The sequence below is a fragment of the Microvirga sp. TS319 genome, from assembly GCF_041276405.1.
Taxonomy (GTDB): Bacteria; Pseudomonadota; Alphaproteobacteria; order Rhizobiales; family Beijerinckiaceae; genus Microvirga.
On record NZ_JBGGGT010000001.1, the window covers coordinates 504,928 to 562,598 of the forward strand.

Annotated in this window: 49 protein-coding genes and 6 pseudogenes; 37 read left to right on the top strand and 18 right to left on the bottom strand. The window is 58.7% G+C overall.

Features of this window, described 5'->3' with window-relative positions; all coding sequences use genetic code 11:
• Positions 1-363: 363 nt before the first annotated feature.
• From AB8841_RS02315 to AB8841_RS02335, 5 genes are all read left to right on the top strand, one after another.
• The gene (locus tag AB8841_RS02315; RefSeq protein ID WP_370434261.1) at positions 364-3,456 is read left to right on the top strand and encodes an adenylate/guanylate cyclase domain-containing protein; all 3,093 of its coding nucleotides are present in this window, start codon (positions 364-366) and stop codon (positions 3,454-3,456) included.
• Positions 3,457-3,458: 2 nt separating this feature from the next.
• Positions 3,459-4,637, top strand: coding sequence for a YcaO-like family protein (locus AB8841_RS02320; RefSeq protein ID WP_370434262.1), 1,179 nt, complete (start codon positions 3,459-3,461; stop codon positions 4,635-4,637).
• Between the two features lie 33 nt (positions 4,638-4,670).
• Entirely contained in the window at positions 4,671-5,435 is a 765-nt protein-coding gene (locus AB8841_RS02325) for a TfuA-like protein (protein ID WP_370434263.1), read from the top strand.
• 91 nt (positions 5,436-5,526) lie between these two features.
• Entirely contained in the window at positions 5,527-6,720 is a 1,194-nt protein-coding gene (locus AB8841_RS02330; RefSeq protein ID WP_370434264.1) for a hypothetical protein, read from the top strand.
• A 185-nt stretch (positions 6,721-6,905) separates the two neighbouring features.
• On the top strand, positions 6,906-7,430 hold the full coding sequence (locus AB8841_RS02335; RefSeq protein WP_370434265.1) for a hypothetical protein: 525 nt from the start codon (positions 6,906-6,908) through the stop codon (positions 7,428-7,430).
• Between the two features lie 305 nt (positions 7,431-7,735).
• Here the strand turns inward: AB8841_RS02335 and AB8841_RS02340 are convergent, their stop codons facing one another.
• The 6 genes from AB8841_RS02340 to AB8841_RS02365 form a co-directional block, all read right to left on the bottom strand.
• On the bottom strand, positions 7,736-8,410 hold the full coding sequence (locus AB8841_RS02340) for a UPF0149 family protein (RefSeq protein WP_370434266.1): 675 nt from the start codon (positions 8,408-8,410) through the stop codon (positions 7,736-7,738).
• Positions 8,411-8,423: 13 nt separating this feature from the next.
• The gene (locus AB8841_RS02345) at positions 8,424-8,651 is read right to left on the bottom strand and encodes a hypothetical protein (RefSeq protein WP_370434267.1); all 228 of its coding nucleotides are present in this window, start codon (positions 8,649-8,651) and stop codon (positions 8,424-8,426) included.
• Between the two features lie 800 nt (positions 8,652-9,451).
• Complete coding sequence (locus AB8841_RS02350; protein WP_370434268.1) at positions 9,452-9,904, bottom strand: MarR family winged helix-turn-helix transcriptional regulator; 453 nt, start codon at positions 9,902-9,904, stop codon at positions 9,452-9,454.
• Positions 9,905-10,489: 585 nt separating this feature from the next.
• Positions 10,490-12,295, bottom strand: coding sequence for a glycosyltransferase family 2 protein (locus tag AB8841_RS02355; protein WP_370434269.1), 1,806 nt, complete (start codon positions 12,293-12,295; stop codon positions 10,490-10,492).
• 18 nt (positions 12,296-12,313) lie between these two features.
• The gene (gene galE, locus AB8841_RS02360; protein ID WP_370434270.1) at positions 12,314-13,315 is read right to left on the bottom strand and encodes a UDP-glucose 4-epimerase GalE; all 1,002 of its coding nucleotides are present in this window, start codon (positions 13,313-13,315) and stop codon (positions 12,314-12,316) included.
• The gene (locus AB8841_RS02365) at positions 13,315-14,394 is read right to left on the bottom strand and encodes a UDP-glucuronic acid decarboxylase family protein (RefSeq protein ID WP_370434271.1); all 1,080 of its coding nucleotides are present in this window, start codon (positions 14,392-14,394) and stop codon (positions 13,315-13,317) included. Before AB8841_RS02365 ends, galE begins: the two co-directional genes overlap by 1 nt.
• A 461-nt stretch (positions 14,395-14,855) precedes the next feature.
• Here AB8841_RS02365 and AB8841_RS02370 point away from each other — a divergent pair, with 461 nt between their 5' ends.
• The 3 genes from AB8841_RS02370 (at position 14,856) to AB8841_RS02380 (ending at position 17,008) form a co-directional block, all read left to right on the top strand.
• Positions 14,856-15,347, top strand: a complete 492-nt coding sequence (locus tag AB8841_RS02370; protein WP_370435509.1) for a DUF995 domain-containing protein — start codon at positions 14,856-14,858, stop codon at positions 15,345-15,347.
• Between the two features lie 212 nt (positions 15,348-15,559).
• The gene (locus AB8841_RS02375) at positions 15,560-16,018 is read left to right on the top strand and encodes a DUF995 domain-containing protein (RefSeq protein ID WP_370434272.1); all 459 of its coding nucleotides are present in this window, start codon (positions 15,560-15,562) and stop codon (positions 16,016-16,018) included.
• Positions 16,019-16,177: 159 nt separating this feature from the next.
• Positions 16,178-17,008, top strand: coding sequence for a glycoside hydrolase family 26 protein (locus AB8841_RS02380; protein WP_370434273.1), 831 nt, complete (start codon positions 16,178-16,180; stop codon positions 17,006-17,008).
• A gap of 65 nt (positions 17,009-17,073) precedes the next feature.
• Here AB8841_RS02380 and AB8841_RS02385 read toward each other — a convergent pair whose 3' ends face one another.
• Positions 17,074-17,727: an outer membrane protein gene (locus tag AB8841_RS02385; protein WP_370434274.1), complete on the bottom strand. Its 654-nt coding sequence runs from the start codon at positions 17,725-17,727 to the stop codon at positions 17,074-17,076.
• Between the two features lie 71 nt (positions 17,728-17,798).
• On the opposite strand from AB8841_RS02385, the pseudogene AB8841_RS02390 reads away from it, so the two are divergent.
• The 9 genes and pseudogenes from AB8841_RS02390 to AB8841_RS02430 form a co-directional block, all read left to right on the top strand.
• Positions 17,799-19,131: pseudogene (locus AB8841_RS02390) on the top strand (ISKra4 family transposase); the annotation flags it as partial.
• A 230-nt stretch (positions 19,132-19,361) separates the two neighbouring features.
• Complete coding sequence (locus AB8841_RS02395; RefSeq protein WP_370434275.1) at positions 19,362-20,654, top strand: alanine racemase; 1,293 nt, start codon at positions 19,362-19,364, stop codon at positions 20,652-20,654.
• Between the two features lie 12 nt (positions 20,655-20,666).
• Positions 20,667-21,326: an amino acid ABC transporter permease gene (locus AB8841_RS02400; protein WP_370435510.1), complete on the top strand. Its 660-nt coding sequence runs from the start codon at positions 20,667-20,669 to the stop codon at positions 21,324-21,326.
• Positions 21,327-21,338: 12 nt separating this feature from the next.
• The gene (locus AB8841_RS02405; protein ID WP_370434276.1) at positions 21,339-21,989 is read left to right on the top strand and encodes an amino acid ABC transporter permease; all 651 of its coding nucleotides are present in this window, start codon (positions 21,339-21,341) and stop codon (positions 21,987-21,989) included.
• Positions 21,976-22,704: an amino acid ABC transporter ATP-binding protein gene (locus AB8841_RS02410; RefSeq protein WP_370434277.1), complete on the top strand. Its 729-nt coding sequence runs from the start codon at positions 21,976-21,978 to the stop codon at positions 22,702-22,704. Before AB8841_RS02405 ends, AB8841_RS02410 begins: the two co-directional genes overlap by 14 nt.
• A 51-nt stretch (positions 22,705-22,755) precedes the next feature.
• Complete coding sequence (locus AB8841_RS02415; protein ID WP_370434278.1) at positions 22,756-23,544, top strand: transporter substrate-binding domain-containing protein; 789 nt, start codon at positions 22,756-22,758, stop codon at positions 23,542-23,544.
• A gap of 62 nt (positions 23,545-23,606) precedes the next feature.
• The gene (locus tag AB8841_RS02420) at positions 23,607-24,644 is read left to right on the top strand and encodes a succinylglutamate desuccinylase/aspartoacylase family protein (RefSeq protein WP_370434279.1); all 1,038 of its coding nucleotides are present in this window, start codon (positions 23,607-23,609) and stop codon (positions 24,642-24,644) included.
• Positions 24,645-24,667: 23 nt separating this feature from the next.
• Positions 24,668-25,723, top strand: coding sequence for a LacI family DNA-binding transcriptional regulator (locus AB8841_RS02425; protein WP_370434280.1), 1,056 nt, complete (start codon positions 24,668-24,670; stop codon positions 25,721-25,723).
• Positions 25,724-25,767: 44 nt separating this feature from the next.
• Positions 25,768-26,229, top strand: coding sequence for a RidA family protein (locus AB8841_RS02430; protein ID WP_370434281.1), 462 nt, complete (start codon positions 25,768-25,770; stop codon positions 26,227-26,229).
• A gap of 554 nt (positions 26,230-26,783) precedes the next feature.
• Here the strand turns inward: AB8841_RS02430 and AB8841_RS02435 are convergent.
• Positions 26,784-27,059 carry a transposase gene (locus AB8841_RS02435; RefSeq protein WP_370434282.1) on the bottom strand — a complete coding sequence of 92 codons (276 nt, stop codon included), beginning with the start codon at positions 27,057-27,059 and terminating at the stop codon, positions 26,784-26,786.
• Between the two features lie 377 nt (positions 27,060-27,436).
• Positions 27,437-28,828: an amidase gene (locus AB8841_RS02440; RefSeq protein ID WP_370434283.1), complete on the bottom strand. Its 1,392-nt coding sequence runs from the start codon at positions 28,826-28,828 to the stop codon at positions 27,437-27,439.
• A 220-nt stretch (positions 28,829-29,048) separates the two neighbouring features.
• Between AB8841_RS02440 and AB8841_RS02445 the strand changes: the two genes are divergently transcribed.
• From AB8841_RS02445 to AB8841_RS02465, 5 genes are all read left to right on the top strand, one after another.
• Entirely contained in the window at positions 29,049-30,239 is a 1,191-nt protein-coding gene (locus AB8841_RS02445) for an ABC transporter substrate-binding protein (protein WP_370434284.1), read from the top strand.
• Positions 30,240-30,360: 121 nt separating this feature from the next.
• Entirely contained in the window at positions 30,361-31,245 is an 885-nt protein-coding gene (locus AB8841_RS02450; RefSeq protein ID WP_370434285.1) for a branched-chain amino acid ABC transporter permease, read from the top strand.
• Positions 31,242-32,195, top strand: coding sequence for a branched-chain amino acid ABC transporter permease (locus AB8841_RS02455; protein WP_370434286.1), 954 nt, complete (start codon positions 31,242-31,244; stop codon positions 32,193-32,195). The genes AB8841_RS02450 and AB8841_RS02455 overlap by 4 nt, the downstream gene beginning before the upstream one ends.
• Positions 32,173-32,889: an ABC transporter ATP-binding protein gene (locus AB8841_RS02460; RefSeq protein WP_370434287.1), complete on the top strand. Its 717-nt coding sequence runs from the start codon at positions 32,173-32,175 to the stop codon at positions 32,887-32,889. Before AB8841_RS02455 ends, AB8841_RS02460 begins: the two co-directional genes overlap by 23 nt.
• Complete coding sequence (locus AB8841_RS02465) at positions 32,889-33,605, top strand: ABC transporter ATP-binding protein (RefSeq protein WP_370434288.1); 717 nt, start codon at positions 32,889-32,891, stop codon at positions 33,603-33,605. Before AB8841_RS02460 ends, AB8841_RS02465 begins: the two co-directional genes overlap by 1 nt.
• A gap of 352 nt (positions 33,606-33,957) precedes the next feature.
• Here the strand turns inward: AB8841_RS02465 and AB8841_RS02470 are convergent, their stop codons facing one another.
• On the bottom strand, positions 33,958-34,764 hold the full coding sequence (locus AB8841_RS02470; RefSeq protein WP_370434289.1) for an MBL fold metallo-hydrolase: 807 nt from the start codon (positions 34,762-34,764) through the stop codon (positions 33,958-33,960).
• Positions 34,765-34,949: 185 nt separating this feature from the next.
• Between AB8841_RS02470 and AB8841_RS02475 the strand changes: the two are divergent.
• Positions 34,950-35,330: pseudogene (locus AB8841_RS02475) on the top strand (enolase C-terminal domain-like protein); the annotation flags it as partial.
• Positions 35,331-35,427: 97 nt separating this feature from the next.
• Here the strand turns inward: AB8841_RS02475 and AB8841_RS02480 are convergent.
• Positions 35,428-35,769, bottom strand: coding sequence for a cupin domain-containing protein (locus tag AB8841_RS02480; protein WP_370434290.1), 342 nt, complete (start codon positions 35,767-35,769; stop codon positions 35,428-35,430).
• Between the two features lie 150 nt (positions 35,770-35,919).
• On the opposite strand from AB8841_RS02480, the gene AB8841_RS02485 reads away from it, so the two are divergent.
• The 7 genes from AB8841_RS02485 (at position 35,920) to AB8841_RS02515 (ending at position 44,108) form a co-directional block, all read left to right on the top strand.
• Positions 35,920-36,597: a phosphoribosyltransferase gene (locus tag AB8841_RS02485; protein ID WP_370434291.1), complete on the top strand. Its 678-nt coding sequence runs from the start codon at positions 35,920-35,922 to the stop codon at positions 36,595-36,597.
• Between the two features lie 267 nt (positions 36,598-36,864).
• The gene (locus AB8841_RS02490) at positions 36,865-37,326 is read left to right on the top strand and encodes a YbhB/YbcL family Raf kinase inhibitor-like protein (protein ID WP_370434292.1); all 462 of its coding nucleotides are present in this window, start codon (positions 36,865-36,867) and stop codon (positions 37,324-37,326) included.
• Positions 37,323-37,520 (top strand): outer membrane protein, encoded by a 198-nt coding sequence (locus AB8841_RS02495; protein ID WP_370434293.1) that lies wholly within the window; start codon positions 37,323-37,325, stop codon positions 37,518-37,520. The genes AB8841_RS02490 and AB8841_RS02495 overlap by 4 nt, the downstream gene beginning before the upstream one ends.
• A gap of 385 nt (positions 37,521-37,905) precedes the next feature.
• Entirely contained in the window at positions 37,906-38,496 is a 591-nt protein-coding gene (locus tag AB8841_RS02500; protein WP_370434294.1) for a hypothetical protein, read from the top strand.
• A 22-nt stretch (positions 38,497-38,518) separates the two neighbouring features.
• Complete coding sequence (locus AB8841_RS02505) at positions 38,519-38,755, top strand: HGGxSTG domain-containing protein (RefSeq protein WP_370435511.1); 237 nt, start codon at positions 38,519-38,521, stop codon at positions 38,753-38,755.
• Between the two features lie 240 nt (positions 38,756-38,995).
• Positions 38,996-43,180, top strand: a complete 4,185-nt coding sequence (locus AB8841_RS02510; protein WP_370434295.1) for a DUF4347 domain-containing protein — start codon at positions 38,996-38,998, stop codon at positions 43,178-43,180.
• Positions 43,181-43,325: 145 nt separating this feature from the next.
• Positions 43,326-44,108 carry an outer membrane protein gene (locus AB8841_RS02515; RefSeq protein ID WP_370434296.1) on the top strand — a complete coding sequence of 261 codons (783 nt, stop codon included), beginning with the start codon at positions 43,326-43,328 and terminating at the stop codon, positions 44,106-44,108.
• A gap of 556 nt (positions 44,109-44,664) precedes the next feature.
• Here the strand turns inward: AB8841_RS02515 and AB8841_RS02520 are convergent.
• Both AB8841_RS02520 and AB8841_RS02525 read right to left on the bottom strand, forming a co-directional pair.
• The gene (locus AB8841_RS02520; RefSeq protein WP_370434297.1) at positions 44,665-45,489 is read right to left on the bottom strand and encodes a flagellar hook-basal body complex protein; all 825 of its coding nucleotides are present in this window, start codon (positions 45,487-45,489) and stop codon (positions 44,665-44,667) included.
• A 743-nt stretch (positions 45,490-46,232) separates the two neighbouring features.
• Positions 46,233-46,753 (bottom strand): annotated as a pseudogene (locus AB8841_RS02525) (flagellar hook-basal body complex protein); the annotation flags it as partial.
• A 1,080-nt stretch (positions 46,754-47,833) separates the two neighbouring features.
• Between AB8841_RS02525 and AB8841_RS02530 the strand changes: the two are divergent.
• From AB8841_RS02530 to istB, 5 genes and pseudogenes are all read left to right on the top strand, one after another.
• Complete coding sequence (locus AB8841_RS02530) at positions 47,834-48,112, top strand: hypothetical protein (RefSeq protein ID WP_370434298.1); 279 nt, start codon at positions 47,834-47,836, stop codon at positions 48,110-48,112.
• 11 nt (positions 48,113-48,123) lie between these two features.
• Positions 48,124-48,534, top strand: a complete 411-nt coding sequence (locus tag AB8841_RS02535; protein ID WP_370434299.1) for an HNH endonuclease — start codon at positions 48,124-48,126, stop codon at positions 48,532-48,534.
• 514 nt (positions 48,535-49,048) lie between these two features.
• Entirely contained in the window at positions 49,049-49,348 is a 300-nt protein-coding gene (locus tag AB8841_RS02540) for a hypothetical protein (protein WP_370434300.1), read from the top strand.
• A gap of 46 nt (positions 49,349-49,394) precedes the next feature.
• Positions 49,395-50,678 (top strand): annotated as a pseudogene (istA, locus tag AB8841_RS02545) (IS21 family transposase).
• Positions 50,678-51,466 (top strand): IS21-like element helper ATPase IstB, encoded by a 789-nt coding sequence (gene istB / locus AB8841_RS02550; protein ID WP_370434301.1) that lies wholly within the window; start codon positions 50,678-50,680, stop codon positions 51,464-51,466. Before istA ends, istB begins: the two are co-directional and overlap by 1 nt.
• 873 nt (positions 51,467-52,339) lie before the next feature.
• Here istB and AB8841_RS02555 read toward each other — a convergent pair.
• Entirely contained in the window at positions 52,340-52,744 is a 405-nt protein-coding gene (locus AB8841_RS02555; RefSeq protein ID WP_370434302.1) for a hypothetical protein, read from the bottom strand.
• Positions 52,745-52,805: 61 nt separating this feature from the next.
• On the opposite strand from AB8841_RS02555, the gene AB8841_RS02560 reads away from it, so the two are divergent.
• A complete protein-coding gene (locus AB8841_RS02560) occupies positions 52,806-53,105 on the top strand; it encodes a hypothetical protein (RefSeq protein ID WP_370434303.1) in 300 nt (99 codons plus the stop codon).
• A 483-nt stretch (positions 53,106-53,588) separates the two neighbouring features.
• On the opposite strand, the pseudogene AB8841_RS02565 reads toward AB8841_RS02560, so the two are convergent.
• From AB8841_RS02565 to AB8841_RS02575, 3 genes and pseudogenes are all read right to left on the bottom strand, one after another.
• Positions 53,589-54,053, bottom strand: a pseudogene (locus AB8841_RS02565) (UTP--glucose-1-phosphate uridylyltransferase); the annotation flags it as partial.
• Positions 54,054-54,226: 173 nt separating this feature from the next.
• Positions 54,227-54,874, bottom strand: a complete 648-nt coding sequence (locus AB8841_RS02570) for a hypothetical protein (RefSeq protein WP_370434304.1) — start codon at positions 54,872-54,874, stop codon at positions 54,227-54,229.
• Positions 54,875-55,102: 228 nt separating this feature from the next.
• The gene (locus tag AB8841_RS02575; RefSeq protein ID WP_370434305.1) at positions 55,103-55,264 is read right to left on the bottom strand and encodes a hypothetical protein; all 162 of its coding nucleotides are present in this window, start codon (positions 55,262-55,264) and stop codon (positions 55,103-55,105) included.
• 155 nt (positions 55,265-55,419) lie between these two features.
• Between AB8841_RS02575 and AB8841_RS02580 the strand changes: the two are divergent.
• Positions 55,420-55,590, top strand: a pseudogene (locus tag AB8841_RS02580) (ATP-binding protein); the annotation flags it as partial.
• Between the two features lie 866 nt (positions 55,591-56,456).
• Here the strand turns inward: AB8841_RS02580 and AB8841_RS02585 are convergent.
• Positions 56,457-57,514, bottom strand: a protein-coding gene (locus AB8841_RS02585) for an IS630 family transposase (protein WP_370434306.1) whose coding sequence is annotated in 2 segments (ribosomal slippage) — positions 56,457-57,022 and positions 57,022-57,514 — 1,059 coding nt in all. Because the reading frame shifts where the segments join, the coding sequence is not laid out codon by codon here.
• Positions 57,515-57,671: the final 157 nt, after the last annotated feature.

A 57,671-nucleotide genomic window follows, 5' to 3' on the forward strand; every position in this document is an offset into this window, starting at 1 on the left:
ATAGTAACCTGAAATAGAGCCATGCCGCATAGGCGATGCTCACAGGTGGAAAGCAGTGGCGGTTGTAGCTGACGGGCTTGGTCATGCCAGTCTATCTACACAGCTTACCCTCATCCTCGGTTCAATGTGACAACGCTTCCTCATCAAGCCGAGGCAGAAGGCACTGTCTCAGTCATATTGTATCATATATTGTGGCGGCGATTTCACAGCTTCGCTCATGGATTACATATCGGGATAGCCATCCTTGGACTTGGCGGAGACATGGATTGGCTTAATATATAGCGAAACGAGAGCCGAAGCCGCATGGAGTTCCAATAGCCTTAGTGAGGTCCGCCTCCTGTGACGTAGTGGGACATGGTCCTAATGACGAATTCTTCTAACAACTACGGCTCCGTAGACCTGCACCATGCAACAATTGCTGGTGTGGAGATGTTGGGTGAACGCAGAAATATTACGTCTCTATTTTATGACATAGTGAATTCGACAACTCTCTTAAATTTAGTTGATCCAGAAGATTTCCACGAAGCTCAAGTTGTCATTCACAAGCAAATTCAGACTGCAATCGCCGAATTTGGAGGATACGTTGCTCCTACTCAAGGTGACGGCGGGCTTGCGTTCTTTGGATATCCAGCGCCTACTGAGGATGCTGCGTACTGCGCGGTAGCAGCTGCGCTTGCTGCTCTTCAACGTTGCCGAGTCTCGAAAATGACGATACGAGGCCAAGATATTGGCGTCCGATTCGGGATTGCGACTGGCGTCGTCCTTCTAAACCCACCAAGTGCAGAGAACTCAAAGGAAAGTCAATTTGTCGGCTTGGCCCTCAATTTAGCAAGCCGACTACAATCGGAGGCAGAGCCGAATAGCATTGCTGTTGCCGAGTCTACTTACGCCTTGACGAGGTCTGCATTCGAATACGAGTTGATGGGCACAAAAGCCCTGAAAGGGTTCGTCAACCCTCAGCGACTCTGGCGCCCTTTAAGACATCGTGAGACGGATGATCGGTTCTCGACCTATCGAAGCCAAGCAACGCCCTTTGTGTCGCGTCTACATGAGATCGAGCAATGTAGGCGCCTCTGGCGCGAAACGGAAGCTGGAGTCGGGCAAGGTCTTATCATCATTGGCGATCCGGGAGTCGGTAAGTCGCGCCTTTTGGCGGAGGTAAGTAGGGAATTCGAGTCGAATTCATCCCTGGTGCGGCTGTATCAGTGTCAGCCGCGAGGTAACTCCCGTCCACTTCATCCTTTCATTGACCGAGTGCAACGAGAAATTCGAAATCACACACTCGGTGGCCAGTCGGTTACATTGGAAGCCATTGATGTTTACTTCAATACCATCTCACCCGGTTGCAAGCGCGACAGTTTAGAAACCATTGAATTTTTGATCAATCATTCTCCTAACGAGAGGTCCATATCTGAAAAAAACGTAGATCCGCAGCCCGATCCCAACTTTGCGGCACGAGCGACTGATGCGATCCTGGATTTGTTATCCGCTGCCTGTAAGGTCCGTCCGCAAGTGATTGCCATCGAGGATTTTCACTGGGCTGACACACTTACACGTTATGTTGTCGAGCGCCTCATTCAAGACGTAGCAAATCTACCTTTGCTTCTCATCATAACGTCGAGAGATGAAGCCAACCTGTCACATTTTGCGAGTCAAAATATTCTGAAAATAGAACTAGCTCCCCTAGATGGTGCCTCTGTCAAGGAAATGACCTTGCAACTTGGGATCCCAGCAGGAAACGACGCGCTGGTGTCTCAAATCTTTCAGCGCAGCGATGGCGTTCCATTATTCATTGAAGAGTTTGTTCGTTTATTACAAGATCAATTGGGAAATGGCTCTTTGATCGATCCGCGTGCAGCTGAGCGGATCCTCCGCGGTAGTCAGATTACAACCCTCAGTGACCTTTTGGCTGCGCGTCTGGCGGCAGCAGGTCCTGCTCGGCGAGTTGCGCAAGTTGCAAGTATATTTGGTCGTGATTTTGCGCTGCAAAGTCTCATAGCGGTTTGTTTCGGAACAATAGAGGAGGTTCAGCTAACCGGTGCGCTGGAGCAGTTGCGAAAATTCGGTATCGTTGAAGTGTCGAGGTCTGATCCCTCCAACCCGATCTTCTCATTCCGCCATGCGCTTCTACAAGAGGCAGCCTACGACAGCATGTTGAAGGCTGATAGAGTGATTTTGCACGACCGGATCGTTCGAGCATGTCTTGCCGGGCAGTTGGCATCGATGCCGGACGAAATAATGGCTTGGCATTGTGAAAAATCAGGTCGGCATTACCAAGCAGCACAGTTCGCGTTGAACGCGGCCGAAGCTTGTGCCGCACGTTCGGCCCTCCGTGAGGCTGAACAGTTGCTTACATTTGCGGAGGAGCAGCTTAACATCTGTGGTGCAGAACCATCTGTCAGGGATGTCTTGCTTCAAGTTCTAACTTTAAGAGGGACGACTGCGACGGCGATCTACGGCACCGGGTCAGATGAGGCGCGCAGTATCTATGAGAGAGGTATCGCAATCTGTCGTGAAGGGGAGATGAGCAATCCAGAGAAGTGGTTCCCGCTCTATTGGGGGTGGTGGTTCACGTCGCCAGATTTTGATACACGCCAAGGCCGATCGAAGGTTATCGTCGGTGATTTACGAAACTCGCAGAATCCGGAGATAAGGCTACAGAGCCTTCACTGTGCCTGGGCCGCTAACTTTCATTCTGGCGCTCACTTCGTGTGCCTTGAATGCATAGAGCACGGTCTCAAGCTATATGACCCTGAGCGAGCAACTGTCAGCCGCGGTCGGTATGGGGGGCACGACGCAAAGGTTTGCGCACTCGGCGAGCGCGCTCAATCGCTTTGGTTCGTCGGGGAGGTCGATGCTGCGATTGAAAGCGCTCTAGCCGCAGTGAGATGGGCCGACGAAATTTCTCACGTTGGAAGCATATGTCATGCACTTGATATGGCTATGCTTCATGGGTTCTACCGCCGTGATCGATCAATGGTGAGCTCGCTCTCCGAACGCCTCTACGAAATCGGCAATGAGCATGGGTTGGCTGGCGCAATCGCAAAAAGTCGCATCTTCACCGGCTGGTGTAGAGCTGGCGCTTCGCCTGATGATGGACTTGGTTTGGTCCGCGATGGACTACGTGTGCAGCGGGAGATCGGGACTGAGGAAGACTTGCCAATCTATCTCGATATGTTGGCTGAGCTGATGGAGATGTCAGGGAATGTCATGGAAGCACTTACGATACTTGATAGAGCCATTGAGCACTCGCTAGCAACCGCTGACGTCTTCTGGTTGGCAGAGCTTTATAGGCGGAGGGCTGTGCTCAAATCGACGGCCCACTACGAACCTGGTGAAGTCATGACTGATCTCGAACTATCTGTCCAGACGGCTACTAGACAGCACGCACGCGCCATCATGAAAAGAATTCAGGAATCAAAGGCCTTGATCTTCATGAACTGTAAGAGGCCCTAGGATTGGATTACAGCTGGCCATCAATTTGGTCTGTTCCCTATGCGCTAAGGAGCGATGATCCGTCCGTGCAGACGGGCTCTCTCGTTAAAGAGTTGATCGATAGACGGCGCGAATTTGGAATTTCACGCATTGGCTCAATTACTCGCTTGGACCGTGTCCGCATTCCCGTCATCCAAGTCACAAGACCTCTCGCCCTATCAAATGCAGTTACGCAAGGTAAGGGCTTCAACTATCTTCAAGCAACTATCTCGGCCCTGATGGAGGCGCTAGAGCTTTGGGCGGGAGAACGTCCCTGCCCAGCGAGTGTGAACAGGACAGCGGCAGAACTTGGGGCCGAGATTGGTGACACTTACGAGAGTTCTGTACTGGCTGGAACTCAAGCCAGTTGGAGAGCCATGCCGATCAGTTGGTCTCAAGGTTGGGATTTATTTCGGAGCGAGGCCACGTGGGTTCCGCTTGCGCTCGTGGATACAGTATATGCTGTCCCATCGCCTCATCCGGAACTCTTCCCTCGTTCAACCACTGGGCTCGGCGCTGGCCGAAGCCTTTATCAGGCGCTTTGCAAAGCTGCCCTTGAGATACTCGAGAGAGACGCCATTGCAAACGCGCATAGGCTGAATCGGCTGTTTGATAAATGCCAAGTCGATCCAGCAAGCGTGAAGGGCGGACTTTCGGCAAAGTTGATCCAGCAGATTCAGAGCAAGGGGCTACTAGTCGGGATATGGTTGGTTCCGGCTCCCCACGATCTTCCGGTCTATTGTTGTCATGTCATGGAGAACAAGGGATTTAATGAGCTTGCTCCTCTTCCGGGAGCGGGCTACGCGTGTCATTTCACCCATGATGAAGCACTGGCAAGCGCTCTTATGGAAGCATGTCAGGGGCGTCTTACAGCCATCGCAGGAGCACGCGAGGACATTACTCGTAGCCTCTACCCAACCAAACACGACAGGGTACAACTTGCAGAGTGGCGGGATTTTCTAGCCGCGCCGACGAACGTGATCAGGATTCCCGAGTTGGCCCAGGCGAACTTTGTCGACAGCGATCGAAGTATTCAACGCCTAATGCATGCCTTGCGCAAGGCGGGAGCAACGCGGGCGATCGTTGTCCCTCTCTATGCCGAACTTCCGAGCGGTATCCATGTCATCAGAATGGTAGCACCGGGCATGCGCCATACTCCATAAGTGTTCGCGCTATATGTAAGGTCAGGATCCGACATGACGGCTACAAGGCAGGATACTGTCATATTCCTCGGCCCTTCCTTGGAACGGGATGCAGCAACGGACATTCTCAATGGCTGTTACTTGCCGCCAGCTGAGCAAGGGTCAGTCATAGCTGCGGTTCAAAGGTTCTCTCCTCGCACTATCGTTCTCATTGACGGATCCTTTGCAAGTGTTCCTGCTGTGAGGCACAAAGAGCTACTTTGGGCGATCAGCAATGGAGTTCAGGTTATCGGAGCTGCAAGCATAGGAGCCCTCAGGGCCGCGGAACTGCACGAGTTCGGCATGGCTGGGCATGGTTTTATCTATCGTTGGTTTCGGGCGACGATTGGAGCCGATGACGACGAGGTTGCTGTCGCCATGAGCCCTGTTGAGATTGGCGCCCGTCCTTTGTCCGAGGCATTAATCAACATTCGCATGACGCTGCGATCGGCTGCTCTGACGGGCGTGATTTGTAAGGATACCCAAAAATCCTTGGTTGAGGTCGCGCGAGCGCTGGACTTCCGCGATCGGACTTATCAGAAAATGTTCGAGGTTGTGGAGACGACACGGTCAGCTCACATTTGCAGATCGCTGCCAAGGCTCGCGGAATGGATTGTAGATCACTCCATCAACCAAAAGGCCTCCGATGCGCAGGATCTGTTAACTGCTTTGAGTAATAGGGACCCGGAGGTTCTTCCGCCGTCTATAAAACAACCGTTTCGGATGACGGATGCTTGGCTTGCAGATCTTGAGGCAGCAGGGCTGCGGATTGGCAATTAATGGTGAACAACAGCTAATATGACTGACCTGAAGTGACAGGCTTCAAGGGCTGTGTAATACTGAATACTTGGTTCGGGCAGGACTCTTAAAGATGTTCCGAGAGTTCGATCTTTCAGAGGACACAAGTTCGCAGCGTCTCGGGACCCGATTTCTTGTTTTCCCGCAACCGCGATTTATTCCCGGCTACGAGAAGCCAGAGCCGGTTTGGATTTCCACGCCTCGTGGTCGCGTGGGGGGTGGACCATCCGACCATCGTCTTTATGTTGTCGATCCGCTGCGGCCCAAGGAGCCATATTCTGCTCCGTATCTACCGCCGTTCATCGGCGATGTCTTCCCACCTGCTGAGCCTGGACCTGACGGCCATTTTGACGAACTTCTTCCCGGAACCCGCCAATTTCTAGCTGCGCACGCCTTCGCAAGCGTGCGTCGAGTGTTGGATATTTGCGAAAGCTACATGGGGCAGGAGGTTTCGTGGTTCTTCAGTGACAGCTACAAGCGACTTGAGATCATACCGTTATTGGATTGGGACAATTCTCATTCCGGATATGGCTTCCTTGAACTTGGCGAGGACAGCAGCCGCCAGGAGCCTTACCCTTTTGCCCTTAACTTTGACGCGATCGCCCATGAGACAGGCCACTTGTTGTTGTTAGGGGCAATTGGGGTACCTCGTCATAGCCGCTTATCTGTCGACTTCCTCGCCTACCATGAGGCCGCTGCAGACTTCATTTCTCTTCTTGGGCTGTTGCATTTCGATACAGCCCTTGATCATATCCTGCGAAGAACTCGTGGCAATCTTCTCATTTCCAATGAGTTGGATCGCCTCGCAGAGTTGTCGGATGAAAAGCAAGTTCGAACCCTTAGCCATTCCCTTAGAATAGGAGATGTTGGAGACGAGGCTCATGACCGATCGCGACCCTTTAGTGGTGCGCTGTTCGACACCCTGGTCGAGATATTTCAGTTGATCCTTGTAGAACGGGGGCTTGCTTCGTTAGACACCCGTACGATCCGAGAGGTGCGGCTGGATCTGCGGCAAGAGGAGTTGGATCGAGAGGCTGTACAGCTCCGGGAGGCATATAACGCGAGCCACTTCGCGCTAAAATCTGCGTTGGAAGAGGCACGGGATCTCGTAGGTGAAATGTTCGTCGGCTCTTGGTTCTATCTAGATCCAGATAACTTCTCATTTCCGATGGCTTCTGAAGCGTTGGTCCAAGCTGTTTCAAACCGGCGAGGTAAGCGTTTTACGGACCGTGTATATCTCAACTTTGCCTGGCGGGGGCTGTTGTAGTTCATGTCGGTGGGCCGATCAAAACTGCGGCCGCCTAGAGCATCGGACCCAAACGTGGACTTGCATTTTGGGGATCACTTCGATGCTCCCACTATAGAACGGCGCACCGGATGTGGGTTCGATTTCACGTCCGATGCGGCAGCGTTTCGACCGATGGCTCGCGACCAACTTCGGGAGGAATAAAAATGTCTTTATCTGAGGATGTGCCTGCTCCAGGAAATTGTTTGGAATTCGCGCAAGAAGAGGTCATCCTGTACGGCGTAAAGTTGAATGCAATACAGGATAAGAGTTTCGCGCTGCTGCCTTTAGGTCCTGACTTGCGCCTCATACTCTCCGTAGGCGACATTAAATTGGATCGAGACCTGTCCCCCAACGAAGCAGCAATAGCGGCTATCTATGGTTATGCGTATGAGGGGCACTGTTACCGTTTTGACAAAACCAGAATATTTGTGTTCACCAGCGACGAATGCAGAGGCGGCAAAGATGGCGTGGGAATGCCAGCGATCGGATGCGGCTTCGATACTGTTCCAGGCTATACGATGTGGCGTGTCCGTTCACTCGATACTATCATTGAGCTAAGCGCAAGTTTCGACACTGTTGATAAACTGATTTTAGAAGCAAACTTACCTGGTAAGCGTGCTCCTAATACATACAATTCAACACTCCAGATGGTGCATCGAAGTGGGCGCCTGCAGTCGCCGGGCAGTTGAAGCTCGAGCATCGGACGCGGGAAGTGGGTGCCGGTTTTGCGTGGAAAGATGCTCAAGATCAAAATGTTAAAGCGTCGGGGGAGTTAGATTTCACATCGGACGCTGTAGCGCATCGTGCGGACCCAGCGGGTCGCGCAAGTGGGTTGAAATAGCTCGCCACTCTTTGAGCCAGGCCCAGAGACGCTGGACAAATTTACGATTATTGTAGATCCGAGTTCGGACGAGCGACCGGCGCCTCTCGCGGCTGCGGTGGGGTGGCTGGCTTGGCTCCCGTGTTCCATAAGCGTCCGGTGATGCCCCGACCGTTAGTTGAGGCCGCAGCACTTCTTGTATTTTTTGCCGGAGCCGCACGGGCATGGATCGTTGCGGCCGACCTTGCCAAAGCTCGGCGCCGGCGGTGGCGCGGGCTGACCGGCCCGATGCTGGCTCACCCGCCAGGCATGGAGGCTCTCGATCCAGGGACCAATCAAGTCGGGAGCGTGTTCGGTCAGCTCCTTGATCTTATCCTCGGACAGGTCGCCGTCGCCCTGGGCGACCCGCGTCAGCAGGATCAGGCCGGTCAGGGCGGTGCGCGTGTCCTCGTCACCGTCAAGGAGGGAAATCCAGCTCTCCGGACGCAACTGCCGGGCAGCTTCAAACCCCTCGATCCAAAGCTCCCAGAGTACATCGTCATGACGCGTGTCGACCTCGAAGACCGGCGCATAGCGGCCAGACTGCAGATCCAGGGCCGTGGCGTTGTAGTGCTCCATCACCAGTCCGACGAGCTGCTCGGCCTGGCGGGCATTCTCAAAGATGGCGTCTGCCTCCTCGGTCCCGCCCCAGACCAGGGGCAGCCACTCGCCCGGCATGATCAGGTCAGGGCAGACAAGGATCCCGGCCAGAAAGCCATCGAGCTCAGTGACCAGCATCGCGTCACTGTCGATCGGCAGGCTGAGCAGCTTCTTCTCAAGCAGCTTCAGGTGGCGTGGCGTGCTCTGCATGGGGCTTTCAGTTTCAGGACGGCTGGTCACGGACGCGGCGGATCGGATGATCCGCGATCCGGGCGAGACTGTCGCGCAGCCGGTCCTCCGGATCAAGGACCTTCAGTGGGGCCGTCTCGATCGGCGCCAGAGGGGCCGCAGCCCGTTCGCCGCCGCCCGACCCCGCACAGAGCCCGTTCTTCCGTCCAAGGGCAACAGGGCGAAGGGAGCGCGCGGTGGCCTTGGTGTCGATCTCGTTCAAATCAACCTCCATAATTCGCATAATTGCCAATTAGGATTGAGTTAACTGACGTAGCGTTATAAATGGGAATAACTGCTTATATCTTTGGAAAGTATCCTCTCTTTGGTCCGTCGATTGATTGAAGCCGACCTCGTCTTGCTCTCATCTGACGTCGCAGACGCGTAAGCGAGGAGAAATAAATATGGATGGGTCTCTTGGATAGGTTGACTAAGCTCTAATGAGGGGCGCTACCAAAGCATTAGTTTTCTCGAAGCAGTAGGCCCATCCAAGGATAGTATTATAGGTTTAGATGTGAGTGACGATTACACTACTAAAATTAGGCTCGCCAAACGAATTATCACACCTTTCCGAGATAAAGAAAGTGGAGGCGTCGCTGATCTTGGTGATGACGCGTGGTGGGTCGAAGACATGCTCGACAGGATCGAACGAGCCATCATCCCACATTTGGCGCCACTTCGGAACGAGAGTGAGGAGGCTGGCGAGACGTGACAAGAGCGCTCCAAAGCCTTTCAGCCAGCGATAATTTCGCCAGGCTCGAACTCGACCTGGCGCGGCAACAGAGGCTTATGGAAGAACAGCCCATCCTCAAGGTAACCTCGCCATAAGCTCCTCTCCAGGCCTTGCCTGATGTCTCAGGTATCCGATTAACTGCAGCAGGTTGGCAGAGGGGTATGAGGGTTCCACGCCGAGCGCGATAGACGAGATACTTCTGATACCCGCCTTATCTCCAGGTCAATAAGCTGCGCTTCAAACGCTATTTTCGCGTTCCTAGTCCGAGCTCACGCCAGCGTTAGGGCCTGTTATGGTGCCGCAGTGCCTTGGCGAACTGTAAATTGATCAAGTTTATCGAGTGTTTCCCTGCAGAGTCTCAACTTGCGTTCATCTACAGAGCGCTCAACCAGCTCAGTCGCAAAGTGTTCGAACATCTTATTGAGATCCCTCATAAGCTTGGCGCCTTTAGCGGAAATTTTTATCAAAACCACACGTCGATCGTTCTCTGAACGCGTCTGGACGACATATCCACCTTCGGTGAGGGACTTGAGGTTGTAAGAGATGTTTGTGCCCTGATAGCAGCCACGCACCATCAGGTCTTTGGCAGTAACCTCCTCAGTGCCCATATTGAGCAAGATCATTGCCTGCACAGCGCTAATATCATTGATCCGCAGACGCGCGAGCTCAATCTGCAATACGTCGAGGGTCCGACGGTGCAGTCGCTCCGCAAGAGAAATGATCGCGAGGTACTCTTCTTTCATTGTTGCTCACATATTAAGTATACAAACACTCATGGTTAGTTATGGCTTCAACTAGGTCCATGAAAGCCCGAGCTAACGACGCACGATCTAGGCACCCTATGTTCTATAATATGCTTAGCAGCCCTACGATCTGAGTGCCACATAGAACGCTATAATATGCTGTATATAAGTCGCTCGATTGCCTCCTTTACATCATCCCGTAAAACGATCAGCCTGTATCGGTTTCAATCGAAGCGTAATACACCCTAACCGGGATGAGGAGATCCAATCCGATTTTTCCGTTAGTACTCACTCGTATTTCAGCCGTTCGTGCTGGCGAGAATGGCGACAAAACACCCGACATGAACTCGAGAGCGGCAACAGCAGGTACCGCTGCTGCGCTGCGCCGATTCAGGCTGCTCTTTAGAGTGTACCAACAGGTTCTGCAAGACCTCTGTCCCCGGTATGTAGGTGTGTTGTTGGCTCCCTCATAATTGGCATACGTTAAACTCACGGTCACTCTCGAATCCGCAAAGCGTCGCGAGAACCCCTCTTGTGTCGATGAAGATGGGAAAACTCGCGAGAGCAGTGCGTGTTCGATCCCATTTACAAGGCAGCGAAAATCGCGCGAATGCCGTAGCGACGCAGATACCGAGACGGGGCGACCTGCTCCGATCCTTCTAGAATAGCATGTAATCCATCGGGGAGGCGGATCGGCATCGTTGCCAGGGGGACTAGGACGACAAGGGCTGCAATGGCCTGCAGCACAAAATGACTCCTGGTGGCCGCAAAGGAGAATATCGGCGGACGATCGTTCTCGCCGTTGTGCCGAAGGAACACGACGAGCGTAAGGATCGTGTAGAACGTCGCGTTCAGGAGGGCGATGAAATAGAATCCTCTTGCGTTGCCTACGTCACCGAACAGAAGCGCTGGTAGCGCTGAACCAATGGACAGAATGACGAACGGAAGAACAACGCGAACTGGCAATGCTGCATCTGCCGCCGATCCCTTCGGTGTAACACGGAACTCGACAGCAGCGCCTGTCCACCAATCTCTCAATGCAGTGACAGTGCCAATCAGAACCCATGGCCATCGGATGAGAGGGTATAGAGCTGCCTCCCAGCTGAGGACCTTCGTCCTGACGGGGCGGCAATGACCATACTGTGCCACTCGAATGATGATTGCTGTCAGGAGCAGGGCAGGGGGGGCAGCATGTGTGACGAAATCCGGATATGTCACGCTGGCGAAGTTGACATCAAGTGCAAGAGCGAAGACCGGGCTTGCGAACATTGCCAGCGATACGAACGCAAGCAGGGGATACCAAAGCTGGCAGAAGAGGAACTGGAACTTCAGGTGGAGCGGCAGCTTCCAGAAAAGATGTGGAGTGTACTGGAGCAGGAGAGTCACCAGACTGCGGGACCACTGAAACTCCTGCGTCACAAGATCACTGAAATTCGCAGGTCCGTCGCCATGAGCGATGGCAGCCATTGCATGAACACCGCGCCAGCCGTGAGCCGCCAGGAACAGCGTCGTCGAATGATCCTCAGCGAGTTCAGGTCCCAGGCCTCCGATTTCCTTCAGAGCTCTCGTTCGAACAGCGTAATGTGAGCCTATGCATAATGGCGTTAGGAGGCCGGTGTAGCCTGCCTGCATGGCGCCGTGCATGGGGGCTTCGATATAAAGCCGGCTGCGTGCTGACCAGCTTGAAATGGCGTTCTTGTCGCAAATGCTAGGGGCAGAGACGTATCCCACCCTCGGGTCGACGAAGGGTCGCAGCATTTCCTCAAGGTAGGTCGGCTCGGGAACATGATCCGCGTCGAGTTGCGAAACGAAATCATAGTTCTCGTAACCGTAGTGATCATAGAAAAAGGCAAGGTTGCCTTCCTTGCAGCGCGTCCTCCGAGGCCACGCTGCGCGATGATAGTCGGAACATCCTTTGCGCGTCGAAATTTTGACCCCGTGCGCCTTGCACCAGGCAATCGTTTGCGGCTGCGGATCCTCATCGGCCAACCAAGTATCGTGTGGATAAGTCTGGCGGAGCATCGCCTCCAGGGTCATCCGGACAACGTCAAACGGTTCGCTCGGTGCCTTGGTGACCACCATGGCGACACGGTAGTTGTCCGGAACGACGATGTCCGAATTTGGAACCTTGCCGAAATAGAACACCACGAGGAAGTATAATGGACAGAACGAGAGCCAACCCAGAATGAGGCTGACGAAAACATACCGGCCCGTAGCAATGTTATGGCTTGGATCGAGCCACCACACCCAAAAAATCGCAAGCGAGGCCAGCCACAACAGGCCAAGAATGCTCATCTCCAGCTTCTCAGCGGGCTTCAGGAGAGGAACGAGGAAAGGCTTTTGCTTCTTCGATGCCGCGATATCGGTTCGGGAGTTCATGATCGTATTCATGCTGGCGGATCGAGAGTGTTAGGCGATCGCCTTGAGGGAAGAGAACCGATTCAGCTCAAAATGAGGAGCCGCCGTTTGCACGATGGTGTCGATATCCGAATGGCGTGTCTCAAATCCGAGCTTGTCGCGAGCAAGAGTGCCATCGGCATAGAGTGCCGGTGGATCGCCAGGGCGGCGCGGCTTCGATACGGTTGGAACGGGTCGTCCCGTCACTCGGCCGACGGCCTGTATGATCTCTCTGATCGACAGCCCCGCGCCTGTCCCAAGATTCAACGCGAGGCTATCGCCTCCATCGAGCAGATAGCGCAGTGCTAGAAGATGCGCGTTCGCAAGATCACAGACGTGAACATAGTCGCGAACGCATGTTCCGTCTGGCGTAGGATAGTCGTCCCCAAATAGCTCAAAGCAGCAGGATAATCCCGACGCTGCCATGAGAATGCGCGGGATTGCATGGGTCTCCGGGTCATGCCGCTCGCCGAGTTCACCTTCAAGATCGGCCCCTGCCGCATTGAAGTATCGGAGTGCAACGTGTCGAAATCCCGCCGTGCGCTCGGCTTGCTGCAGCATCATTTCCCCAATGAGCTTGCTGCCGCCATAAGGATTGATCGGCTGTTGTTCCGTAGTCTCGCGAATGGGAAGTTCCGACGGGATCCCGTAGGTCGCGCAGCTGCTTGAGAAAATGATGTTCTCGATACCTGCGTCCCGACATGCATCGAGAAGGGACAAGGTTCCCAACACATTCACACGGTAGTATAGAGCAGGGTTCAAAACCGATTCCGCCACCGATGCAACAGCTGCAAAGTGCATCACGGCAATAGGGTTGAACACTTTCATGGTGTTCTGCAGGAAGGTGCTGTCCAGAATGTCGCCGACAACGAGAGGGCCCCAGCGAACGCTATCGCGGTGCCCTGTCGACAGGTTGTCATACGCGATGGGCTCAAAGCCATTTTGTGCCAGCAGCTTGCACGTGTGACTACCGATGAACCCGGCTCCTCCGGTTACCAGGACAGGGTGACGCATTACATGGCCCTCGCTTCATAGGCGAGATCAGGCGCATGGCGCATGGCCGGTCCGGAGAGAACATTGTCGAAATAGTTGATAGTCCTTATCAACCCCTCCTGCAGAGGGATCTTCGGACTCCAGTCGAGACACTTCTTCGCCTGGCCGATATCCGGCCTTCGTTGCTGCGGATCATCCTTTGGAAGAGCGTGGAACACAATGTTGGAGCGCGATCCCACCATGTCGATGACCATGGAGGCGAGTTCGCCGATGGTGAACTCTCCCGGATTGCCGAGATTGATGGGGAGCTCGATGTCATTTGGACTCTCCATGAGACGCACGAGTCCGTCTACAAGGTCCGTGACGAAGCAAAAGGATCGGGTCTGCTCGCCTGTTCCATAGATCGTAATGTCATCTCCACGAAGGGCTTGCACAATGAAATTGGATACAACGCGCCCGTCATCAGGGCGCATTCGTGGGCCGTAGGTATTGAAGATGCGGGCAACTCTGGCGCTTACCCCATGCGTGCGGGAATAGTCGAAGAATAGAGTCTCGGCGCAGCGCTTTCCCTCATCATAGCAAGCTCGGGGGCCGATTGGGTTCACGTTCCCCCAGTACGTTTCTTGCTGCGGATGAACATTCGGGTCACCGTAGATCTCGGATGTGGACGCCTGAAGGACGCGAGCATTCGACTTGCGCGCGATGTCCAGAACATTCAGCGCACCGAGCACACACGTCTTCGTTGTTTGAATTGGGTCGCGTTGATAATGCGGAGGCGAAGCTGGACACGCCATGTTGTAGATCTCGTCGAATGGTCCGAGATCGAACGGAAGCGAGACGTCGTGATTGACGACTTCGAGGCCGCGTCCACGCAGGTGCGTAATATTGCTGTGGGTTCCCGTACTGAAATTATCGAGACAGACAACGCTATGCCCGGCAGTGATGAGGCGCTCCATAAGGTGGGATCCCAAGAACCCCGCGCCACCCGTGACGAGAATACGCTTGTCTTTGGAGAGACCTGCAGAGGACCGCGTTGCAGACGGCGCGACGGAGGCATGGAGACCCTGACGCTTGAGATACACTGTGCTTCGATTTTTCATAAAGCCACCTCGTCGATGGTAGGAGTGCCTGAGACGCACGGTTGCCGAGCCTTTGAGCTTCCGTCCTCCAACCTGCCCCGCATGACCCTCTAGCGCAGCTTCACAATTTAGTAAAATTTTATTTAAATTTTGCACAAATTGTCTTGATCCCTCCAAGCTTGGGTTTTAGATCATTAACCATCGCGTGGTGGTCGCGTTGGCCATGCTCTCACGTTCGGAACATCATAATGTTACGTGCCTATGGAATGACTCTCGCAGGGCTTGCTGCTCTTCTGGCTTCTACGGTGGGTGCGCTCGCGCAAGCCGCCACCGGCCGCCAGTGCACGCCTCCCGTGCGAGATGTAGGTCTCTATCAAAATTGCCGTGTCGTTGCGCAGCCTGATGGGTCTGTCTGCCGCTGCAATCTACGCTCCGACAATGGACGTCGCTCTCTTGGGCAACTGGTCGCGGCGCGGCAGCCGATGGGGCGGGCGTCAATCGCAGGTGGGCGTTCGCCTATTGAGCCAAGCAAGCCGAATGTAACAACTCCGGCGTCCGGAGAGCGTGCCATGACCTCAAGTGAGCTCCAACAGATGTATGGCGGCAAGACTTGGATGTGGACCGACGGCGGCGGGTATTTTGATCCGAGCGGCTCGTTCTATGGTGCCGTAGGCAATAGCCCTGCCACCGCGTACCTCGCTCGCGGGCGGTGGGCGACAAGCGATCGGGGCGCCTTGTGCTTCCAGGCTCTTTGGGCAGGCCAGAGTGGTAAGAACGCGGAGGAGACCTGCTTTTACCACAAGGTCGCGAATGGAAGGATCCTTCAGAGGAAGGGCCAAGATGGCGAGTGGTACACCTTCAAGAGTCCGCGCGTCGGGCCAAAGGATGAATTCAGGAAAGTCATCACAGGTAATCGTATTGGCGATAAGATGACGCACCTCAGGTCAAAGTATCTCTACGGTCTTGCTATGTAGCGCTGACAGTGCGGCAGGGAGTTCTGCAATTTGCCGCTTCGGGCCGTTGCCTGCAACGACCCGGAGTCTGAAGAGAAGATTGCCGCATCGTGTCTGGAGCAAAAGTCATGCAATGTATGCGAAGTCTTTTTTCTACGGAACGGATTGCGCTCTGCATCGTCGCATTGCTCACGGTGGGCCAAGCATCCTACTCGACGGCCGATGCAAGGCCCGTGAGCAAGAAGCAGGCAAAGGGAAGCGACGATACGTTTGGACGCCCCTTATCCGCGGTGGAACTCCGCCAGCTTTACAACGGTAGAACATGGCTCTGGGAGAATGGCGGCGGCTATATGGATCCGAGCGGCCGGTTCGGCGCCATAATCGATAGCTGGAATGGGCGCATGTCGATGGCCGATGGCGAGTGGACCGCAAATGACAGAGGTCGCCTGTGCTTCAGGGGGAGCTGGCGGTCCCAGACCGGCAAGACACATTCGGAAAGCTGCTTCACGCATTATGCGTGGGGTGACGTGATCTATCAAAGGAAGGAGCCGAATGGCTCCTGGTATGTCTTCAAGCACTCGCCCACAGCAGAATCTGACGAGTTCAATATGATTGTCCCAGGCAACCGGATCGCCGTTCCGATTTCTTCGAAGCGACCAGCTCAAGCATCCGGCCGACGGAAGCGGAAGTGACGTACCTGGCTATAGGCATCACATGAGGATAACCAGATGAAGTGTAAGTTTGGCCTTGTGATACTCGTCTGCGCGTTTGCAGTCGCCAATCTCCGGTGCACCGTGCTGGCAGACGAGGCTTCGAGGTATCCTAGACTGGGGGTCTATGATCCACATCGCTTGCTCAAGGACGAGAAGAGCATCGCAATCGAACACACTTTTGTATACTGGCAGCGTTTCAGTCCGGAACAATACCAGACCTTCGCGAAAAGCGCGGCCGAGCGTAGTCGCGAGGTCATGGTGACGGTCGAGCCATGGACCCGCGCAGATAACTGGACGCGAGGTCGGGAAACTCTCCTGGACGACATCATCAATGGTGGCTTCGATAAGGAAATCGGTTCGGTTTGTCGCGCCGTGGGTGCCTCCGGATCGCCGGTGATGGTGACCTGGGGGCACGAAATGGATGAGCAAGAGGGACGTTACCCTTGGGCTAACCAGAATCCTGAGAAGTACAAGAAGGCATTCCATTACTTTGTGGATCATTGCCGACCGCTTGCACCGCATGCGCGCTTCGGATGGACCCCCAAGGGGGAGGAGACGCTCGGGGCATATTACCCTAGCGACGATTACGTGGATTTCATTGGGCTGAAGCTTTTTGACTTACAGGCTTGGAACCAAGATCACCAAGACTGGCGCAGCTTCGAGGATAAGTTTGATGCGTTGCACAAGCAGGTGGCTTCATTCGGCAAGCCGATCGTCCTGGCAGAATTTGGAGTGGAGGGCGACGACGGGTTCAGGCAGGCCGCGCTGGAATGTGCTCTGGAACGTATAGGAGCGTTCGATCACCTGGAGGCTATCGTTTATTTTAATGATAGAGAAACGTGGCGCTGGCCTCGACAGTACGGTCATCCGGATTGGCGAATTGCGAGCGGAGAGTTCTTCGAGTGCCGGCCGCAGTACATATCAACACTCATGGCGCCGATGAGCGGCCTTTTTTCCCCTGTTGAGTAGGATCCAAGCGCAAACAAAAAGGCCCGGTTTTCCCCGGGCCTTTTCTGTCGCGGATACGACGGATCTTAGTTGGCGCCGAAGCGGTAGTTCAGGCCGGCGCGAACCACACCGAAATCGGTGTCGCCGGTGCTGAACGTGCCAACGCCCGGAACCGTGAAGTCGTCGCTGTTGAGCTTCACGTACAGGCCTTCGAGCTTGGCCGAGAGGTTGTTGGTGATGGCGTACTCGATGCCGCCGCCGACCGTCCAGCCGTTGCGGTTGTCCGCGAAGGCCCAGCCGCCGGTGGCGTAGATCAGGGCGCGGTCGAACGCGACACCGGCGCGAGCACGAACCGTGCCGAACCAGTCGCCCGAATCACGGGTGATCAGGCCGCCGCCAAGACCGGTGAAGTCATAGGTGGTGCTGCCGAAATCGGCCCACTGCAGGTCGCCTTCCACGCCGACCACGAAGGAGCCCATCTGGTAGTTGTAGCCGACCTGACCGCCGCCCACGAAGCTCGCGTCGTTGTCGCTGTCGGCGAGGATGGTGTCGCCGCCGAACACGAGATCGTCATCGCCGTTGTTGAAGCCGACGCCGGCGTTCACACCGACGTAGAAACCGGTCCAGGTGAAAACTGAAGTGCCAATTGGGAAATCGACGGTACGCCCTGGAAGATCAGCTGCAGATGCGGCGACGTTCAGGCCGATGAAGGCCGCAGCCGCTGTAATGAAGGTTCTCATATCGTGTTCCGCCACAATGGGATGATGCCGGAAACTATTCCGTTAACCTTAACAAACCGTTATGATGCCGTGACCTGGCGAAGGTCGCCGATGGAGCCGAGGATCTGGGCCTGTCCCTATCCGAGAGCAAGGCCCTTATAGCGGCCACTCAGCAGCGGATCATCGAGGCTCTCAGGTCGATGGCTGGCTCGAGAAGCACCGGCATTGCCCGATCAGCGGCCGCAAACCCCGGCGCAAGGGCAGCCACCCGATCGCCTTTCGGACCTAGTTCGGCAATGTCCGCCTCAAGAGCCCCCGCTTCTACGTTCCCAAAGAGCGGCAGGCCAATGGTCCGGCGACGATTTCGCCGCTGACGCCGCTGCTTCCCGCCCATGTCGCACTGCAGCGCCTGTACCTCGAAACCCGCTGGGCCTCGCATGTCCCTATGCGGCAGCCGCCGATCTCCTGGCCGACGTGCTTTCTGTCGGGAGCGGCGTCAACGCAACGCCGTACGTCCGCACGTCCTGCGGGCTGCCGAGCAGATGGAAGGCGATCTCGTTCTTCAGCAAGCCTCATTTTCTGAGGGCACAGATCCTCACGATTGGGAGGAGCTGCCGGTTCCCGTGGGACGGATGGTCATTGGCCTCGATAGCGGCTACATCCGTAATTGGCGCGACAGGATGAAGGACTGTGAGCTCATTGGCAGCCAGTCCTTGCCCAGGAGGGCGAGGCCGCTACATCGGTCTTGTCCATGGTTACGATCGCAAGCCGCAGCGTCGCATCATTGACCATCTCCACTGGCAGGGCTTCCAGGCCGATCAGGATCTGGCCTTTATCACCGATGGCGGCGACGAGGTCCGTGCGCTTGCCGGGCGGATCAATTCGTGCAGCGAGCATGTGCTCGACTGCTTTCAAATCACCATGCGGATCACGGTCCTGCGGCAGTTCGCCCAGGGTCTGGTGCACCATGACAAGGAGGCCGGTGCGGCGGCGATCGATGAGTTGCGCCGGATCAAGTGGTTCCTCTGGCACGGCAACAGCTACCGCGCTCGGGAGGTCATCGATGATCTGGTGCTCGAACTGGAAGCTCTCGACAATCGCTATCCCAACCTGCGCAAGTTCAGTACGGCGATGCGGGCGTTCCAAGCCAATATTGCCAGCAACGAGGCCAGCCTGATCAACTATGGCGAGCGCTACCGATCCGGTGAGCGGATCTCCTCGGCTTTTATCGTGGCAACGGTGAACGTGATGATCAGCAAGCGCTTTGCCAAGAAGCAACAGACGCAGTAGAGCCTGCGCGGAGCTCATCTGCTTCTGCAGACGCGAACCAGGGCCCTGGATGGCTCGCTGCGTGCCGCACTCGAGCACTGGTACCCGGATATGACGAACGACAATGACAGGGGCCTCAGACGGTCAGCTGCCTGATTGCCTCACAGAACCTCATGCTCTCCTGAAGCAGTTCCGCCGCATCGCTACTCGCTACAACAAGACCGATCAGAGCTTCTCGGCCATGATCTCTCTTGTCGCCAGTCTCATGGCGCCCAAAGTGAATGTCCACAGGCATTAGACTAAAGGCGACTAAGCTTCCCGCCAATGACAACGTTGTCTTTTGGCTTGATGCGGCTATGGTAACGTTGTCATTTGATGGATGGGACATGGCGGACCTAAGATCACCCCTCGACGAAACGATCCGCGGAATACCTCCTGGATCCGGCTCGGTTTCCCACGACACTGTTGTGTCTCAAGCATGGCGCCCGGCCGACAACTCGATGCCGTTGCCTGTGCTGACCTTGGACGAGGCTGCCTTTCGCGAGAATTGCGGACAGATGTTCGGCTTTGCGAGGAGTCACGGTGCTGCCCTCGCGCCACATGCCAAGACGCCAATGTCTCCCGATATCGTCAAGCTATTGCTGGAGCAGGGTGCCTGGGGGGCTACAACGGCCAACCTTCAGCAGACGGCCGTTCTCCTCCAGGCCGGGTGCCGGCGGCTGCTTCTTGCAAACCAGATTGGCGGCGATGCGAGCGGGAAGCGGCTGGGTGAGTTGCTCAAGCGATATCCGGATGCTGATGTGCGAGTCTTCGCGGATTCGCCTCGGGCGGTCGGTGCACTTGCGGTTGCGGGTCAATATGCCGGCCGGCCAGTCCCGGTCCTTGTTGAGGTCGGGCGCGGTCGTGCCGGTGCACGGGATATCAACTCGGCGAGGGACGTGATCCGCGGCATCGCGTCGGACCCCGACTATGTGCGCTTTGCCGGAGCGGCGGCCTATGAAGGTGCAGTGGCCAGTGCCGATCCGGTGGCTACCCGGAAAGCGATCGAGGAGCTTTCCGAGTTTGCCGCGCAGACATTCCACTTGGTGCGAGAGCAGGCTCCAGGCACTCCGCTGTTGCTGAGTGCAGGAGGGTCCGCCTTCTTCGACCTGGTGGTCGCGGCATTGCGGCCGATCGTAACGGCAGACGGAAATGCCACCCTCGTTCTGCGCAGCGGCGCGATCTTCTTTCACGATCACGGCGTTTATGAGCGTGCGCTCCGTGCCATGGACGATCGCAAAGGGTTCGTGATCGACGGTCAAACCCGTTCCGCAGTCGCTGCCTTCACCCCGGCGCTGCGACTGTGGGCTGAGGTGCTTTCGCGTCCGGAACCGGAACTCGCCATCTGCGGCATGGGGATGCGGGACGTCTCTTTCGATCAGGACCTGCCCGTTGCGCTCAATATCTACCGTAACGGCCGCCCGCTTCCCAGTGGCGGCTCCACGGTTCCTCTGCGCGTCAGCAAGCTGAACGATCAGCATGCCTTTCTCAGTCTCTCGCCCGGGACCGATCTTGCGGTTGGAGACGTTGTGGAGTTCGGAATTTCTCATCCCTGCACGTGTCTTGATCGCTGGCGCGTGTTCTATGGGCTGGATGAGAACGGTCAGGTTCGCTCCGCCTTTCGGACCTATTTCGGATAGGCGGTCATGACTCTGAACTTCCAACAGCTCTGGCGTTATCAGGATCGCTTCATCGAGGGTGTCGTTCTTACGGTGACCCTAACGGGTATCGCGGCCGTTGCGGGCACTCTCATCGGCCTACTGGGAGCCGTTCTCGTTCGCAGTGGCCCACGTCCGGTGCGATGGCTCATTCAAAGCTATATTGAGGTCATCCGGAACACGCCTTCACTGATCCAGATCTTCCTGATGTTCTTCGTCCTGCCGGCTTCCGGTCTGAAGCTGCCCCCGTTCGAAGCCGCAAGCGTCGCCCTGAGCATCTACTTTGGAGCCTATGCAATCGAGATCATCCGTTCTGGACTCGACACTATTCCGCGGAGCCAGATTGAGGCGGGGGCCTGCCTTGGACTGTCCCGCTGGGAGGTGTTCCGACACATCGTCCTCGCACCTGCACTGCGCAATATCTATCCTGCCTTCACGAGCCAGTTCGTGCTGCTGCTGCTTGGAACCTCTATTGCATCCCAAATTTCAGCCGAAGAGCTGTTCCACACGGCGAGTTTCGTCGAAAGCCGCACCTACCGCAGCTTCGAAGTCTATACCGTTGTTTGCGCGATCTACTTCATACTCGCAATGGCTTTCAAAGGCATGTTCGCGGTTGTTGGCCGGCTGGCATTTCGCTGGCCAACGCGACGCTGATAAGGGGCAGACATGCGCGTCTTTACAACGTCCGATCTGATTTCGCTCTTTGCTGCGCTCCAATGGACGATCATTCTCGTCACCTTGGCAATTGCAATCGGGGCGCCTCTGGCGCTCGCCCTTGCTCTGATGAGGATCAGCAGGATCGCACCGCTACGCTGGATGGCGGCTGTATATCTCCAGCTGGTTCAAGGCATCCCACTCCTTGGGCTCCTGATGTTCTTCTACTTCGGCGTGCCTGTGTTCCTGGGTGTCCAGGTGCCTGCCATTGTGGCCGTCGGAATAGCATTTGCCGCGTACAGCAGTGCCTTCCTCGGCGAAATCTGGCGCGGTGGTATTCAAGCGGTGAAGCAGGCCCAATGGGAGGCTGCTGCCTGTCTTGGCATAACGCGGTGGCAGCAGTTCCGCTATGTGATTGCGCCACAGGCGCTGCGCATTGCTCTGCCGGCCACGGTCGGGTTCATGGTTCAACTCATCAAGGGCACCTCGTTGGCATCCGTCGTTGGATTCGTCGAGCTTGCTCGCGCAGGCCAGCTGGCAAGCGCGGCGACCTTCCAGCCTTTGCTGATCTACACAATCGTCGCCGCTATCTACTTCGCAATGTGTTTCCCACTCACCATCTGGTCGCGTTCCTTGGAGGCTCGTCTCAATGGCGCTCGTTGAAATCCGTGATGTACGCAAGAGCTTTGGCGCGAATGAAGTTCTGAAGGGCGTCTCGCTCGACATCAACGAAGGAGAGATCGTTACCATCATCGGGCGGAGCGGATCTGGCAAGAGCACGCTGCTTCGATGCATCAACGCACTCGAGCAGATCGATGGTGGCGAAATCCGGGTGGAAGGCAAGGTCGTCCGGACGGACATGCCGGATCTGCGGAAGTTTCGGCAGCGCGTCGGGATTGTGTTCCAAGCGTTCAATCTCTTTCCGCATCTCACGGTCGAGAAGAACATCACCTTGGCTCCTGTTCTCACCGGCAAAGTTGGTAAGCAGAAGGCGCGCCAGCTGGCGCTCGAGGTGCTCGAGCGAGTCGGCTTGGCAGAGAAGGTAGACTCCTATCCGGAGCGGCTCTCTGGTGGCCAGCAGCAGCGCGTGGCCATCGCCCGCTGCCTAGCCATGGCGCCACACCTTATGCTCTTTGACGAGGTAACCTCGGCCCTCGATCCGGAGCTCGTCGGCGAAGTGCTTAAGGTTATGGAGGACATGGCCCGGCAGGGCATGACGATGGCTCTCGTCACGCACGAGATGGGGTTTGCGCGCAATGTCGCCTCCAAGATCGTGTTCATGCATCAAGGCAAAGTCTGGGAGCAGGGACCGCCTGCCGAACTGTTCGCGAACCCTCGAACGCCAGAACTCAAGAGTTTCATCAGCTCGATCAAGTAGCGCGCCAGAGAGGCGACCTACGACGAGGCTAGCACAAGGAGAGGATCACTCATGAAGAAGTTACGCAACCTGATTGCTGCTGCGGCAGCATCCATTCTCATTGCGGTGCCCACATTGGCCAAGGCTGACAAGCTTCAGGACGTCCTCAGTGCAGGAACGCTAAGGGTCGGTCTGCTCCTGGACGCCGCCCCATGGGGGTTCAAGGATGCGAAGGGCGAAGCCGCGGGTCTGGACGTTGATCTCGCTAAGCTCATGGCGTCCGATATGGGGGTAAAGCTCGAAATCGTGCCGTTGACAGGCGCAAGCCGTATTCCGAGTATTCTGGCCGACAAAGTCGACGTTCTCATCGCTGCGATGGGTGCTACACCGGAGCGAGCGCAGCAGGTCATGTTCTCCCAGCCATACGCCGCCGTGAACCTCGGTGTATTCGGTCCGAAGAGCCTGCCAGTTACCAAAAATCCCGGCGATCTGAAGGGACACTCGATCGCGGTCTCCAAGGGTAGCACACTTGACGTGTGGCTGACGGACAATGCCAAGGATGCGAAGATTGTGCGTTTCGAAGATACGCCGTCGGCCATAGCGGCGTACCTGTCCGGTCAGGCGGAGACATTTGCCGAGAATAGCGCGATTGCCTTGAAGGTCGCCGAGGACAATGCCGGCAAAGAGGTCGAGCTCAAGTATCTGATCCGTCAGTCTCCCGCGCACGTTGGAGTTTCCCAAGGAGAGCAGAACCTTCTGAACTGGATCAACACCTTCCTGTTTTACAATCGACTGAATGGCAAGCTGAACGAGCTCCAGCTCAAGCACTTCAAGGAAGCTCAAACGCTTCCGCAAATGTAAGATTCTCAGCTCCGATCCCGCGGCGGCGATCCTTCGCCGCCGCCCTTTTCAAGGTTATTTTGATGCATACGGGCGTGTACCATTCGCTTGATTTCACCGCCGAAGGAAAGTCGGCGGACTTTCTCAGTATCCCCTTCTCGGTTGATCGCTCCCCTTACTTTCAAGTCAAGGTGCCGATGGTGCGGATCAAGCGGGGAACCGGTCCACGCGTTTTGCTGATGGCTGGCAATCATGGCGATGAGTATGAAGGCGAGCTCGCGCTGATGCGTCTTATCCGTCATCTCGGTCCGGACATGATCAGGGGGGAGATCACGATTCTGCCTGTCGCCAATACGCCTGCTGTGATGGCCGCGCGGCGGCGTTCTCCGCTGGATGACGGTAATCTCAATCGAGCCTTCCCGGGGGATCTCGCTGGATCACCCACCTTCCGGATCGCCTATTTCCTTGAACGGGAGTTATTTTCACGCCACGACGTGGTATTTGACCTCCATTCCGGTGGCACGACAATGTGTCATCTGCCCTGTGCGCTCATCGAGCGGCAAGGACCGCCGGATCGTTTCTCGCTGGCTTTGGATTTGATGAAGGCGACCGGTCTCGGCCATGGTTTTATTGCCGAGAATGGCGCCACAGCGCCTACATCTATGGCCGCCGCCGCGAGAGCGGGCGCCATCGGGCTCAGCGGCGAGTTTGGTGGCGGCGGAACGGTTACCCCTGGAACGATGGCTGCGACAAGCAGGGCGATCGACAATCTTCTGCTGAAACTCGGTATCGTCGACGAGCGGGTGCTCGGTTCTGAGGCCAGCGATCGTGAGCCCATGCAATTGCTTGCTCTGGACAGCCATCAGCAATCGATCTTTGCCACCCGTCGTGGCTGGTTCGAACCCGCTGTCGTTCCTGGCGCTCGAGTGGAAAAAGGCGACGTTGCAGGGTGGTATCACGATCTAAGCCGGATCGACGCGCCGGAAGAAACGCTTCGCTTCCACGAGTCCGGAATTGTCATCGCACGTCGGCTTCCAACAGACAGCGAGGCAGGAGACTGCCTGATCCAGGTCGCAAGGCCGATTGACGAACGGGCGGTTCTAAACTGGCCAGCACGATGAATGGGAGCCGAGACGGAGGATCCGTGTCACCGACCTTTGATCAAGTCGTCCGCATCGGAAAACCCGTCAGTTTTGAACACGGGGTCGACCGGAAGCCCGTGCGCATCGAGGAAGTGGCGCGCATTGCCGGGGTTTCGCCCATCACGGTTTCGCGGGCTCTCCGCCAGCCGGACCGGGTATCGGAGGAAAAACGCCTCAAGGTTCAACGAGCCATTGAGGCTACCGGCTATGCATCCAACCCTCATGCGCGAGCATTGAGATCCGGTCGCTCGAACATCGTTGCGGCTTTCGTCTCAAACATTCACAGCCAGCAGTTTGGACTGGCCGTTCAAGGCTGCGCCGAAGTGATGGAGCCGCATGGGTTCCAACTCATGATCGGACAAACCTCGTATTCTTATGCGAGGGAAACATCGATGATTCAGTCGCTTATGGCCTTGCGTCCGGCGGCTGTCCTATTCACCGGTGTGGTGGAGCTGGAAGAAAACAGGACATTCCTGCGGGATCTTGGTATTCCCGTCGTGGAGACGTGGGCTTTCCCACCCGACCCGGTTGATATGCTGGTCGGGTTTTCCAATACCGATGGCGGTCGAATGGTCGCGCAGCACTTCGCGGCGCAAGGATACCGCCGCGTCGCGTTCATCGGGCGAAGCGGAGGTCGCGGCCAACTGCGCCTGGGGGGCTTCCGTGAAGGTGTGCGCGCCTCGAATCTCGAGCTGGTGGCAGAGCTGAACTTGGATACGGTTTCAGGTCTCTCGGATGGCCAGCGGGCTCTAAACCAGCTCCTAGCCTGTCATGAGAAGATTGACGCTGTTTTCTGCGCCAATGATCTCATTGCAATGGGTGCATTACTTGAGGCTTCCAGGTGTGGGCTGAATGTGCCGGACGATATTGCAATTGCAGGATTCGGGGACAGCGATTTGGCGGCTGAGATCCCGCCGGGCCTGACAACCATTCGGATGGACTGTCGTCGGATCGGCTATCGCGCCGGCGAAATGCTGCTCGCCCGCTTGAGCGGAGTAGCACCCGACGTATCCAGCGAGACCGTCACATTGGAGATTGTTAAGCGCGGAAGCACCTAAATCCTAGGCTGAAGATCCTTTAATCAAACGAACAGGAATCTGGCATGACCCCTGAAGAAAAGCTAACGGCCCTTGGTCTGACTCTGCCCGAAGCGCCGGTACCGGTTGCCAATTACATGCCGTATCGTTGGGCGGGCAATCTGCTGTACCTGTCAGGGCAGGGGCCAAAGCGCCGGGACGGAACGTATCGCCCCGGGCGCCTTGGCAGAGATATCTCAGTCGAAGAAGCCTATGAGGAGGCTCGTCTCACAGGGCTAAATCTCTTGGCTGTTGCGAAATCGGCCCTCGGTGAACTCAACCGGATCGAAGCTGTCGTCAAGTTGCTCGGCATGGTGAACGCCGAGGCTGACTTCTTCGATCATCCGAAGGTGATCAACGGATGCTCGGACCTCCTCGTCGAGGTTCTAGGGGACGCCGGCCGTCATGCACGTTCCGCCGTCGGAATGGGATCGCTGCCGAATCGTATGGCGGTTGAAGTCGAAGCCATCCTTTTGGTCAGAACGTAAGCCTACAGACCGATCAAGGCGTGTAGACATTCATTCGTGGGCAAGAGGCTGGCGGCGAGATAGATCCTGGCTGAGATGCTCTGATCGGTCTTGTCCGAGCGGGCGACAATGCGGCCGTACTGCTTCGGGTCATAGAAGAAGATCTCGACGAGATTCCGCCGCGGATCCGAACCGCTTTCAGGTCTGGAGCTCGGGCTACAGCATCGGACGTGAAATCGAATTCACGTCCGATGCTATAAGTCTATGTTTTGAGCATCTTTTCAGGCAAAACCAGTTTCCACTTCCCGCGTTCGATGCTCTAGGAAAGCCGGACGACAGCTACCCTCAACCGCGAGTGAAGCGGCGAGTGGCCATTGAACCGGTGATCGGACACTCGTGGGCCGATTACCGGATGAGATAAGTCATCTGAAAGGTCGGGGGGAGACCGCATGGCCACCCTCCCGGCCGCATATAGGGACGACTGCCAGCTGCGGGACCTGTTATCTGGCGCTCCAGCGGAAACTCTCCGATTGTGTGCATCAAGTTCTGCAAAGCGAGGCGGCCGAACAGGCTGGCTAAGCGGCTTCGCGGAGTTGATCCTTCTTGTGCTCCTTCAGGTCCTCCATGTTGAGGTAGCGGTGCACCTCAAGCCAGTTCTGGCTGTCGGAGCCCGAGCGATCGCCGAGGCGGGTGGCCGTGCGCTGCCCCTTCTCGGCCTGGAGTGCATCGGTCACCTCGGCTTCGAGCATCTCTTGCATGACGGCGCGCACGATTTCGCGCAGACCATCCGGGCTCTGGGACAGAAGCTCCTTGATGGCAGCGGCGGCAGGTTTATCCTTGACGATGGTCATGGTGGGGCTCCTCTCGGAGGGTGACTTGGACATCACCATCCTGCCATGATCGCCCCGATCAGGCGATTTGCAGAACCTTTACCACACTACTCGAGCATCGCCCCGTCGGCGGCACCAACTGAAGGCGCAAGGGCGCGTATTCGGCGTGCGCGAGTATAGTCCTTGATGCGTACTGAGCTCACAGGGCATCGTGCGCAAAGGTGGATCCGGTTTTGCGCAGGAAGATTCGCGTTATAGAGAAGCGACACGGCGTGCATGTGAATGTCGGAAGTTCTGTCTGGTGCGAACGTCGTTCGTCTCTGGGATGGTGCTTGGGCGCCAGTTCGCCAGAAGGGCCCCCCATTAAAGGAAGAGCCCTCCCGCGATCCCGTGCTTGATCAGCGGATGAAGCGTTCTAGGTCTGGACCCGTGGACGAACCGAGAACTTCCTCGATCGCCAGAGCAACTGCAAGTGCTTGAACATCAGCCCCTTCTGGACAGATGATCTGCAACCCTATCGGGAGCCTTCCAGGTTTCTGCGGTAGCGGGATGCTCACGGCGGGACACGCGAAATAGTTCGCAGGCTGAGTATTGCGCGTCATGCCCAGGGCGAGATCGAGGGCTTTCCTCTCGTCGGCGAGGTCAGCTACAGGCGGTGCAGGAGTGGCGGTCGTCGGAGTGATCCAGCCATCGAATCCGAAGAACTTCCTGGACACGCTCTGCCGCGACCTGGTTCGCTGCGCCTCGAGCGCTAGATAATCTGCCGCCGTGACATCAAGGCCGGTTGTCGCGCGCTTCGCGACAATTGGATCCATCCGGTCGCGCCCGGCAAGGAAACGATCTCGGCCAAGCGTCGCGATGAGGCAGGCCGGGAGAACAGCGGGGAAATAGTGCTCGCGCTCGCTCGCCTCGGGAACGGAAACGGGGCTCAACCGGCAGCCTGCGGCCGACAGTGCGTCCAGCGCATCCTTGATCTGCGCTTCGACGATCGGATCGAGATTGTCGAAAAAGTACTCTTGAGGAACACCGAGGCGGAGTGCTTCGACAGGAAGTGGCCGGGCTTCCGGCGCACCGGTGAGCGCAGCCACCGCGAACGCTGCGTCTCGCGCCGTGCGGCTCAGCAGGCCGGGGGTATCCAGATGAGGCGCCAGCGGGAACGCCCCCTCGGTCGAGAAGAATCCGGGCGTCGTCTTGAGACCGAATATCCCGTTGAACGCGGCGGGAACACGAACCGAACCGCCTGTATCGGAGCCGATGGCGAACGCACATAAACCGGCAGCAACTGCGACGCCCGAACCGGAGCTCGACCCTCCAGGCAGGCGCGGAGTCCGTGCGTCCCATGGATTCATGGGAGTCCCCTGAGCACTGGACACGCCAGTGATACCGAGCGCGAACTCAACGGTCTTGGTCTTGCCGAGGATGACGCATCCTGCCTGGCGCAAGCTCTTGACCAGAGGACCTTCTTCGCCAGCGATATCGTCGATGCTCATCTTGGAGCCCGCTGTCGTCGGCATACCATCGACGACGAAGAGATCCTTCACGCCGACCGGGACGCCCATCAACGGGCCAAGATCCGTGCCGGCCGAATAGAGCGCATCGAGCGCGCGGGCGGTCTCAAGCGCCTGCTCGGCGGCAACATGCTGGAATGCGCCGAGCAGCGGATCGAGGACCTGGATGCGGGAGAGATACGCCAGGGTTGCCTGCTCGGACGAAATCTCGCCGTTTCGAAACCGCCGGGCGAATTCCGGCAGCCCGCCTTGCCCAAGCGGATCATTTTCCAGTGCGATCATGCAGCGTTCCTCGTTCTGTTAAACCCAACGGCTTTGCGCAGTTGAGGCATGTGAACCGTGGAAACGGTCAATTTGCAATGGAGGATAATATCCGATCGGACGCTGTCGGTAAAAAGTGTTTGGCAAGGCTCTTGCACGCGCACTAGGGTGACGCGCTGCATGACGGGCTTGCCCGCAGCTAACGGCTTCCTGACGAAGCAGAGAAAAGGTGAGGAAATAAATGAGGATCGCTATCGCCGCTGCCTTGGCAGCCACTCTGTCCGTGGTTGGCGCCCCAGCCAGGGCGCAGGTTGAAGTCGGCGTTATCAACAGCCTTTCAGGTAACTTCGCTGCATTCGGCGAACGTTATCGCACGGGCCTCCAGGTTGCGCTCGATGAAATCAATGCAAATGGGGGCATCAATGGGCAAAAGCTGACCCTGACGATCCAGGACGACCGGTCTGAAGCGAAGAGCGCACTTGCCAGTGCGGAGAGCTTTGCAAGCAAGGGCGTCCCGCTTGTTATCGGCTCCTATGCCTCCTCGATCACAGGCCCTCTTGCACAGTTCTTGACGCGCCAGAAGGTTCCGATGATCGTTCTGGGCAGCGCCGACGACAGCATCACCAAGCCGGGCTCACCGTGGGTATTCCGCGCGAAGCACAATTCGACGATCGTCGCCAAAGCGTATTTCGACTATTTCGATCATCTCAAGAACACGAAGAAGGACGTGCCTCTTGAGACGGTCGCTATGCTGTACGGTAACGGTGCATGGCCGACCTCCCTCGCAAAGGAGGGCAAACGCCTCGCGTCCGAACGCGGATACAAGGTTGTGGGCGATCAAGCCTATGATCAGGGCGTCACCGACTTTCGGCCGATCCTGAACCGTTTCCGCGGTGCCAATCCGGACGTCCTCTATATCGTGTCCTATGCGGAGGACGGCGTCGCCATTACCCGCCAGATGCGGGAGGTTGGCCTGAACGCCAAGGTCTTGGCGATCGATACGTCCGCGGCTCTCCCAAGCTTCGTTCAGCAGGTCGGAAAATCGGCGGACTACATTGCGACGGCCGTCAGCTGGAGCCAGGACGTGAAGTACCCTGGCGCTCAGGAGCTCTACGAGCGTCTGAAGGCCAAGGCCGGCGGTGAACCTTCGTTCTATGAGGCAGAGGGGTATCTCGCCCTGATGGCCGCCGCCGATGCGCTGCGTCGTGCCGATCCGAAGTCCCGTGACTCCGTGCGCGAAGCGCTGGCTGCGACAGACATCACGACCCCGGTGACTACGGTGAGCTTCAAGAGTGCGGACGGCTTCCAGGGACAGAACCCGATCCGGAGCCTCATCCTGCAGATCCAGGACGGCAAGCACGTCACCGTGTTCCCGGACGATCTCGCCGCGAACCCGCCGCAGCACCCAACGCCGGAGTGGTCAACACGCTGACGCGACAGGGCTGGCGGCACCGCCGCCGGCCCGATCAAAGCGGCAACGACATTAAAGGACTGGCTCGCAGCTGCGCATTGTCGCGCAGCAGATCGATGCGTGCCAGCAATCAGGAATAAGAATGGCCGGTTTAGATATTCTTCTGCAGAACGTCGCCAACGGCGTTCTGATGGGAGGCGTTTATGCTCTCATCGGAATTGGCCTGACCCTCGTGTTCGGGGTCATGCGTACGATCAACTTCGCACACGGCGATTTCGTCGTGCTCGGCATGTACAGCGCCGTCCTCTTCAATGCCATCCTCGGATGGGACCCCTATCTGTCTCTGCTTCTCGCAATGCCGATCGGCTTTTTCGCCGGTGTCGTCGTCGAGCGCTTCATTCTCTCACGGGTCGTCGACGCACCGCCCGAATCGGCGCTTCTGGCGACGCTTGGAATCTCTTTGATCATCGGCAACGCGATCCTGCTCACTTTCGGCGGCGAGCCGCGCTCCGTCCAGGTGTCGTATGCCTCCTCGACCTTCTCGATTGCCGGGGTCAACGTCTCGATGGTCCTGCTGCTTGCCGGCGTCGCCACGGTCGTCATGATCGCGGCGCTCTACGCGCTGCTGAATCGAACCGAGATTGGCCGCGCCATTCGCGGAACTGCGGAGAATCGGCTCGGAGCCGAGCTCGTCGGCATCGACACCCGGCGGATTCACAGCATCGTCTTCGGCCTCGGGGTGATGCTGGCGGTCATGGCTGGCGTCACGCTCATCCCGCTCCTGTTTGCGACCCCGACCAACACGGGAGCAGTGTTCACCCTGAAGGCCTTCGTCGTGACGGTCCTCGGCGGCCTAGGGAACGTCGGTGCGGCGATCGCCGGAGGCATCCTTTTGGGCGTGGTCGAGGTTCTGGGGGCGTCCTACTTCATGTCCGAGTATCGCGAGGCTTATGGATTGATTGCATTCCTGCTGATCCTGCTTTTCCGGCCCGAGGGCCTTTTCGGACGGACGGTGAAGCGCGTATGACAAAGCATCTCATTGGACTGGGCGTGCTGCTTGCTGTCGGCATCGCCTATCCGGTCATCTTCCCGAATAACCTGACAGTCGCGATCTCTGTGCTGCTGTTCGCCGGCTGGGCCACGTCATGGGACCTGCTGGGCGGATGGAATGGCCAAGTGAGCCTCGGTCATGCGTCGTTCGTGGGCCTCGGCGCCTATTTCGTGGCGATCGGGCAAAGCCAGTTCGGTCTTGCTCCCTGGTGGGGGATGGCCATGGCGGCTGCTTTTGCGGCGGTCCTCGGCTATTTCTGGGGACGGCTGACCTTCAGCCTACGTGGGCCGTACTTCTCTCTCTCGACTATCGCAGTGGCGGAGATCCTCCGCCTGGTCGCCATTAATGAAGAATGGCTGACCGGAGGCGCTACGGGGGTGTTCCTGGCAACTCTTCCGGAGCCGTTCGGCATCGACCTCTTTTCGAGAACGGCCCAGTTCTACATGGCGCTCGCTTTCGCGGCAGGGGTGATTGCTACCATCATCGTGATCTCCCGGGCCCGGTTCGGCTATCAGCTGCGGGCCGTTCGCGAGGATGAGGATTCGGCAATGGCCGCAGGCATCGATCCGACGGCGACGAAGCTGAAGGCGTTCATGCTGTCGGCTGCACTCACGTCGATCGGCGGCGGCATCTATGGGATCGTGCTGGCTTTCATCGAGCCGCACGTCATCTTCGCCCTTCTCCTGTCCGTGCAGATCGCCCTCACGGCCATTATCGGCGGGCGTGGAACGATCTGGGGACCCGCCGTCGGCGCGTTCGTAATGATCGGCGCGGGAGAGACGTTCCGCACCACATTCGCCGAGGCGAACATGCTGATCTACGGGATGCTGATCCTCGTGGTCGTGCTTTTCGTTCCTCGCGGCATCGTCGGGGAATTGGCCCGCAGACATATTCGGAGGCTCTATGCCAAACGTGCTCAGGGCTGACGGCATCACCGTCAAGTTCGGCGGGGTCACGGCCGTCAACAATGTGTCCTTGTCCCTCAGCTCCGGCGAGATCCTCGGGCTGATCGGCCCGAATGGAGCGGGCAAGACGACCCTGTTCAATGCGGTGACGGGGTTTGCCCCGATGCATTCCGGCAGGATCGAATTGCTCGACAGGGATGTCACGGCGCTGCCGGCATTTAAGCGGACCCGTTTGGGCTTCGGCCGGACATTCCAGACCGAGCGACCATTCGAGGAGCTGACGGTTCTGGAGAATGTGCTCGTTGCTGCTTTCCTGACGGTTGGCCGGCGGAGCGAGGCCGAGCGCCTCGCCATGAGGGTCCTCGAGCAGGTGGGGCTGGCAGATCGCGCGCACCAGCCGGCGCTCGACCTCAACCTTGCCCGCCGGCGGCGACTGGAGCTGGCGAAGGCGCTCGCCGTGAAGCCGAAGGTAATCTTCCTTGACGAAATCATGGCGGGTTTGAATCCTCCGGCGCTTCGGGAGATGATCGCCTTCGTGAGATCATTGAGCGCGCAGGGTCTCGCGGTCCTGATGGTCGAGCACATCATGGAGGCGATCATCGAACTGTCGGATCATGTCATCGTGCTCGCCAGCGGCGAGAAGATCGCGGAGGGCACTCCGCAGCAGGTTACGAGCGACGAGCGCGTCATCGAAGCGTATTTGGGGACCGATTGATGAGCGACGCAATTCTGCAGGTCGACAAGGTTGACCTTGGCTACGGCGCGCTGAAGGTGGTGTTCGGTGCGTCTCTCCATGTGAATCGCGGCGAGCTGGTCGGTCTCGTCGGTGGAAACGGCAGCGGCAAGTCAACGATTCTCAGGGCGATCTCAGGCATGATCGCCCCGTGGGCCGGACGCGTCCTGTTCGCCGGCGAGGAAATCAAGGGAGCACGGCCTTACCAGATGGCTCGCAAGGGGTTGGCTCATGTGCCTATGGGCCGTCAGCTGTTCCCGAACATGACTGTGCGGGAAAATCTGATGCTGGGGGCCTACTTGCCTGAAGCAAAGGCTGCCCGGCACGAGAACATGGCAAAGGTCGAAGCCCTCTTCCCGGACCTCATTCGCCACGCCAACGCCATGGCGGGGCAATTGTCTGGTGGACAGCAGCAGATGGTGGCCATTGCCCGGGCGCTTATGCTCGGCCCCAAGATGCTGATCATGGATGAGCCCAGTCTCGGACTGTCGCCGCTATTCGTCAAAGAAGTGATGGCTGCCATCAGGCGGGTCGCAGAGACGGGTCTTCCAATCCTGCTTGTGGAGCAGAACGTGAAGCAGGTTCTCGCCGTCAGCCACCGCGTCTACGTGCTCGAAAATGGCAGGCAGGTGCTCGATGGTCCATCTGAGGAGTTACAGGGCCACCCGATGATCCGTAAGGCGTATCTCGGTCTTTAGGCTACAAGTGACAAGAGCAACGAGCCCATCACGCATGTAAGCTGGGCTCGTGCATATCAGGGAAAGGACTTCCGCCACGCATCCTGGTGCCGGTAGCAGCAATGGTCGGGTCGTCACTCCCCAGACGCAAGCGCTTGGTCTGCTTCGGCGCTTAGGAGCCGGCGTTCGTTGAGCGGCCGGAATTCGAATGCTTGACCCAAACCGGACGTTGCTGGGTTCTGAAGCCGATTGCTGTGGGTAGCAGTTCCGTGCAGGTTATGACGCCCACGCTGCCGATATTCCGATCAAGAGTCCCAACTGAATGGGACAATGAGCCATCACCGCAGGCCAGGTTCCCTGAAATATGGGAATTTCAATCCCGGATGGCCGCCAGATAGCGCTCGATGGACCGAGCCACCGCCGCCTTGCCGTCCTGCATGATGTTGCGATGCGCGAAGGCGCCGAAGACGCGCTCGTAGGGATATGGCGCAACGCCCGCGCCGATCCGCTCCACGGCGGTGCGATTGAGCGGAATGTAGTTGGGATAGCTGCGCATGAAGCTGACGAAACGGCGGTCCTGGGTCACCTGGAGGTTGTCGCCGACGAACAGGTCGCCGCGACCGTCGGCGCCGCTGGCGTGATGCAGCACGGTGCTGCCTTCGAAATGACCGCCGGTGCGGATCAGGGTCAGGCCCAGCCCCAACTTCAGGGTCTCGCCCGACCAGAACCGGATGGATCCATGCGGGCGCATGACCCATTGGCGGTCGTCCTCGTGCAGGTAGACCGGCGCACCATGAAACGCTTCGCTCCATTCGGCGAGCGCCGAGTAGTAATGCGGATGCGAGATTGCGATGGCCCTGAGGCCTCCCAAGCGACGGATCCGCTCGACCGCCTCCTCGGTGACCAAGGACACGCAATCCCACAGGACAGCGCCGTCTGAGGTCGGAACAGCGAGCGCGCGCTGCCCGATGGCGAAGGCGGGCTCAACCCCGATGCCGGTGAGGCCGCCTTCTTCCGTAAAGGCATTGCGATGTGTCTTGCGCAAGGCCTCGAATGTCGTCCATTCCTGCCCGGACCAGCGCACATATTGGCGCACATCCTCACAGACAGGGCAGAACGGAGGCGGCGCGGCTGTCTCTTCGAACTGAGCGCCGCATTGAACGCATAGGAAGTGGGCCATGAAATCCCGTCACAATTGCGAAAGTCTACCGATGCGCACCCGGCCTCGAGGTCAGGCCACGGATCGAGGGATGAGCGTCGATAGGCAAGCCTAGCACATCGTGCGGAAAAGAGAGCCCAATTCTCGCTGGCGCGACCTTGCGTTTGCGCAGAACGATGGGCTCTTCCACGAGTGGAGCATCGACACCCGGCCCGATGGCGACCAGCGAGAACCTGCTCTCGCACCAGGACGCGCGCAACCTCCTGCGTTACGGCGGCATGCGCCCGGACCGCGACTGGCTGCAATTCGATTGTGCCCTGAGCTACGGCTTGGTTGAATACTTGTGCATCCTCGACGTGCTTGCCCAGCTCGGCTGGTCAGCCTCCCGTTGCATCCCGCATGGCGGACACCAGATGTCGCTCAACATCGCAGCCGGGCTCGGCCTCGGCGGCAATGAGAGCTACCCTGACCTCTTCCAGCCCTATGGCGGCTTTCCGGACAACGTACGGGTTGAGGATGGCTACATCGTCATGCCCGAGTTGGCTGGTATCGGCTTCGAGGGCAAGTCCGGGGCAAGTCCGACCTGATCAAGGTCATGCGCGCGTTGGCGGCGTGATTGTCCACATAACCCCGCAAGTTGTGGCCGTTCCCTCTGGCTCCAACAGGACCGTCCTGAGGTTTTGATCAGGATTGCTCGCGGCCATGCACCTGGGCCGGTGGAGCGGTCGCTTCGACGGCCGTGAAGGTCTCCAAGATCCGATAGGTGTGCTCGGTGCCGGCCGGAACCGTCCAGGAATCGCCGGGCTCCAACCGAACGGTTTGCCCCTCGATCTCCAGCTCGGCCCGTCCCGCGATCACGTAGCCGACCACCTCATACTCGTGCTTGTGCGAGAGCTTGTCCCGGGTTGGCTCCTCCTCCCGCCACAACCGCATGGAAACGCGCTTGCCGGATGCGAGATAGATCTCGCCTTGATCCCCGGTCGGCGAATGGGCGCTGCTGACCTTCTTCACAGTCGTGTCGGTCATCGGCTCCTCCTGTCTCTCCCCAGGAAACGTGGCGGGCACCCGCTGCGTTCCCCCTTCGGGCAGCTCGAGAGACGGTTCCGTATCGGACGACACTCATGGGCCCAAGCGCGGAAACCGGTTCGCCCCGCACGCGCCAAGGAGGCTGAAGCCATGTATCCCGAGGATCTGAGCTTTCGCGACCGCGCCGATGCCGGACGCCAGCTTGTCCCTCGTCTCAGGCTCTATGCTGCGCAGCACCCTGTCGTGCTGGCACTTCCCCGCGGCGGCGTGCCGGTGGCGTTCGAAGTCGCTAAAGGCTTGGGGGCACCGCTCGATCTGATCTTCGTGCGCAAGATCGGGGCTCCCGGCCAAGCCGAATTCGGTCTGGGCGCAGTGGTCGACGGAGCTCACCCTCAGGTCGTGCTCAACAAGGAAGCACTTGATCGGGTCCGCGTGCCGTCGGGCTATATCGAGGAGGAAACCCAGCGGCAGCTCAAGGAGATCGAGCGCCGACGAGAGCATTATCTCGCTGGTCGGCGGCCGGTCGATGTGGAGGGCCGCGTTGCCATCGTGGTGGATGACGGCATCGCCACGGGCAGCACCGCGCAGGCAGCGTTGAAGGGGCTGTCCCGCGCCCGCCCCGCCCGGCTGATCCTTGCCGTTCCGGTCGCCCCGGCCGACTCCATTGCCCGTCTCAGGGCAGAGGCCGACGAAGTGGTCTGCCTGATGACCCCGGGGGCATTCTACGCCGTCGGCGAGCACTATGACGATTTCCATCAGACTTCGGACCGGGAGGTGACCACGCTTCTGGACGAGGCCCAGCTTTGGAACAGGGAGAATTCCCCATGAACGTCACCACTCTTCGTGCCCTGTACGTCGCCAAGCGCCAGGAAGTCCGCAGCATCGGGGAGCAACTGCCGGGCCCTGCGGAGGATGGCCGATGTGGCAGGCCGTCCTGAACTCAAGCAGGGGATCCAACCCACCTGGAGGAGACCCACGCGCATCGATCCACGAGCGCTTGATCCTGCTCGCCAAGCGCATGCTCAACCCGGATGCAGCCGCGGGCTGATGCATGAGGACACAACATCACAGTGATTGCGAAGAGGGAGGAGAGCGATGCCGCTCACCATCACCAGCCCGGCCTTCCGCGACGGTGAGGTCATTCCGACCCGGTATACCCGGGACGGCGAGAATCTCTCGCCGCCGCTGGAGTGGCGCGATGCGCCGCCGGAAACCAAGAGTTTCGTGCTGATCGTCGAGGATCCGGATGCGCCGCCGGGCACGTTCCGGCACTGGGCGCTGTACAACATCCCGACCGGTGCAGCCGGCTTACCGGAAGGGGTGTCCGCCCAAGAGCGCGGCGGGCCGGGGGAGGGCGTCAACGGGTTCCGGAACGCCCGCTATGACGGTCCCGAGCCGCCGAGAGGCCATGGGCCGCATCACTACCACTTCCGGCTGGCCGCCCTTGATGTGCCGCAGCTCAATCTATCAACCTCTGCGAAGGTCGAGGACATCTGGACCAAGGCGCAGCCTCACATCGTGGCACAGGCGGAGGTCGTTGGAACCTACGAGCGATGAGACGGAAGACCGGCTTTATGATCGGGGCCGGCACGGAGCATCGGCTGACACAGAACGTGTCGCTCAAGACCGAGACGCTTTACTACAATCTCGAGGACGAGACGCTCACGCTCGCACGTTCTGTCAGCCAGGCGACCTACCGGTTCAAGAACGATGGTTGGATCAGCCGGATCGGGCTGAACGTCCGGTTCTGATCTGGAGGCAGCAAGGGGCAGCCTGAAGAGGTTCGCTGGAGGTTCGCGAATCACGCCCGTGAGGGGCCGCCACAACGCCGAAATCCCGGCGAGCGGTCGCACGCCACACGGATCCCATGCGATGAGCCTGCGCTGGGTGCCCGGACACGTCCGGGCATTCCGTGTCAGACGGCCGCTAAAAGTGAAACTCAACCCCATGCACAGTAAGAGATCGGCGCGTCTGGATCTGTCAAAGCAACGCGCGGCAGAGAACGGCCATGTCTACTAACAGTGACAAAGCTCACGAGCCATTAGGGAAAACATAGATAATGTTTTCTCTGTATGGGCTGGCGATTTACCTCGCCGCCCGGGTAAATCGTTCTTCTCTCAGTAGTGGAGAATGATTATGGCACAGCTACCACAAACGGCCCCCTGGGATGATGCGACGCCCGTGGGCACCCGCCTGAAAGCGGCGACAGGAACGTGTCACCCGGGGCTGCAAGAGGCCCTCGTCCGTCAGGTCCAGGAGACCATGCCGGCCTCCTCCCGGATGATTCCGGCACACTCTCCGGATCTCGAGGAGGCGGCCGTGGCGGCTTTGACGGAGATGCAGCCGCAGAACACCGTCCAAGGGATGCTGGCCGGCCAGTTCGTGGCGCTGCACTTTGCCAGCATGGACTGCCTCCAGCGTGCTGCCGAGAAGGGCACCTTGCCTGCCGTGCGCGATATGAACCTGCGTCATACCACAAAGCTCTTGGCTGCCGAGCTTCGCGTGCTGGAGGTCCTCGAGCGGTTGCAGGGCCGGGGCCCCGTGCCGCAACCCCACGGACCATTTGTCAATGTCGAGCCGGGCGGGCAGGCGGTGGTCGGGGTCCAGGTGGGCATGGCCGCGGCCGAGGGTAGCGATGGTCGGCCGGGGGCTGATTGCGCCCAGGACGATGAGCGGGTGAAGCGATCCCCAGGCGAGCGCGACCCACGGGGCATTCGTCTTGGGTGATCATGTCCGCAACACCGGGCCGATGCGGGCGAGCCGGCGTTGTGGCGCGCTCACCCGATCCGGCTGCGCCTGTCAGGCGCCCGCAGTCCAGGGCAAGCGACGGTGTCGCATGCATGGGGGCGCCACCGGGTCCGGAGCCCCTGACGGCAACCAGAATGCGCTCCGGACGGGGTTGCACACCCGCGCGATGATCGCGCAGCGCCAGACTGTGGGCCTCTTGCTGAAGCGCGCACGCCAGATGCTGGACGATCTTGAATGAGTTTTCACGGGCGTCTGGCTCAAGATTGCGTGCAAAGTTTCCATGCGCGTAGCGGAGGCTGAGTGCTTGGAACACAGTGACTTAGCTTTGAGGCTCGAAGCCCAGTAAACTTTGAAAACCTGCCAAGCCCGGAGCTAGAGGTGAATTTGGACTCGCGGGGAGATCTCTATATAAATGTTATATTATTTGCAACTATGGGCCGTTTCGGTTTCGAAGCGCTAAACAAGCGCGCTCTGAGGATTGTGCAAAAAATCGGAAAATTTTGATAGACGACAGGAATACATCCGTGCAAACCGGATTCAGCTTTTGTCTAATCCTTTGGGGGTAGAGGTCGTGTCACCCAGGTCTAAGTCAAAGAACGTTCTCTATTTCATCGACGAATCTGTCTCAGATATCAACACTATTGTGAACGCGATTCCGGCCTCGGCTGAGGTGAGGGTCATCGGCTTTGGTGAGGATGCTGTTGTTCACCTTCAGGCGGCTCTGGCGGACAAGCGCGACATCTCAGCCGTTCACCTCGTCAGCCATGGTCGACCAGGGGCGATCGTGCTGGGTGCGAGTGTCATCGACGCCACCACTCTGGCCACGCGCGCAGAGGATTTCCTTGATATCGGCAGGTCTCTCGCGCCCGACGCGGATCTGATCGTCTATGGCTGCCGTGTAGCCGAAGGGGAGAGCGGGAAGGCCTTCTTGGCCAAACTGGCCGACCTCACCGGTTCGAACGTGGCTGCTTCGGAAACCTTGACCGGCGCCGCCCATCTTGGCGGCAACTGGGACCTCGAGGTCCGCCTGGGGAATGTGCGGGCTTCCACCTTGAGTGTTCCGTCCTATGCCGATGTCCTGGCGGCACCAAACATCGGCTCACTTGCGCCGATTTCATACATCGAGGGGGATGCGGCGCAGTCGATCGGGACGGTCACCTTCACCGATGGCTCGGGCTATGCGGGCGGTTCGATCACCTTCGGTGTCAGCGGAGCGACCGCCAACGACCAGATGACGCTGTTCAGCGACGGGAACCCTGATGAGACCGGGGCGATCTCCCGTGATGCCTCGGGCAATGTCTATTATGGTAATGGTGCAGGCCGCGATCTCATCGGCAAGGTGGACGATGTCCAAAATGGGCAGAACGGGCAGCCGCTGACGATCCATCTCATTGGAACTTCGACCAATGCCATCACCAATCCGAGCTTCGAGGGGTCAACGAGCGGTTGGACGATTGTTAAAAGCCGCGTGATTCTGGGCACGACCGAGATCAACGGTCATGTCACGCCCGTGGATCCTACCGCTCCCCCGAATTCCACGAACGGTGCAGGCGGCGGCATCGACAACGGTGGCATTACGTCGATGACGTACAATAGTGGGTTGGCGACTGACCAGCATACGGATGGCGGGAGCTCGCTGCGGCTTTATCTCAGCGGCAACACGTCGGACGGCTTTGATGTCGTCCACGGTCCATATGCCTATTCCGACACGTTCGCGGCTCAGGCTGGCGATGTCTTTGCTTTCGACTGGCGCGCCGCCGCAGGCGGAGATGCCTATGATGCCTTCGGCTATCTGATGAACGCCGACACTGGTGAGTACGTTCGCGTCTTGGATGCCACGGGCGAGAACGACACGGGTGTGACAAACTGGGCATCGCAGAAGGTCGTGGTGCCGGAATCCGGCAATTGGTTCTTTGTCTTCGTGGCAGGCACTTACGATTTCACGGGCGGCAGGGCTGTGGGTGGCTCGCTCTACATCGATAATTTTCGCGTCGAGCGTTCGCCTGTGAACGACACTGTGCTCGGCGAGCTGGCGAAGCATGTGCAATATCAGAACACATCTGATGCTCCGCCGGATGATCCGCGTACTCTCACAATCGAGGTCAAAGACGGTACGGGCGATATCGAGAAGGCCAACACAACCATCGACATCACTCCAGTCAACGATGCACCCGTTGTGTCGGGAGCTGTGGCAGGTGCGGCGACGGAAGGTGGCGCGGGTGTAACGCTCGACGCGCTCAAGAACGCATCCGATGTGGATGCGGACGATGTGCTCACGGTGGTCGATGTGGGCACCCTGCCGGCTGGTGTGACCTATGACGCAGCCACACACTCCTTCGCGCTGGATCCTGCTCACCCGGCCTACCAGTCTCTTGCTGCGGGCGCGGCTCAAACGGTCACAGTCGAGTACAGCGTGTCGGACGGCACGGCGAAGGTCCCTGCCTCCGTTTCCTGGACCGTAACAGGCACAAACGATGCGGCTGCTCTGTCTTCGGACACCAGAGAACTGACAGAGGCGGACGCTGTTCTGACGACGAGCGGCACACTTACCATCTCGGACGTGGACAGCCCTGAAACCTTCGTGCCGCAGACAGGCACGGATGGCCAGTACGGCACCTTCGCGATCGGCACGGATGGCAAGTGGACCTATGTAACTTTCTCAGCCCACAACGAGTTCCGGGCCGGGGAAACCTACACCGAGACGTTCCCGGTGACATCTGCCGACGGCACTACGACCACGGTTACGGTGAAGATCACCGGCACGAACGATGCTGCCCAACTCTCGGCTGACGTTGCAACTCTGACCGAGGGTGATACTGCGGCTGCGCTCAGCACCTCGGGGCAGCTGACGATTGCTGATGTGGACAGCCCTGCGACTTTCATAGCGCAGTCGAACGTGGCTGGTCAGTATGGCATGTTCTCGATAGGCGCCGATGGCAAGTGGACGTATGAGGCTTCCTCGGCGCACGACGAGTTTCAGGTTGGCCAAGTTTACACTGAGATCTTCACCGTCACGTCATCCGATGGTACCACGACAACTGTGACCGTGAGGCTGACTGGCACGAACGACGCAGCCTCTGGCCGGGTAGACGTGATAGGAGATCCTACTCAGGGTAAGGTTCTAACCGCCACCAATAACGTCGTTGATCCCGAGGGGATTGCCCCTTCCAGTGTTGCTTATCAATGGCAGCGTCAGCAGGCGAACGGCACCTGGGTGAACATCACCGGGGCAACGGGGACGACCTATGCGCTGACGCAGGCTGATGTGGATGCCGGCCATGTGCGAGTGGTGATGACCTACACCGATCTCGGTGGTAGCGCCGAGCAGGTTTCCGGCGATGCCATCCCGGTGGCCAATGTCAATGATACACCTACTGGTGCGGTCGCGATCACCGGCGAAGCGCGGGAAGGGCAGCTCCTGACGGCCGTCAACACTCTGGCCGACGACGATGGCCTGGGCACGTTGACCTACCAGTGGATGGCCGATGGTGTGGCAATTCACGGGGCCACGGGGTCGACCCTTACCCTCGCGCGGGATCACGTCGGGAAGGCGATCACTGTCGTGGTCAGCTACACGGACGGGTACGGCACTCCTGAATTTGTGTCCTCGCCCGCAAGCTCGGTTGTCGTTGAGGAGAATGCCGGCGACGATCGGTTTTATGGTGGATCCGGCAACGACGAGTTGTTCGGAGGGACGGGCAACGATTGGCTGTATGGGTACGGCGGGCGCGACAAGCTCTTTGGCGAGGCCGGTAATGACACGATCGATGGCGGAGCGGACAATGACACCCTCGACGGCGGCTCCGGCGATGATCTCCTGTTCGGCAACGATGGCAGGGATCGCCTCTACGGGAACAGCGGGCGCGACACGCTCTTTGGTGGTGCCGACCACGACACAATCAGCGGCGGGGCGGACAGTGACATTTTGAAGGGCCAATCGGGCAACGACTGGCTCTATGGCGATGCCGGCACCGATACTCTCTACGGCGGCATTGGCAACGACCGTCTCTATGGCGGCTCGGGCCATGACCGGCTCCTGGGCGAGGCCGGCCATGACCGCCTCGACGGCGGTACCGGCAACGACACGCTTTTAGGCGGCACCGGCAACGATACCCTGGTGGGCGGCACCGGTCACGACCGCCTCTATGGCGATGCCGGCCACGACCGGCTCTATGGCGAGATCGGCAACGATCGCCTCGACGGCGGCTCCGGCCATGACCGCCTCGACGGCGGCACCGGCAACGATACGCTTTTAGGCGGGATCGGCAACGACACCCTGCTGGGTGGGGCCGGCCGCGACAAGATGTGGGGTGGCTCCGGCAAGGACGTGTTCGTCTTCACCTCGGCCAAGGACAGTCAGGTCGGTTCACAGCGCGATGTCATCTATGACTTCCAGTCGGGGCACGACACGATCGACCTGCGCGGCATCGACGCCAACACCCGGCTTGCCGGCAACCAGGCGTTTTCCTGGTCCTGCATGGACGTGGCCTTCGTCAACGTGGGCGAGGCTGACGCGGCCTTCCTGAGTGCGGGCTTTACGGGCAAGGCAGGGCAGCTGCGCTTTGCCAACGGCATTCTGTCAGGCGACATCGACGGGGATCGCAGGGCCGATTTCGAGATCAAGATTGTTGGTCACTTCTCCAGCGCCGATGTGATCCTCTAAGCTGACCGAGGCAGGGCAGGGCAATTCCTGCCCTGCCTTGCGCCCGTCCTCTGAACTGTTGCTCATGAGCGCTGAATGTTGCCATCCGGTGACAGGTTCCGCGAGAGCCTTACCCTATAGTCTGGCCCAATCATCGGAGATCATAATGAAGTTCCTCCTTCTCTCTGCGGCAGCCCTGATGGCTGGCACGGCGGTGGCGGCAGCAGACGACCTGCCGAATCGTGTATCGACCGTCACCCCAGTGATCGCCCAATCCGCCTTCAACTGGACAGGCTTCTATGCGGGCGTCCAAGGTGCCTGGATCCGGGATGATGGCGACGCGGTCCGCACCGGACTTGCCGGCGTGCCGGCAATCTCAGTTCCCAACCGGGCCGGCCTTGGGGACAATGGGCTCGGTGGTGGTGGACAGATCGGCTACCAGATGCAGTTCGGCAGCCTCGTAGCGGGTCTCGAGGCCGACTTCACGTTGACCGATGTGGGCCGCTCCCGCAGCAGCGTGAACCCGGCGAGTGCAGACCCGGCGTGCCAATGCACGGCGACGACGACGCTCACCTCGGAGATGAACTCGTTCGGCAGCGTCAGAGGGCGGGTCGGCGTTGCCATGCCGAGCCTCGGAACGTTCTTCGACCGGACGCTGCTGTACGTTACAGGTGGCTTGGCATATGCGCAGATCGAGCATCGAGGACAGATCGCAGTGACCCCACCGGGCATTGAGCTGCAAACGGTCCGTGATGACGTGAAGATGGGCTTCACGGTCGGGGCTGGAACCGAGATCGCCCTCACGCAGAACGTCTCGATCAAATCGGAAACGCTCTACTACAATCTTGGAGATGAGCGCCTGACGCTCGCACGGGCAGGCGATCAGGCGGTGTATCGCTTCAAGAACGACGGCTGGATCAGCCGCGTGGGTGCCAACGTGCGCTTTTAAACCCGAGCGCCTGGGGTGAAGCCACTTCAGGACACGGTCGCGTTCTGCCCAAACCACGCGATTCGGCAACGAGCGAGGGCTCGATGGACGCTTTTCATCGTGCCTCCCACCGCTCATGCAGCAGCGTGCGGTGTTCGAGGCCGAGGTGGGCGTTCGGCCGAACCCCTTGGTCAATCGGTTACAGGTCCGGCAAGGCGCTGAGCAGAGCGGGGCTGTCTGACCCGGTCCCGCCAGAGTCCGATCCCGGCCGGAGATCGTCAAAGGCGGAGCGGCGTGACCTCGGCCATGCGACGGTAAGGGCGCACAGTGCCGGCCCAAAGCCGCAATGGCTCCCATGGCCGCTTTCCTGAGCACGTGGGAATAGGTGCCGTATTCCCTCGCCAGCTCTCCTAATACCGCTGCGCGACGGCATAGCGTAGGCGAGCGTCTGAAAGCTGCTCAACTGTCGATCCGGGCATGCCCATGTTTCTACTCGATTTAATGGGAACGAATGAGGGGCATCGTATCGAGAGGATGAGAGCCAGCTGGCGCGATGGATAGGCTAGGTGCGTCAGTATCAACGCTTCAAGTTCATCAGGACATCAAGCAGTTCAGAGCCCGTTTGAAAGACCTTCGAGTTGGCCGTATAACTGGTCTGGGCCTCAATCATTGCCGTCAGCTCCGTGCCAATATCGACATTCGAGCCTTCGAGCGCGCCTGAAGCAAGCGATCCAAATCCGACAGACTCCGGGAATCCTACTTGGTAGCCGCCTGATTGGCTGGTCGCCTCGTAGACGTTTCCAGCCTTGGGGGCGAGATTGTCAGGGCTTGCGATTGTCGCCAGCGGAATTCTGTAGGCCGCAATACGAGTGCCATCTTCATAGACGGCATAGACGGTTCCATCACTGGCGAACTCAGCGCTTTTTACTGCCGACGGCGCGTTGCCATTGGAGTAGCCTGTGAGACTGTAGTCGCCTGCAAGCTGGGTCATGCCTGACAAGTCAAGAGTGAGGTTCTTACGGTTCGGAATATCCAGCTTCATGGATGATGGCCCAATTAGCTTGCCGGAACCGTCGAACGCCATCCCTGTTGGCCCGTCGAGGAGGGTGGAACCATTATAGATTGCAATGTCCCAGGTGTCTGCGCCTGTCTTCTCCAGCTGAATGTCGAGCTTTATTGGATTGCCAGCGTTATCGAAAACCTGAAGCGAAGTTTGCTTGTTCGCTGAGGTGATATCAGTAAAGGACACTGATACGTCAGCGTCCCACGTTGTATCGAGCGACGTCAGCAGTAATCTGCCGTTGCTCGGATCCTTAGAGGCTTTAATCCCCTTCAATGTCCCATCGTCAACGGCTGCATTGATCGAAACGACCAGATCATCAACCGTCGTCTCCGACGTCACGGTGAAAACCTGCTCCGCGCTTCCCTCAACTGTAAATCGGATCGTGTCGTACCGGGTACGATTGGACACTTCCAACTCAAGGTGAGCGGCTTTCGCAGGAAGAGCATCAACAGGGGTGCCGGTGTCGAAGGAAACGATCTGGCCGCCCACCCAGTCAACTGCGGGATCAGTGGCAGTGAGAACCAGCGTTCCGCTTCCTGGGGATCCTCTGAGACTTGGATCCCGTTCACTGGATCTGTGCCAGATGCAACAGCTGTGTTGATTGAAGCTACAATGTCGGCGACCGAAGTCTCTGTGGTGACGACAAAACGCTGGAGGGCTCCGTTGATATCGAACTGAATCTCGGCGCCTGGCTTTAAGTTGGTTGCATCAAGCGTGACAAATGACGGGCCGTCAGGACCTGCGGGTGAATGTGATGAATAAGAATTACCTTGCCGGACGTCGTTAAACGCGCCTCCTACATTCATGTTGCCTGTCTCATCAAGTGAGGTGACCACAAGGCGATCAGTGGTAGGATCTTTATCGACCTTGACTCCAGATAACGTGCCAGCAGTAATAGCTGCACGAATTTCGGTGACGAGTTCATCCACGGTAGTTGCAAGCCCCATAGAGACGGCTGTTGGTGCTGCGCTGCCAGCGGAGATATAGATGGTGTCCTCGTACGACAGGTTGGGCACCAGGATACTTGCAGAGCCAGGAACTGCAGGTACAGCAGGGTGGCTGGTCCCACCGACTGTTACACACGGCTTCCCATAGGGAAGATTTCCCGCAAGGACACCTGTGGTCGAGGCAGCAGCCTGCATGCCGAAGCTCGACATGTTGACCGGCACGACACCATCAAAACTGTTCAAGGATGGGTTAATGGTTCCAGCAGCCAGACTATAGCCCATCAGGGTGAAGCCAGCCGCATTGACGAGGTTTCCAGACTTGCCATCGACAACAAAGTTGCCGGCGCGTGTCAGGTACGGGATCCTTTCGGGTCGGACACAACAAAGAACCCATTGCCGGAGATCGCGAGGTCTGTCGCCGAGGTCGTGTAGTTGATCGGGCCCTGATCCGAGATCGTGTACCGGACAGCGCTGGTGACCGAGCCTGAGTTGTAAGACCCTTCACTTGACGGGAGGATGAGTGACGAGAACTCGGTCGAGGCTCGCTTATAGCCGTTCGTGCTTGAATTCTGGATATTGTCGGCGACTGTTCCCAGCTTGCTCGACTGAGCAGTCATGCCGGACACGCCGCTGCGAAGCACGCCGTACAGACTCATCGGGAAACTCCTCAAGTTTGCGAATGGGTGTACGCAACCGGGCTTGCGCCAGGGTTGTGCGGATCACGCAGGCCGAGCGGCTCGTGTCCGGTGGGATCCTGCAGACGGTTGAGGGCCGATTGACCGGATCGATCGAGAGGCTGGGGGCAGCTGAACAGCCTGCTTCGGGAGCTTATCCTGCATCGTAGAGAGTGGGTCAGCCTCCTGCCTTTATTTTTCGCCTTCCGCTATTGTCATCGTGCCGATCCCGCCGATGACGGTCCAATTTACGAGAAGGCACAGGCAGAAAAACAACAGGTTACCCAAGAAGCCATCAGCCGAGCGGATGACGTGCAGGTTATGCGGGCAAGAAATAGAGGGCAATTAACCCAATCGCGAAAACGTCCCCCTCGTCCATGGCTGCCTCCCTCAGGCAACCGCATTCTACGCGCCCCACAGAGGCCCCCAAACTGCGATTTTGGGCGATGCCCCAGGACGTGCTGTTGGCGCCGAGGCGGGTGCTTGCGATAAGCAGCCATGTCCATATTCGAGCCTTGACCGTAGGACACCCGATCAGACCTACTTCGCCCCGCTGCAGCAGATCGCAGCAGCATACCCCCGGCAGACGCTCCACTTAAGCAGCCAAAAACGCTGTTCAGACAACCCGAGCCACTTCAGGCGGAGATGGCCCGGGCCGCCCAGCAGTGGCGCGCCCAAGCGTCTCGACGTGAGCGCTCGTCAGATGGGGCACCACCGCGTGGCCAGGGACAATGACCCGATGCTGGGCGAGTACCGCGAGCGCTCGGCCAAGCGAACAGGTCTATCAGTCTGCGACTTCGAAGGGGATCAGAGCGTGCCGCTCGCAAAAACGATGTTTGTAAGAAATATAGGAAATTCAATTTTGAAGTATAAAGCCGCAAACATTGCGAATCATAGCATAATCCTGTAAAGTAGATTGGGTTAATTCAGATTATATTTACTGATACGTCAACATAAGCCTACACGGTCTGATAAGTAGCTTTGGCGGAATGTGTCATCGCGGGTGTGTTGTTGTCGTTTTCGTTGCGAATGCTTTCTCGAGCAGGAGGGGAGGGCCTTCCTATGACAAATACCTCTCACCAGAATGATCCGGGCCCAGTGATCATGGTCGCGCTAGGCCCGACTGCCGGCAACGCGCCTTTGACGGTGGCCTCCCTTGGGATCCGGCTGCATGTGATCTCCGGCGACGGGGATGCGTGGCGCGATTGGGCTCACCGCCTCGCAGGGTGCGAGGCCGTGCTGGCAGAATGTGATCCCCTGTTGCGGCCGGTTCTCGATCGGCTCGCCAAGACCCACGACGGTCAGGCCTGCCGCCGATCCACTCTGCCGTCTACCGAGTGACGGAGGATGCCATGCCCTTCATCGCCACCAATGATGTGGGAACGACGCGCCGGCGCAAGCTGACGCCCCGTCAGCGGCTCAAGGTGTGGGAGACAACTGGCGGCGTGTGCGTGCTGTGCGGGCGCACAATTGATGCCGTGCGCGAGCGGTGGGTTGTGGAGCACCTGCGGGCACTGGAACTAGGTGGTCAAGACGATTTTGGAAACATGGGACCGGCGCATGACACCTGTGCCCGTGACAAGACACGCGACGATCATCGCCGCGCCGCGCATGCCAAGCGCCAGAAGATCCAGCATCTTGGAGCGGAAGCCCCAAAGAGGCAGTTGCCGTGTGGGCGAAACAGCCCCTGGAAGCGGACGATCTCGGGGTGGATCGTTGCACGAGAGGTGCCGCGGAGAGCGCAGGAAGATCGTTCTGGATGATGATCAGCGGAGCTGCGGACGTGAGCGCGTCTGGGCACGGGCAGGAGGTAGACCAATCCAAACTGGAAAGACGGGGCGCGGCTCGCAAGTCCAGTTTGAGGAAGGTTCTTCCGCACTACTCCCGTGTCCAGGTACATCATGGCGATTGAGAGAGCAGACAGGACACCATGACAACGCCAGCACAGGAAATATGGGGCGCAATCGCACAGCAATATGTGAACGGAGTTCCTGTCCGTGCGATTGCCAAAAGGTTCAACGTGTCACGGGCCACGATCTCGCGCCGGGCCAAGACAGCGGGCTGGGTGCACGGTGATGCAGGCAGCGGTCGCACGGGGACGATCCAGCCAGCTTCGGATGAGCCCTCAGGGGCAGCGCTGACGGCAGGCGAGGGCACTGACCGAGCGCGAGCTCCCGATTCGCTCGCGACCGTCCTCCAGCGGCGCAGAGCCGCCTGGGAGCAGGTGGACGCGCTGCACGAAGAGGCTTTGCGGTTGCTCAAAGAGAGACGCCGACCATGCTAGGCGATATCGCGTTTGAAGGCTTGGAGAACCGGGTGACGATGGCGGCGCAGTTGATCACCATGTTCAAAAAGTGCGTCAGGGGTCTGATGATGGCGCAGGAGGGCGAACGACGCGCTTATGGGGTGGATTACCGACAGCAGACGAAGGAGGCGACTAGGGACGAGGCGGAAGTCCGCCGCCGGCGTGAATTGGCTGGCTCAATTCTGAAGATGGTCGACGAGATGCGCCGCATGACCGACGCCTGCTCTCAGGCAGTCGAGACTGTCAGGCGACATGTAAAACTGGACCCCTAACGACATGAAGAACTGGACCCCTCGCTCCACCTTTTGAGAGGACGAGATGAGGTCGAAGGGATGTCAGATTTCTCCCCGGGCGGAGGTCCCGCGGGGAGAGGAGATGCGAACGCCGGATGACGTGGCGGCGATGCTGCGCCTGAAGGTCCTAGGCTGGGGGATCAGGCGGATTGCTCGCGAACTGGGGTGCAGTCACATGACGGTGCGCCGCTATCTGGCCGAGGGTGAATACCTCGCCTATCGGCGTCCTGCCCGCCGCCGCACCCTGACTGGGTGTGAGGACTGGCTGGCTGAACGCTTTCACCGCCACGCCGGCAATGCCGATGTCGTGCGCCAGGAACTCCTAGCCGAGAAAGGCATCAATGTCAGCCTGCGCACGGTCGAGCGGGCTGTCATCGGTCTGCGGCACGAGCTGGCGGCACAGGCGCGAGCCACCGTCCGCTTCGAGACCCCGCCCGGGCAGCAGCTGCAGATCGACTTCGGCGAGCGGCGCGTTCTGATCGGGGGCACGTCCACAAAGGTGTTCCTGTTCGTGGCGACCTTAGGCTATTCGCGTCGCCTGCACGTGCGCGCCTTCCGTAACGAGCGCCAAGAGAGCTGGTTCGAGGGCCTGGAAAGCACCTTCCGGCACTTTGGTGGGGTCACGACCGAGGTTCTGTTCGACAATGACCGCGGCTTGGTCCTGCGCCATGATGTCGAGACCCGAGAGGTGGAATTTAACGCCCGCTTGCGCGCCTTTGCCCGGCACTGGGGCTTCCGGCCCTGCGCCTGCTTTCCCTACCGGGCCCGCACCAAGAGCAAGGACGAACGCGGCGTTGGCTACGTGAAGAGGAATGCCATTGCCGGGCGCACCTTCGATAGCTTCGCGGCTCTGGAGGCTCATCTTGATCAGTGAGTGCGCGAGATCGCCGACCAGCGGGTGCACGGTACAACCGGAGAGGTGCCGGCCGAGCGCTTCGCTCGGCACGAGGCCGCGGCGCTCAAGCCGATCGACGGCATCCCCTCGTTCCAGGTTCTGCGCGAGGTCACCCGCAAGGTCCACGCGGATTGCGCCATCGAGGTGGACGGCAATGCCTATTCGGTGCCCTGGCGGCTGATTGGGGCCACCGTGCGGGTGACGATCTCGGAGCAGACCCTGCGCATTTGCCATGCTGGCCGGGAGGTTGCGGTCCATGTCCGGCAGACGGGCCGCTGCCAGCGCCTGGTCGATCCGGCGCACTTTGAAGGAGTGGCCGGCTTCGGCGGCAAAGTGGTACGCGCCGAGCCTGCCACGGCGGCCCTGCTGCGGCCGCTGGCCGAGTACGAGGCGGTGGTCGGGGGAGGCTTCTGATGGAGATCTCGCATGATCATCTGGTGGCGATGCTGACCCGCCTCAAGCTGACGGCGATCCGCGACCAACTCGATAGCCTGGTGGATGAGGCGGCGCGGCGTGAGCTGACGATCCGGGAAGCGCTGGGGCTGTTCTGCGAACGGGAGATTGCGCGTAAGGATGAGCGGCGGATCGAGATGAGCATCGGTCTGGCACGCTTTCCCTACGTTCGCGATCTGGCCGGCTTCGACTTTGCCGCCCAGCCCTCGATCGACAAGGGCCAGATCCGGGAGCTGGCGACCGGCCGGTTCATCGCGAATGGTGAGGCGGTTCTGTTCCTGGGGCCACCCGGGGTCGGCAAGACGCATCTGGCAGTGGCGCTCGGCCGCGAGGCGATTGTTGCCGGCTATACGGTGCTGTTCGTGCCGGCCCCCGCCCTGGTGGCGCAACTGGCCAAGGCGCACGGCGAGGGGCGGCTCGAGGAGCGGCTGACGCATTACAGCAAGCCGAGGCTGCTGATTGTCGATGAACTCGGGTACCTGCCGTTCGAGCCGGATGCAGCGCATCTGTTCTTCCAACTCGTCTCTCGGCGCTATGAGCGCGGAGCGATGCTGGTGACATCCAACCGCGCCGTGGGCGAATGGGGATCGGTTTTTGGGGATCCCGTGGTGGCGACGGCGATTTTGGATCGCCTGCTTCATCATAGCCACGTGATCACTGTTCGGGGCGACAGCTATCGCCTGCGGGAGAAGCGCCGGAGCGGTCTACTGAAGGCCGCCGTGGCATCCGGCCAAAGTGGTTCAGCCTGATGCGGAGGGTCCAGTTTTAATTGTCGCCAAGGGTCCAATTCCGAATGTCGCTTGATAGAGACACCACCTGTCCCAGAGAAGGCACCGCAACAATCAGGGCCGCTCTGAGCCGGACGCCGGCGGTGGCAGCTAGAGCCATTCCTGGATCAAGCGCAGAGACGATCAGATCACCAGACTTCTATCGGGTGTTAAGGATGGACGCGGGACTCCCGTGGCTGTCCGACAGGGTAGGGCGTAAAGGCGTCCAGTGATCCACTCCGCGTAGCGGCCGGTCGGTTGTCGACAGCGGTTGGCCCGGCGGAGTTGGAATCCTTGCCATGGCCCCGCGATCATGCCTCAGACAATCGTGTCTGTCAGATTGAGCCCCATCTGCTTCATCTGATCCGTGTTGGATGCGTGCCGCAGTCGACGCGACGGATCTGCTGGAGGCATACCCGTGGCAACCGTTGCCTCCGCATTGGGCTGTCCTGCCAAGACCTGTGCTCCCGCAGGGCAAAGAAAGATGACGAATGATCAAAGGGTCTGAGCTCTACTACGAGCCATCTGGGATGGAGCCGATGCCAAGCCATAAACGAAAAGAAACCCGCCGCCCTAAGCCAGCGGGGCATATTGCTGAAGGGATGTGCCGCATCGCCTGGGGAGTGGACGACATAGCGCCGAACAGCTCGGCGGCAAGACAGTGAATCAGCGGTTCGCTAATACCATTCAACAAGTGAAGTCGGCGTTTACTGCGTTGCTTGCGCAGCAACCACTTACTAGTCACCCGTCCCAAGAAAAAAGGCCGCCATCGCTGGCAGTCCGAAGTTTAGGGAGGAAACGCCCAAGAGGGGCGAGCAGCACGGCAACGCCCATCGCCGTGCTGCACCGCAAAGTTTAGTTGTTGCTAGCACAATCGGCGAGCGCAAGAAGGCAGCATCTCTGCCTAATTTTGTGCCAGTGGCATGCGCACAACAGGTCGCTGGCCGGCCCGCCTGCCCGATGGCTGCTTAATTCCTTCACGGGGCCATCCAGCTTCTCGCCAAGCCGCTCGAGCCTGGCCCTAAGCTGATCGATCGATCCCGAGAGCCGCTCCTCGACCTCCCGTAGGGCTTCGCGTGACACGAGGCGCTCGGCCTGCGTGACTTGGTAGGCATTCACCAAGACCTGCAGGATCGTAATCTTCTCGTGAGCCTTGTCGGCTGTCTCCTCAGCCTCAACTGCCCGCTTCTCGACTTGGATCGCCTTCTGCCCTGCATTGAGCCAGAACTTGATGATCGCGAGCGCGGTCCCCGCAATCATGAATAGTGACCTTTAGCCGTGTATGAGTTAATAGGTGCGAATGCACTTGAAGAGCCTCCTTGTGACCATTCTTCTGCTGGTCAATAACAGGCCGGCGGTCGCCTCCGACGCCCTGCGCAGCCTTAACGGGCGTTGGCAAGCCGGCAGCTATGAAATCGCCCTCGATGTTAGCCGTCTCCAGGCTAACCGCAATCGAGAAAAGTCTTTTGAGTGGGAGACTATGACGATCAAGAACATCACGGGATCGTGGGTGGTGTTCGCGATCGGGGCCGATACGTACTTCGCGATGGTCGAAGAAGACACACTGTACATCACCCGATCAGGACAGGGCGAGGGCCAAGTTCTGAGACGCATCCGGTAGTCCATACTGATAAAGCCTATCCTGTAGTTCGGTCGGAACAGGCAAAGCAGGCCCCTAAATTTCTGATCCCACGGCTTGATAGTGCATTCTCATTGCCGGATGCTGGACGTAACACTTCAAGTCCTGCAGTTTGCGCAAAGCATTGTCATGGAGCCGGTCTCATATCCCCGGTCTGGGCCCCACGCGACTATGCGCCTTTTAGTCTGTGCGGCAGAGCCAAAAGCTGTTCCCGGAACGCGCTGCTCGCGTAGACGTCCCCAGGCTCGTCCAGGAGAACCACACCTCCAGTACGCCTATCATTGGAATGGCAGCTCGAGCACCATGTGGCTGCCAATATAGCCGCGCCGCCCGACAGCACTACGGCCATGTCCATCCTCAAGGCCCGCCCAATCCGGCACTCGGTGCTTGGGCAGTACTTTCCTGCTTTTTCAATCTGATGAGAGCCTGCACGACCCCCGTGTAATCCTGAACCGTGACTCGTGATTACTTTTGGCGCAGGAAGGCTTCGAGCTCCTGCCGGAAGGCGGGTCCGAGGTCCTCTCGCTCGAGGGCATAGGCCACGTTGGCCATGAGGAAGCCGACCTTGGAGCCCGTGTCGTAGGTCGTGCCTTCGTACTTCATGCCGAAGAACTTCTGGTCCTTCATCAGGCGGATCATGGAGTCGGTAAGCTGGATCTCGTTGCCAGCGCCACGCTCCTGGTTCGACAAAAGGTCGAAGATCTCAGGCTGCAGAATGTAGCGGCCTGAGATGATGTAGTTCGACGGCGCGGTTCCCTTCGGGGGTTTCTCCACCATGCCGGTGATCTCGAAAGTCTGGCCGAATTCCTGGCCCACCGAGACGATGCCGTATTGATGGGTCTGATCCTCGGGCACCTCCTCCACGGCGATGATGTTGCCGCCGTGCTTTTCATAGGCCGCCAGCATCTGCTCCATCGAGCCGCGGCTGAGGGACCGTGAGAAGAGCCCAACTGGTCAGGCGGCGCAGGCAACTCACGCCTCCGTTATCGCTTGGCGGCCCGGACTTCCTGGGGCTTCTTGCAAATGGCCTTGATCTCCTTAGAACGTTCAGCCCTCGAATGCCGCTGACGCCCTGGTCGATGGTCTTGGCGCCATGGTTTTTCTTAATCGAGATCGACTCGGACGCCCGCGCCGAGATAGTTGGAGTCTGTTCTCTGAGGGCTGATGATCCCATAGATGCCTGAGCGGTGGTGCAGCTTTGTAACAAGGTGCACCTTCGGAAGCGATGTATGGGTCCATTCGGTTTCGAAGCCCATGTAGTACTGGAGACGCCTAGAGCCGACGCCACGAGCCCCATCAGGCCCAAATTCGTAGCCTGGATCCGCAAAGGCGTATGAGAGGCCGTTCCCCCAGGCGACGTTGAAAGATAAGCCTTCGATCACAGGGATCTCGCCGCTGCGCAAGACCAGTGCTGCGGTTCCCTCAATGTGGTCTTGAAAGCCCCAGTGCTTTACGAGCTGAACTTCGGCTTCAAGAGAGTTGCCCGATAATGCCCAACCTGTGGTCGAAACCGGAGTACTAAACTGGGGCACAATGGCTCGGCTCGCAGACCCTGACACGAAGTACGTATCGTCAGCCCTCAGCTTTCTAGTGACTGCGTTGTAAGGAAAAGCTGGTAGGCGTGTCTCGATCCACTGTGCTCCAACCACCGTCAGAAACCAGGTGCGATCACGTGTGCCGAGAGTGTCCGCAACAGCATCAGAATGACGACTGACGCCGATGCCAAGAGCAGTCGCCAGAAGCAAGCGCACACAACCCACATAGCATCTTTTCGGCAATGCCTATTTCCTTGCAACAGTTAAAAGTCCTACGCCTGCCTGTCTCATCAGGTGTCAACTGGACTCAATGTGAGCTTGTAAGATTTTCCCGGTACGCTGCGAAGTGGCTATCCTGATGCAACAGCAGCCTGCAGCTTTTCAGCTCACCGAAGGGTTAAGGTCCATGGCGATCCAAGGATTACGGGCAGGAACTGGTCCTGTTCACTGATTGCGATTATTCCCGACATGCTGCGGCCGCTCCATAGTCGCCTTGACTGCCTCAGCCGCCTTAAGCCCGCGGATGCTGATGACGCCCAAGTCGACGGTCTTCCCGTTCTCGTCCTTCTTGCCGTTGAAGAGCTTGTCACGCTCGTCCTTGGACATCTTCAGGATGATGCGAGCTTCGGTCCCGATCTGCCATTCCTCGGATTAGGTGTTGACGGGCTGGTTGGTGAACTCGGAGTTGGCGGCGATGTTGCGGGATTAGTTCACGTCATCGGTCTGGCGGGGAAGGGTGAATGGCGTGCGCCCCGATTGTGATTACGGCAGCTATGCTCGATCGGCTGCTGCACCACTCAACCGTAGTTCAGATCAGTGGTGAAAGTTACTGCCTCAAGGACAACCGGCGTGCTGGCATGGTGGCCAAGAAGGCCTACTTCCCCGCAGGCGGGCCATCATCGGTCGCCCTTGAGAACTTGATCCCCGCCTGAGTGCGTGATCGAGAGCGTATCATCTTTGACCAACATCAACGACCTACCAAAGCCGAGGTTGAATATGGCTCACGATTAGTGATGGTTTTGAAGGTGATAGACTCTCACTTCAAGGGATTTTCCCAATTTCAGTTGACTTGGAGATGATTGAAATCGATCGCGATCGCGTAATGGCTCTCCGGGCCAGTGTCCATTGAGGCTGCGCAGTGCATTTGGTGCGGCTACACCGGACGGCTCACTAGGATCCTAAAAACCATCACGGTTAGGGTGTTCCTGTAGGCCCTATATGCTTCAAAGATCTGGGGTAACGAAGGGTATTTACGTGCAGGTCCATCCGGTCAGGGAAGCATGTGTCTGTTTGGATGTGAGAGCCTAGCGCGCCTTCTTCACTCAAGGGCGTGAGAAATGGATGCTGCTGTAATGACCCCTCCGGCGACGACACCGGCCAAGAAAGCGACAGGGACTAATAATATAAGCAGCATCAATCTGCTCCGTGGCACGGCGGGCGGAAACTCTACTCCTCTGCGGCCATCGTCCGATCTGAGGAAAGACGTCTGGCTGCATAATTGAACTTCAGGTACCGAGGTCTGTGGAGCAAGAGCTTGAGTCGAATTGGTCATGTCCTAGCCCAAAATTGACGGGTATTTTGGGCTTCCACGCGTGCCCGCCAAGCTTTGATTGCGGCAGATGATAGTTTGATATAACATAATACAACGAACTTTTGGTGTAGTCCGTTAAGGAGATCTGGGGGGTATCAAACAATGCTTCCCAATCCACGGCGGATATCTACTCGGATGTGGCAGCGTGCGTCGAATTTCGGCAGTCGTTTCTCGGCAGCAGGGACTGATACCAAGTCCCGCTGATCATCATTGGTGCGCCCACTCGCGCAAGCCGATGGACATGATGGTCCAGGGTTGATCAGTGAGCTTGTTCCACGCTGCACAGCAGTGATCGAGAATGTCGGTGTAGGACGTGAACACCCGGTTGGAGATCCAGTTCTCCCGCAGATACTGCCAGATGTTCTCCACCGGATTCAGTTCAGGTGCCTTTGCCGGCAGCGGCACGAGGGTGATGTTCAACGGCACCTTCAGTTTGGTTGAGACATGCCAGCCGGCTTGGCCGAGCAGCAGCACTGCGTGCGCGCCGGGTGCTACGGCCTGGGAGATCTCGGCCAAATGCAGCGCCATGGCCTCTGTCGTGCAGCGGGGGAGCACCAGGCCCGCTCCTTTGCCCTGGGCTGGGCAGATCGCCCCGAAGATGTAAGCGGAAGCCGTTCTCAGATCCCGTGGCGCAGATGGGCGCGTGCCGCGTTTCGCCCAGCGCCGGGTGATCTTGTTCTTCTGGCCAATCCGCGCCTCGTCGGCAAACCAGATCTCTAGGGGCTGGCCGCCGGCCTTTTCATGCGCGATCTCCTCCAGACGCGTAGGGAAGTCTTTTTAAAAGCAGCCACGGCCGCTTCGCTCTTGGCGTGATGATGCGGCCGGGCCGAGAGCTTGCGGAAGTTCAGGGCCCGCAGCTCACGGCTGAGCGTCTGCTTCGAGATCCGGATCCGGTACTCCTCCCAGAGCCACTGCATCAGGTCGGCCAGGCGCCAGCGCACCACCCCATGCACGGCCGGGATCGGGCCGCTCTCGATCATCTCGCTCAGGCGCTGACGATGCTCGTCGCTCAGGATCGAAGGCTGGCCTGACGCCTTGCCATCCAGGAGCCCATCGGGTCCATGGGCATTGAAGCGCAGCACCCAGTCACGCACGGTCTGCAGGCTAACTCCGCCTATCTCAGCCGCTTGGGTGCGCGAGCCGTCCTCGTAGATCACCGCCAGGGCCAGCAAGCGGCGGGTCTGCGGGGCATCCTTGCTCCGGCGGGCCAGTTGGCGCAGGCGAACGGCATCGTAATCAGGCCGGAGGGCGACGGGAATGGACATGGCAAACCTCCTCGCTTGCCATGTTGAATCACATCTCAGGCGCTTTGAGACTGCGACGAGTCGCTCTCATCAGGACGTGGTATGAGTTGGGTCCCCCAATCCTTCATCTCAGTTGCCGCGACTTCCCCTACCGTTGATTGGGAGCCTCGCGCCAGCG

Bases quoted from the DNA above. Each gene is read 5' to 3' on its own strand.
- AB8841_RS02315 (WP_370434261.1), top strand. From the start codon at position 364: ATGACGAATTCTTCTAACAACTACGGCTCCGTAGACCTGCACCATGCA.
- AB8841_RS02325 (WP_370434263.1), top strand. From the start codon at position 4,671: ATGACGGCTACAAGGCAGGATACTGTCATATTCCTCGGCCCTTCCTTG.
- AB8841_RS02330 (WP_370434264.1), top strand. From the start codon at position 5,527: ATGTTCCGAGAGTTCGATCTTTCAGAGGACACAAGTTCGCAGCGTCTC.
- AB8841_RS02335 (WP_370434265.1), top strand. From the start codon at position 6,906: ATGTCTTTATCTGAGGATGTGCCTGCTCCAGGAAATTGTTTGGAATTC.
- AB8841_RS02340 (WP_370434266.1), bottom strand. From the start codon at position 8,410: ATGCAGAGCACGCCACGCCACCTGAAGCTGCTTGAGAAGAAGCTGCTC.
- AB8841_RS02350 (WP_370434268.1), bottom strand. From the start codon at position 9,904: ATGAAAGAAGAGTACCTCGCGATCATTTCTCTTGCGGAGCGACTGCAC.
- AB8841_RS02355 (WP_370434269.1), bottom strand. From the start codon at position 12,295: ATGAATACGATCATGAACTCCCGAACCGATATCGCGGCATCGAAGAAG.
- galE (WP_370434270.1), bottom strand. From the start codon at position 13,315: ATGCGTCACCCTGTCCTGGTAACCGGAGGAGCCGGGTTCATCGGTAGT.
- AB8841_RS02365 (WP_370434271.1), bottom strand. From the start codon at position 14,394: ATGAAAAATCGAAGCACAGTGTATCTCAAGCGTCAGGGTCTCCATGCC.
- AB8841_RS02370 (WP_370435509.1), top strand. From the start codon at position 14,856: ATGGGGCGGGCGTCAATCGCAGGTGGGCGTTCGCCTATTGAGCCAAGC.
- AB8841_RS02385 (WP_370434274.1), bottom strand. From the start codon at position 17,727: ATGAGAACCTTCATTACAGCGGCTGCGGCCTTCATCGGCCTGAACGTC.
- AB8841_RS02395 (WP_370434275.1), top strand. From the start codon at position 19,362: ATGGCGGACCTAAGATCACCCCTCGACGAAACGATCCGCGGAATACCT.
- AB8841_RS02405 (WP_370434276.1), top strand. From the start codon at position 21,339: ATGCGCGTCTTTACAACGTCCGATCTGATTTCGCTCTTTGCTGCGCTC.
- AB8841_RS02410 (WP_370434277.1), top strand. From the start codon at position 21,976: ATGGCGCTCGTTGAAATCCGTGATGTACGCAAGAGCTTTGGCGCGAAT.
- AB8841_RS02415 (WP_370434278.1), top strand. From the start codon at position 22,756: ATGAAGAAGTTACGCAACCTGATTGCTGCTGCGGCAGCATCCATTCTC.
- AB8841_RS02420 (WP_370434279.1), top strand. From the start codon at position 23,607: ATGCATACGGGCGTGTACCATTCGCTTGATTTCACCGCCGAAGGAAAG.
- AB8841_RS02430 (WP_370434281.1), top strand. From the start codon at position 25,768: ATGACCCCTGAAGAAAAGCTAACGGCCCTTGGTCTGACTCTGCCCGAA.
- AB8841_RS02435 (WP_370434282.1), bottom strand. From the start codon at position 27,059: ATGACCATCGTCAAGGATAAACCTGCCGCCGCTGCCATCAAGGAGCTT.
- AB8841_RS02440 (WP_370434283.1), bottom strand. From the start codon at position 28,828: ATGATCGCACTGGAAAATGATCCGCTTGGGCAAGGCGGGCTGCCGGAA.
- AB8841_RS02445 (WP_370434284.1), top strand. From the start codon at position 29,049: ATGAGGATCGCTATCGCCGCTGCCTTGGCAGCCACTCTGTCCGTGGTT.
- AB8841_RS02450 (WP_370434285.1), top strand. From the start codon at position 30,361: ATGGCCGGTTTAGATATTCTTCTGCAGAACGTCGCCAACGGCGTTCTG.
- AB8841_RS02455 (WP_370434286.1), top strand. From the start codon at position 31,242: ATGACAAAGCATCTCATTGGACTGGGCGTGCTGCTTGCTGTCGGCATC.
- AB8841_RS02460 (WP_370434287.1), top strand. From the start codon at position 32,173: ATGCCAAACGTGCTCAGGGCTGACGGCATCACCGTCAAGTTCGGCGGG.
- AB8841_RS02465 (WP_370434288.1), top strand. From the start codon at position 32,889: ATGAGCGACGCAATTCTGCAGGTCGACAAGGTTGACCTTGGCTACGGC.
- AB8841_RS02470 (WP_370434289.1), bottom strand. From the start codon at position 34,764: ATGGCCCACTTCCTATGCGTTCAATGCGGCGCTCAGTTCGAAGAGACA.
- AB8841_RS02480 (WP_370434290.1), bottom strand. From the start codon at position 35,769: ATGACCGACACGACTGTGAAGAAGGTCAGCAGCGCCCATTCGCCGACC.
- AB8841_RS02485 (WP_370434291.1), top strand. From the start codon at position 35,920: ATGTATCCCGAGGATCTGAGCTTTCGCGACCGCGCCGATGCCGGACGC.
- AB8841_RS02490 (WP_370434292.1), top strand. From the start codon at position 36,865: ATGCCGCTCACCATCACCAGCCCGGCCTTCCGCGACGGTGAGGTCATT.
- AB8841_RS02495 (WP_370434293.1), top strand. From the start codon at position 37,323: ATGAGACGGAAGACCGGCTTTATGATCGGGGCCGGCACGGAGCATCGG.
- AB8841_RS02500 (WP_370434294.1), top strand. From the start codon at position 37,906: ATGGCACAGCTACCACAAACGGCCCCCTGGGATGATGCGACGCCCGTG.
- AB8841_RS02505 (WP_370435511.1), top strand. From the start codon at position 38,519: ATGCGGGCGAGCCGGCGTTGTGGCGCGCTCACCCGATCCGGCTGCGCC.
- AB8841_RS02515 (WP_370434296.1), top strand. From the start codon at position 43,326: ATGAAGTTCCTCCTTCTCTCTGCGGCAGCCCTGATGGCTGGCACGGCG.
- AB8841_RS02530 (WP_370434298.1), top strand. From the start codon at position 47,834: ATGACAAATACCTCTCACCAGAATGATCCGGGCCCAGTGATCATGGTC.
- AB8841_RS02535 (WP_370434299.1), top strand. From the start codon at position 48,124: ATGCCCTTCATCGCCACCAATGATGTGGGAACGACGCGCCGGCGCAAG.
- AB8841_RS02540 (WP_370434300.1), top strand. From the start codon at position 49,049: ATGCTAGGCGATATCGCGTTTGAAGGCTTGGAGAACCGGGTGACGATG.
- istB (WP_370434301.1), top strand. From the start codon at position 50,678: ATGGAGATCTCGCATGATCATCTGGTGGCGATGCTGACCCGCCTCAAG.
- AB8841_RS02555 (WP_370434302.1), bottom strand. From the start codon at position 52,744: ATGATTGCGGGGACCGCGCTCGCGATCATCAAGTTCTGGCTCAATGCA.
- AB8841_RS02575 (WP_370434305.1), bottom strand. From the start codon at position 55,264: ATGTCCAAGGACGAGCGTGACAAGCTCTTCAACGGCAAGAAGGACGAG.